67 protein-coding genes and 1 pseudogene (2 of these 68 cut by a window edge) are annotated in these 52,815 nt (G+C 67.8%); 32 read left to right on the forward strand and 36 right to left on the reverse strand.

The window, feature by feature from the left end; translation table 11 throughout:
- The 7 genes from EV651_RS20605 to EV651_RS20635 all read right to left on the reverse strand — a co-directional run.
- On the reverse strand, positions 1–420 hold the 5' portion of the coding sequence (locus EV651_RS20605) for an NADH-quinone oxidoreductase subunit C (protein ID WP_133786837.1). Its footprint begins 1,089 nt before the window's first position; 420 of the gene's 1,509 nt are visible here — the first part of the coding sequence; its start codon is at positions 418–420; the stop codon falls past the left edge of the window.
- Complete coding sequence (locus EV651_RS20610) at positions 417–1,946, reverse strand: proton-conducting transporter membrane subunit (protein WP_133786838.1); 1,530 nt, start codon at positions 1,944–1,946, stop codon at positions 417–419. Before EV651_RS20610 ends, EV651_RS20605 begins: the two co-directional genes overlap by 4 nt.
- Complete coding sequence (locus tag EV651_RS20615; protein ID WP_133786839.1) at positions 1,946–2,593, reverse strand: hypothetical protein; 648 nt, start codon at positions 2,591–2,593, stop codon at positions 1,946–1,948. The genes EV651_RS20610 and EV651_RS20615 overlap by 1 nt, the downstream gene beginning before the upstream one ends.
- Before the next feature lie 2 nt (positions 2,594–2,595).
- The gene (locus EV651_RS20620; RefSeq protein ID WP_133786840.1) at positions 2,596–3,534 is read right to left on the reverse strand and encodes a respiratory chain complex I subunit 1 family protein; all 939 of its coding nucleotides are present in this window, start codon (positions 3,532–3,534) and stop codon (positions 2,596–2,598) included.
- Positions 3,531–5,537: a proton-conducting transporter membrane subunit gene (locus EV651_RS20625; RefSeq protein ID WP_133786841.1), complete on the reverse strand. Its 2,007-nt coding sequence runs from the start codon at positions 5,535–5,537 to the stop codon at positions 3,531–3,533. Before EV651_RS20625 ends, EV651_RS20620 begins: the two co-directional genes overlap by 4 nt.
- The gene (locus EV651_RS20630) at positions 5,534–6,007 is read right to left on the reverse strand and encodes an NADH-quinone oxidoreductase subunit B family protein (RefSeq protein ID WP_133786842.1); all 474 of its coding nucleotides are present in this window, start codon (positions 6,005–6,007) and stop codon (positions 5,534–5,536) included. The genes EV651_RS20625 and EV651_RS20630 overlap by 4 nt, the downstream gene beginning before the upstream one ends.
- A gap of 96 nt (positions 6,008–6,103) precedes the next feature.
- A complete protein-coding gene (locus EV651_RS20635; RefSeq protein WP_133786843.1) occupies positions 6,104–6,802 on the reverse strand; it encodes a CBS domain-containing protein in 699 nt (232 codons plus the stop codon).
- A 185-nt stretch (positions 6,803–6,987) separates the two neighbouring features.
- On the opposite strand from EV651_RS20635, the gene EV651_RS20640 reads away from it, so the two are divergent.
- The 3 genes from EV651_RS20640 (at position 6,988) to EV651_RS20650 (ending at position 8,753) form a co-directional block, all read left to right on the forward strand.
- Complete coding sequence (locus EV651_RS20640) at positions 6,988–7,554, forward strand: flavodoxin domain-containing protein (protein ID WP_133786844.1); 567 nt, start codon at positions 6,988–6,990, stop codon at positions 7,552–7,554.
- A 177-nt stretch (positions 7,555–7,731) separates the two neighbouring features.
- Positions 7,732–7,935, forward strand: coding sequence for a DUF1918 domain-containing protein (locus EV651_RS20645; protein ID WP_133786845.1), 204 nt, complete (start codon positions 7,732–7,734; stop codon positions 7,933–7,935).
- 20 nt (positions 7,936–7,955) lie between these two features.
- Positions 7,956–8,753, forward strand: coding sequence for a sigma 54 modulation/S30EA ribosomal C-terminal domain-containing protein (locus EV651_RS20650; protein ID WP_133786846.1), 798 nt, complete (start codon positions 7,956–7,958; stop codon positions 8,751–8,753).
- An 8-nt stretch (positions 8,754–8,761) separates the two neighbouring features.
- Here EV651_RS20650 and EV651_RS20655 read toward each other — a convergent pair whose 3' ends face one another.
- The 4 genes from EV651_RS20655 to EV651_RS41435 are packed head-to-tail and all read right to left on the reverse strand — an operon-like array spanning position 8,762 to position 12,913.
- Entirely contained in the window at positions 8,762–10,159 is a 1,398-nt protein-coding gene (locus EV651_RS20655) for an NAD(P)(+) transhydrogenase (Re/Si-specific) subunit beta (RefSeq protein WP_133786847.1), read from the reverse strand.
- Entirely contained in the window at positions 10,156–10,452 is a 297-nt protein-coding gene (locus EV651_RS20660; RefSeq protein WP_133786848.1) for an NAD(P) transhydrogenase subunit alpha, read from the reverse strand. The genes EV651_RS20655 and EV651_RS20660 overlap by 4 nt, the downstream gene beginning before the upstream one ends.
- The gene (locus tag EV651_RS20665; RefSeq protein WP_133786849.1) at positions 10,449–11,531 is read right to left on the reverse strand and encodes an NAD(P) transhydrogenase subunit alpha; all 1,083 of its coding nucleotides are present in this window, start codon (positions 11,529–11,531) and stop codon (positions 10,449–10,451) included. The genes EV651_RS20660 and EV651_RS20665 overlap by 4 nt, the downstream gene beginning before the upstream one ends.
- Complete coding sequence (locus EV651_RS41435) at positions 11,531–12,913, reverse strand: DUF779 domain-containing protein (RefSeq protein WP_202870428.1); 1,383 nt, start codon at positions 12,911–12,913, stop codon at positions 11,531–11,533. Before EV651_RS41435 ends, EV651_RS20665 begins: the two co-directional genes overlap by 1 nt.
- Positions 12,914–13,070: 157 nt before the next feature.
- On the opposite strand from EV651_RS41435, the gene EV651_RS20675 reads away from it, so the two are divergent.
- From EV651_RS20675 to EV651_RS20685, 3 genes are read left to right on the forward strand one after another with little or no spacing between them, the layout of a single operon-like run.
- Entirely contained in the window at positions 13,071–13,853 is a 783-nt protein-coding gene (locus tag EV651_RS20675; RefSeq protein ID WP_133786851.1) for a universal stress protein, read from the forward strand.
- A gap of 1 nt (position 13,854) precedes the next feature.
- Positions 13,855–14,262: a hypothetical protein gene (locus EV651_RS20680; protein WP_133786852.1), complete on the forward strand. Its 408-nt coding sequence runs from the start codon at positions 13,855–13,857 to the stop codon at positions 14,260–14,262.
- On the forward strand, positions 14,262–14,759 hold the full coding sequence (locus tag EV651_RS20685; RefSeq protein ID WP_133786853.1) for a flavodoxin domain-containing protein: 498 nt from the start codon (positions 14,262–14,264) through the stop codon (positions 14,757–14,759). Before EV651_RS20680 ends, EV651_RS20685 begins: the two co-directional genes overlap by 1 nt.
- A 16-nt stretch (positions 14,760–14,775) precedes the next feature.
- On the opposite strand, the gene EV651_RS20690 is transcribed toward EV651_RS20685, so the two are convergent.
- Complete coding sequence (locus EV651_RS20690) at positions 14,776–15,033, reverse strand: metal-sensitive transcriptional regulator (RefSeq protein ID WP_133786854.1); 258 nt, start codon at positions 15,031–15,033, stop codon at positions 14,776–14,778.
- Between the two features lie 156 nt (positions 15,034–15,189).
- On the opposite strand from EV651_RS20690, the gene EV651_RS20695 reads away from it, so the two are divergent.
- The 3 genes from EV651_RS20695 to EV651_RS20700 all read left to right on the forward strand — a co-directional run bounded on the left by EV651_RS20695 (position 15,190) and on the right by EV651_RS20700 (position 17,617).
- Positions 15,190–16,578: a rhodanese-like domain-containing protein gene (locus EV651_RS20695; RefSeq protein WP_133786855.1), complete on the forward strand. Its 1,389-nt coding sequence runs from the start codon at positions 15,190–15,192 to the stop codon at positions 16,576–16,578.
- A 28-nt stretch (positions 16,579–16,606) separates the two neighbouring features.
- The gene (locus tag EV651_RS41445; RefSeq protein ID WP_166658680.1) at positions 16,607–16,774 is read left to right on the forward strand and encodes a hypothetical protein; all 168 of its coding nucleotides are present in this window, start codon (positions 16,607–16,609) and stop codon (positions 16,772–16,774) included.
- A gap of 90 nt (positions 16,775–16,864) precedes the next feature.
- Positions 16,865–17,617, forward strand: a complete 753-nt coding sequence (locus EV651_RS20700) for an HPF/RaiA family ribosome-associated protein (protein ID WP_133786856.1) — start codon at positions 16,865–16,867, stop codon at positions 17,615–17,617.
- A gap of 88 nt (positions 17,618–17,705) precedes the next feature.
- On the opposite strand, the gene EV651_RS20705 is transcribed toward EV651_RS20700, so the two are convergent.
- Positions 17,706–18,029 (reverse strand): antibiotic biosynthesis monooxygenase, encoded by a 324-nt coding sequence (locus EV651_RS20705; protein ID WP_133786857.1) that lies wholly within the window; start codon positions 18,027–18,029, stop codon positions 17,706–17,708.
- Positions 18,030–18,310: 281 nt separating this feature from the next.
- Between EV651_RS20705 and EV651_RS20710 the strand changes: the two genes are divergently transcribed.
- The 6 genes from EV651_RS20710 (at position 18,311) to EV651_RS20735 (ending at position 22,749) form a co-directional block, all read left to right on the forward strand.
- On the forward strand, positions 18,311–18,757 hold the full coding sequence (locus tag EV651_RS20710; RefSeq protein ID WP_133786858.1) for a CBS domain-containing protein: 447 nt from the start codon (positions 18,311–18,313) through the stop codon (positions 18,755–18,757).
- Between the two features lie 49 nt (positions 18,758–18,806).
- Positions 18,807–20,090, forward strand: a complete 1,284-nt coding sequence (locus EV651_RS20715; RefSeq protein WP_133787094.1) for an SLC13 family permease — start codon at positions 18,807–18,809, stop codon at positions 20,088–20,090.
- A 196-nt stretch (positions 20,091–20,286) separates the two neighbouring features.
- The gene (locus tag EV651_RS20720) at positions 20,287–20,628 is read left to right on the forward strand and encodes a hypothetical protein (RefSeq protein WP_133786859.1); all 342 of its coding nucleotides are present in this window, start codon (positions 20,287–20,289) and stop codon (positions 20,626–20,628) included.
- 195 nt (positions 20,629–20,823) lie between these two features.
- Complete coding sequence (locus tag EV651_RS20725) at positions 20,824–21,627, forward strand: sensor domain-containing protein (protein WP_133786860.1); 804 nt, start codon at positions 20,824–20,826, stop codon at positions 21,625–21,627.
- A 275-nt stretch (positions 21,628–21,902) separates the two neighbouring features.
- Positions 21,903–22,307, forward strand: a complete 405-nt coding sequence (locus tag EV651_RS20730) for a hypothetical protein (RefSeq protein WP_133786861.1) — start codon at positions 21,903–21,905, stop codon at positions 22,305–22,307.
- 10 nt (positions 22,308–22,317) lie between these two features.
- A complete protein-coding gene (locus EV651_RS20735; RefSeq protein WP_202870431.1) occupies positions 22,318–22,749 on the forward strand; it encodes a hypothetical protein in 432 nt (143 codons plus the stop codon).
- Positions 22,750–22,797: 48 nt separating this feature from the next.
- Here EV651_RS20735 and EV651_RS41450 read toward each other — a convergent pair whose 3' ends face one another.
- Positions 22,798–22,941 carry a GPGG-motif small membrane protein gene (locus EV651_RS41450; protein WP_166658681.1) on the reverse strand — a complete coding sequence of 48 codons (144 nt, stop codon included), beginning with the start codon at positions 22,939–22,941 and terminating at the stop codon, positions 22,798–22,800.
- Between the two features lie 154 nt (positions 22,942–23,095).
- Between EV651_RS41450 and EV651_RS20740 the strand changes: the two genes are divergently transcribed.
- From EV651_RS20740 to EV651_RS20755, 4 genes are all read left to right on the forward strand, one after another.
- On the forward strand, positions 23,096–23,629 hold the full coding sequence (locus EV651_RS20740; RefSeq protein WP_133786863.1) for a hypothetical protein: 534 nt from the start codon (positions 23,096–23,098) through the stop codon (positions 23,627–23,629).
- A gap of 128 nt (positions 23,630–23,757) precedes the next feature.
- Entirely contained in the window at positions 23,758–25,101 is a 1,344-nt protein-coding gene (locus tag EV651_RS20745) for an extracellular solute-binding protein (RefSeq protein WP_133786864.1), read from the forward strand.
- Between the two features lie 12 nt (positions 25,102–25,113).
- Positions 25,114–26,103 (forward strand): carbohydrate ABC transporter permease, encoded by a 990-nt coding sequence (locus EV651_RS20750; RefSeq protein WP_238157092.1) that lies wholly within the window; start codon positions 25,114–25,116, stop codon positions 26,101–26,103.
- A gap of 24 nt (positions 26,104–26,127) precedes the next feature.
- Positions 26,128–26,955: a carbohydrate ABC transporter permease gene (locus tag EV651_RS20755; RefSeq protein ID WP_133786866.1), complete on the forward strand. Its 828-nt coding sequence runs from the start codon at positions 26,128–26,130 to the stop codon at positions 26,953–26,955.
- On the opposite strand, the gene EV651_RS20760 is transcribed toward EV651_RS20755, so the two are convergent.
- Genes EV651_RS20760 through EV651_RS20770 form a run of 3 tightly spaced genes read right to left on the reverse strand, consistent with a single transcriptional unit; the run spans position 26,948 to position 30,453 of the window.
- Positions 26,948–27,487, reverse strand: a complete 540-nt coding sequence (locus EV651_RS20760) for a type 1 glutamine amidotransferase domain-containing protein (protein WP_133786867.1) — start codon at positions 27,485–27,487, stop codon at positions 26,948–26,950. The genes EV651_RS20755 and EV651_RS20760 overlap by 8 nt on opposite strands.
- 30 nt (positions 27,488–27,517) lie before the next feature.
- Entirely contained in the window at positions 27,518–28,009 is a 492-nt protein-coding gene (locus EV651_RS20765; RefSeq protein ID WP_133786868.1) for a hypothetical protein, read from the reverse strand.
- A complete protein-coding gene (locus EV651_RS20770) occupies positions 28,006–30,453 on the reverse strand; it encodes a molybdopterin oxidoreductase family protein (RefSeq protein ID WP_133786869.1) in 2,448 nt (815 codons plus the stop codon). Before EV651_RS20770 ends, EV651_RS20765 begins: the two co-directional genes overlap by 4 nt.
- 80 nt (positions 30,454–30,533) lie before the next feature.
- Between EV651_RS20770 and EV651_RS20775 the strand changes: the two genes are divergently transcribed.
- Both EV651_RS20775 and EV651_RS20780 read left to right on the forward strand, forming a co-directional pair.
- Positions 30,534–31,280 (forward strand): GAF and ANTAR domain-containing protein, encoded by a 747-nt coding sequence (locus tag EV651_RS20775; RefSeq protein ID WP_370353049.1) that lies wholly within the window; start codon positions 30,534–30,536, stop codon positions 31,278–31,280.
- A gap of 83 nt (positions 31,281–31,363) precedes the next feature.
- Entirely contained in the window at positions 31,364–31,588 is a 225-nt protein-coding gene (locus EV651_RS20780) for a hypothetical protein (RefSeq protein ID WP_133786870.1), read from the forward strand.
- 13 nt (positions 31,589–31,601) lie between these two features.
- Here EV651_RS20780 and EV651_RS20785 read toward each other — a convergent pair whose 3' ends face one another.
- From EV651_RS20785 to EV651_RS20805, 5 genes are all read right to left on the reverse strand, one after another.
- Positions 31,602–32,345, reverse strand: coding sequence for a GAF and ANTAR domain-containing protein (locus EV651_RS20785; protein WP_166658682.1), 744 nt, complete (start codon positions 32,343–32,345; stop codon positions 31,602–31,604).
- A 98-nt stretch (positions 32,346–32,443) separates the two neighbouring features.
- A complete protein-coding gene (locus EV651_RS20790; RefSeq protein ID WP_133786872.1) occupies positions 32,444–32,860 on the reverse strand; it encodes a CBS domain-containing protein in 417 nt (138 codons plus the stop codon).
- A gap of 119 nt (positions 32,861–32,979) precedes the next feature.
- Entirely contained in the window at positions 32,980–33,564 is a 585-nt protein-coding gene (locus EV651_RS20795; protein ID WP_133786873.1) for a hypothetical protein, read from the reverse strand.
- A 5-nt stretch (positions 33,565–33,569) separates the two neighbouring features.
- Positions 33,570–33,917, reverse strand: coding sequence for a TraR/DksA family transcriptional regulator (locus tag EV651_RS20800; RefSeq protein ID WP_166658683.1), 348 nt, complete (start codon positions 33,915–33,917; stop codon positions 33,570–33,572).
- Between the two features lie 58 nt (positions 33,918–33,975).
- The gene (locus EV651_RS20805) at positions 33,976–34,476 is read right to left on the reverse strand and encodes a DUF1360 domain-containing protein (protein WP_133786875.1); all 501 of its coding nucleotides are present in this window, start codon (positions 34,474–34,476) and stop codon (positions 33,976–33,978) included.
- Between the two features lie 117 nt (positions 34,477–34,593).
- Here EV651_RS20805 and EV651_RS20810 point away from each other — a divergent pair, with 117 nt between their 5' ends.
- The 3 genes from EV651_RS20810 (at position 34,594) to EV651_RS20820 (ending at position 36,253) form a co-directional block, all read left to right on the forward strand.
- On the forward strand, positions 34,594–35,472 hold the full coding sequence (locus tag EV651_RS20810; protein ID WP_133786876.1) for an SDR family oxidoreductase: 879 nt from the start codon (positions 34,594–34,596) through the stop codon (positions 35,470–35,472).
- 45 nt (positions 35,473–35,517) lie between these two features.
- A complete protein-coding gene (locus EV651_RS20815) occupies positions 35,518–35,901 on the forward strand; it encodes a VOC family protein (RefSeq protein ID WP_133786877.1) in 384 nt (127 codons plus the stop codon).
- 103 nt (positions 35,902–36,004) lie between these two features.
- The gene (locus tag EV651_RS20820) at positions 36,005–36,253 is read left to right on the forward strand and encodes a hypothetical protein (protein ID WP_133786878.1); all 249 of its coding nucleotides are present in this window, start codon (positions 36,005–36,007) and stop codon (positions 36,251–36,253) included.
- A gap of 17 nt (positions 36,254–36,270) precedes the next feature.
- On the opposite strand, the gene EV651_RS20825 is transcribed toward EV651_RS20820, so the two are convergent.
- From EV651_RS20825 to EV651_RS20840, 4 genes are all read right to left on the reverse strand, one after another.
- Complete coding sequence (locus tag EV651_RS20825) at positions 36,271–36,633, reverse strand: hypothetical protein (RefSeq protein WP_133786879.1); 363 nt, start codon at positions 36,631–36,633, stop codon at positions 36,271–36,273.
- 72 nt (positions 36,634–36,705) lie between these two features.
- Positions 36,706–37,794, reverse strand: coding sequence for a Gfo/Idh/MocA family protein (locus EV651_RS20830; protein WP_133786880.1), 1,089 nt, complete (start codon positions 37,792–37,794; stop codon positions 36,706–36,708).
- A 282-nt stretch (positions 37,795–38,076) separates the two neighbouring features.
- Positions 38,077–38,937 (reverse strand): universal stress protein, encoded by an 861-nt coding sequence (locus tag EV651_RS20835; protein ID WP_133786881.1) that lies wholly within the window; start codon positions 38,935–38,937, stop codon positions 38,077–38,079.
- Positions 38,938–38,942: 5 nt separating this feature from the next.
- Positions 38,943–39,497, reverse strand: coding sequence for a hypothetical protein (locus EV651_RS20840; RefSeq protein ID WP_133786882.1), 555 nt, complete (start codon positions 39,495–39,497; stop codon positions 38,943–38,945).
- A gap of 156 nt (positions 39,498–39,653) precedes the next feature.
- Here EV651_RS20840 and ppk2 point away from each other — a divergent pair, with 156 nt between their 5' ends.
- Positions 39,654–40,457 carry a polyphosphate kinase 2 gene (ppk2, locus tag EV651_RS20845; RefSeq protein WP_133786883.1) on the forward strand — a complete coding sequence of 268 codons (804 nt, stop codon included), beginning with the start codon at positions 39,654–39,656 and terminating at the stop codon, positions 40,455–40,457.
- Between the two features lie 152 nt (positions 40,458–40,609).
- Here the strand turns inward: ppk2 and EV651_RS20850 are convergent, their stop codons facing one another.
- Positions 40,610–40,897: a hypothetical protein gene (locus tag EV651_RS20850; RefSeq protein WP_133786884.1), complete on the reverse strand. Its 288-nt coding sequence runs from the start codon at positions 40,895–40,897 to the stop codon at positions 40,610–40,612.
- A gap of 59 nt (positions 40,898–40,956) precedes the next feature.
- Positions 40,957–41,277, reverse strand: a pseudogene (locus EV651_RS20855) (ArsR/SmtB family transcription factor); the annotation flags it as partial.
- 88 nt (positions 41,278–41,365) lie between these two features.
- Here EV651_RS20855 and EV651_RS20860 point away from each other — a divergent pair.
- On the forward strand, positions 41,366–41,551 hold the full coding sequence (locus EV651_RS20860; protein ID WP_133786886.1) for a hypothetical protein: 186 nt from the start codon (positions 41,366–41,368) through the stop codon (positions 41,549–41,551).
- A 49-nt stretch (positions 41,552–41,600) separates the two neighbouring features.
- Complete coding sequence (locus tag EV651_RS41455; RefSeq protein ID WP_166658684.1) at positions 41,601–41,750, forward strand: hypothetical protein; 150 nt, start codon at positions 41,601–41,603, stop codon at positions 41,748–41,750.
- A 16-nt stretch (positions 41,751–41,766) separates the two neighbouring features.
- Here EV651_RS41455 and EV651_RS20865 read toward each other — a convergent pair whose 3' ends face one another.
- Both EV651_RS20865 and EV651_RS20870 read right to left on the reverse strand, forming a co-directional pair.
- A complete protein-coding gene (locus EV651_RS20865) occupies positions 41,767–42,516 on the reverse strand; it encodes a polysaccharide deacetylase family protein (RefSeq protein WP_133786887.1) in 750 nt (249 codons plus the stop codon).
- A gap of 83 nt (positions 42,517–42,599) precedes the next feature.
- Positions 42,600–43,409 (reverse strand): aldo/keto reductase, encoded by an 810-nt coding sequence (locus tag EV651_RS20870; RefSeq protein WP_133786888.1) that lies wholly within the window; start codon positions 43,407–43,409, stop codon positions 42,600–42,602.
- A 131-nt stretch (positions 43,410–43,540) separates the two neighbouring features.
- On the opposite strand from EV651_RS20870, the gene EV651_RS20875 reads away from it, so the two are divergent.
- The 3 genes from EV651_RS20875 (at position 43,541) to EV651_RS20885 (ending at position 46,149) form a co-directional block, all read left to right on the forward strand.
- Entirely contained in the window at positions 43,541–44,536 is a 996-nt protein-coding gene (locus EV651_RS20875; protein ID WP_133786889.1) for an NADP-dependent oxidoreductase, read from the forward strand.
- 40 nt (positions 44,537–44,576) lie between these two features.
- A complete protein-coding gene (locus tag EV651_RS20880; protein WP_133786890.1) occupies positions 44,577–45,431 on the forward strand; it encodes an alpha/beta fold hydrolase in 855 nt (284 codons plus the stop codon).
- 115 nt (positions 45,432–45,546) lie between these two features.
- Entirely contained in the window at positions 45,547–46,149 is a 603-nt protein-coding gene (locus EV651_RS20885; protein WP_133786891.1) for a TetR/AcrR family transcriptional regulator, read from the forward strand.
- Positions 46,150–46,151: 2 nt separating this feature from the next.
- On the opposite strand, the gene EV651_RS20890 is transcribed toward EV651_RS20885, so the two are convergent.
- A complete protein-coding gene (locus EV651_RS20890; protein ID WP_133786892.1) occupies positions 46,152–46,946 on the reverse strand; it encodes an ABC transporter permease in 795 nt (264 codons plus the stop codon).
- Complete coding sequence (locus EV651_RS20895; RefSeq protein WP_133786893.1) at positions 46,943–47,842, reverse strand: ATP-binding cassette domain-containing protein; 900 nt, start codon at positions 47,840–47,842, stop codon at positions 46,943–46,945. Before EV651_RS20895 ends, EV651_RS20890 begins: the two co-directional genes overlap by 4 nt.
- 151 nt (positions 47,843–47,993) lie before the next feature.
- On the opposite strand from EV651_RS20895, the gene EV651_RS20900 reads away from it, so the two are divergent.
- Both EV651_RS20900 and EV651_RS20905 read left to right on the forward strand, forming a co-directional pair.
- Positions 47,994–49,160 carry a sensor histidine kinase gene (locus tag EV651_RS20900; protein WP_133786894.1) on the forward strand — a complete coding sequence of 389 codons (1,167 nt, stop codon included), beginning with the start codon at positions 47,994–47,996 and terminating at the stop codon, positions 49,158–49,160.
- The gene (locus tag EV651_RS20905; RefSeq protein WP_133786895.1) at positions 49,157–49,819 is read left to right on the forward strand and encodes a response regulator transcription factor; all 663 of its coding nucleotides are present in this window, start codon (positions 49,157–49,159) and stop codon (positions 49,817–49,819) included. The genes EV651_RS20900 and EV651_RS20905 overlap by 4 nt, the downstream gene beginning before the upstream one ends.
- Before the next feature lie 41 nt (positions 49,820–49,860).
- Here EV651_RS20905 and EV651_RS20910 read toward each other — a convergent pair whose 3' ends face one another.
- The 4 genes in view from EV651_RS20910 to EV651_RS20925 are tightly spaced (each overlapping or abutting the next) and all read right to left on the reverse strand, a layout consistent with a single transcriptional unit that may run on beyond the window.
- The gene (locus EV651_RS20910) at positions 49,861–50,760 is read right to left on the reverse strand and encodes a decaprenyl-phosphate phosphoribosyltransferase (RefSeq protein WP_133786896.1); all 900 of its coding nucleotides are present in this window, start codon (positions 50,758–50,760) and stop codon (positions 49,861–49,863) included.
- Positions 50,757–51,890, reverse strand: a complete 1,134-nt coding sequence (locus tag EV651_RS20915) for a phosphodiester glycosidase family protein (protein ID WP_133786897.1) — start codon at positions 51,888–51,890, stop codon at positions 50,757–50,759. Before EV651_RS20915 ends, EV651_RS20910 begins: the two co-directional genes overlap by 4 nt.
- Positions 51,887–52,594: an SDR family NAD(P)-dependent oxidoreductase gene (locus tag EV651_RS20920; RefSeq protein WP_166658685.1), complete on the reverse strand. Its 708-nt coding sequence runs from the start codon at positions 52,592–52,594 to the stop codon at positions 51,887–51,889. Before EV651_RS20920 ends, EV651_RS20915 begins: the two co-directional genes overlap by 4 nt.
- A protein-coding gene (locus EV651_RS20925; RefSeq protein ID WP_133786899.1) for an FAD-binding oxidoreductase crosses the window boundary here: on the reverse strand, positions 52,591–52,815 show its final stretch. Its footprint extends 1,149 nt past the window's final position; the window shows 225 of its 1,374 coding nt (coding positions 1,150–1,374); the start codon falls outside the window, past its right edge; it ends in the stop codon at positions 52,591–52,593. The genes EV651_RS20920 and EV651_RS20925 overlap by 4 nt, the downstream gene beginning before the upstream one ends.

Genomic DNA, 52,815 nt, shown 5'->3' on the forward strand with positions numbered 1-52,815 from the left:
CGGGTACGGCTCGTCGACGTCGCCGAACTCAGCCGGCTCCCCCGCGTCGCGGCGCATCGGGAACCAGCCGTCCGGCCAGTGCTGATGCAGCACGAGCCGCCGCGGCATCGGGTGATCGGTCACCTCGATTCCGAACAGGTCGTGCAGTTCACGCTCGAACCGCCCGGCCGGGAACGACAGCGACGCCAGGCTCGGGATCTGGGGCGCGGAGCGACTCGTGGCCAGGATCAGTTCGACGCGCCGGTCAGGCTGAGCAGCGACGAAGAGGTAGACCACGCGGAAGCCGTCCGGATCGTCATGCGCCGAGATCAGTGCCAGGCGAAAGCCGCTCTCCAGCAGGGCAGTCGCCCGATCCGCGAGGGTCGTCACGGTCACCGTGGACTGACGGCGGTTCGGATAGGTCCTGACGTCCGGGCTCATCGGGTCCCCACGATCTGGGCGGCTGCGTGCAGCAGCGCGCCGAGCGGCCAGTCGACTATTCCCAGTACGGCGACCACGACGAGTCCCGCCGTCAACGGCACGACGGTCGACAGGCGCAGCGCCTTGGCCGGGACTGCCGTTGCGATTCCTCCCCCACCGGCTGCCCCTGCGACTTCTCCGCCGGTCGGATCGGGTTCGCCCGATCCCAGGAGGAGACCGGCGGCCTTGGTGGTAACAGCGACGAAGACGACGAGCAGCAGGACGAGGACGGCGGCCATCACCCATCCCAGGTGGGCATCGATTCCGGCGCGGATCAGGCCGATTTCGCTGACGAACAGGCTGAACGGCGGGAGCCCGAGCAGCGCGGCCAGGCCGGTCGCGAACAGCCCGGCGAGTACCGGTGTACGCGCGAACAACCCACGAACTGCATCGATCCGGGTACTGCCTTCGCGGGCGAGGATCTCCCCCGCGCCACAGAACAGCACCGCCTTGCCGAGACCGTGGCCGACGATGTGCAGGAGCGCGGCCGCGATCGCGAGCGGCGTACCGATCGCCAATCCGATGACTGCGAGCGCCATGTGCTCGATGCTGGAGTACGCGAGCAACCGCTTGTAGTCGCGTTGCGCGATGAGCAGTCCCGCCGCCAGCACCAGCGACAGCAGGGCGACTGCGAGCAGCAGGCCGCGGACGAACCCGGCATCGACGCTGGCGACCGCGATGACCCGATAGCGGGCCAACGCGTAGACGGCGACCGGCAGGAGTACGCCGGACATCAGCGCGGAGACCGGCGCCGGCGCCTGACTGTGGGCGTCCGGCAGCCAACTGTGCAGCGGCACGAGCCCGGCCTTCGTGCCGAATCCGAGCACCAGCAACGCGAACGCGAGCCGCATCACGCCAGAGTCGAGCTCACCCGCATGCGCGACGAGCTCGGTCCAGTCGAGCGTCCCGTGCTCCACGACCCCGGCCTGTTTGGCCGCGTAGTTGACAAGCACCGTCCCCAGATACGCCAGCGCGATCCCGACCGAGCAGATGATCACGTACTTCCAGGTCGCCTCCAGCGACTTCCGCGATCGGCCGTGACCGACGAGGAACGCCGTGACGATCGTGGTGGCTTCGATCGCGGCCCACAGCAGGCCCAGATTGTTCGCCAGCACGGCGACGACCATCGCCGCCAGGAAGAGCGGCACGAGCACCCCGTACCACCGGGCACGGTTCGCGTTGGTGTGCCCAGTCGCGAGCTCGTCGTCCAGGTACCCGATTCCGGCCCAGGTCGCGACAGTGCCGACGGCGCCGATGACGATCAGCATCACGCCGGACAGTGCGTCGATCCGCAACCAGTTCCCGGCCTCGACCGCACCACCGTCAGCGGTCCACACCGTCGTACTCGCACCGACGGCAAGGACGACCAAGGCTGCCACAACCGTGCCGATGGCAACGGAACGCCGCCACCCGAGCCTGGCCGCCGCCGCGGATGCGGCCAGCGGAGCGACGATCGGCGCAGCGACGAGAAGCGCGGTGAGACCCATCAGTCGTGCAACTCCCGCAGCTCGTCGATGTCCGTTCCGCCGAAGGTCGTGCGGAGCCGGGCGGTGAGGACCTGCAGCACGAGCACGACCAGCAGTACATCGAGGGAGACGGCGAGCTCGACGATCCCGGGCACACCGCCGGTGATCAGGAACGCGGTCGTCGCGATCCCGTTGTCGAGCAGCAGGAATCCGACGATCTGCGACAGCGCCCGGCGCCGCGTCACCAGGACGAAGAACCCGATCAGCACCATCGCCAGCCCGACCGGCACGGCGTGCGTCTCGGCCGACGGCGACAGTCGTACGAGTGGGCGACTGGCGGCGTACGCGAGCAAGGTGAGCAAGGCTGCCGCGACGATCGACGCCGTCACATTGGTCAACGGCTCGGTCTCTCGTGCTTCGCCGCTGTCCCGCAACACCCGGCGCAGGATGCTCGGCACCACGAATGCCTTCAGCGCGAGTACGCCGACCGCGACCACGCCGAGCTCCACGCTGTCCAGCCGTACGGCGAGAACCCCAGCCAACCCGCCCAGCAGGACTCCTTGCAACAAGAGCAGCCGAACGATCGCGGACAACTCGCGCCGCCACAGGACCATCACCGACGAGAGCAACAGCCCGCCGCAGATCAGATAGAGCCCTTGAGTCGTCATGATCACGCCAGGAAGAAGGAGGACGAAACGGCCAGCAGACCGAACAGGAACGATCCGGCCAGCAACTCCGGCACCCGGAAGAGCCGCAGCTTGGCCATGAACACTTCACCGGCCGCCAGGACCGTCCCGAGTACGGCGACCTTCGCGACGAACGCGACCACGCCGATCAGCAAAGCCACCGGTGAAGCCGACGTTGCGACGCCCCATGGCAGGAACAGACTCGACCACAGGCCCAGCAACACCGCCAGCCGCAGCGCCGAGGCGAACTCCACCAGCGCCAGATCCCGGCCGGCGTACTCCAGCACCATCGCCTCGTGGATCATCGTCAGCTCGAGATGTGTCGACGGGTTGTCGACCGGCAACCGCCCCGCCTCGGCGATCACCACGACCGCGAGCGCGACCGCGGCGAGCAGCGACGCCGGGGACAGTACGTCGCCGGGCGCCTGCTGACCACGTTCCACGATCGCGGCGAGGTTCGTCGTGCCGACGCGAGCGGACAACGCGAACCCGGCCAGCAGGATCGTCGGCTCGGCCAGCGCCGCGACCGTGATCTCCCGGCTCGCGCCCATGCCGCCGAACGCCGTACCGGTATCCAGACCGGCCAGTGCCAGCGCGACCGTCCCGAGCAGCAGCAATGCAACGATCGCGAACAGATCCGCGACCCCGTCCACCGGTGACACCGCGGCGACGAATGGCGCGACCGCTGCGATCACCAGAGTCGTCGCCACCAGCACAGCAGGCGCGGCAGCAAAGACCCAGCTCGATCCGGTCGGGGTGATCGGCTCCTTGCGGAACAGCTTGCGCAGGTCATGCCACGGCTGGCCGATCCCGGCGCCCGCGCGACCCTCCAGCCGGGCCCGCACCTGCCGCATCAAGCCGACCAGGTACGGCGCCAGCACGACCAGCAGGACGACCTGGACAACAACTCCAACGGTGCTCACGTGGTCAGCCCCACGACAACGATGATCGTGATCAGACCGGCCAGGCCGAGCGCCAGATACCTGTGCACACTGCCGTTCTGCAACCGGCTGAGCAGCATTCCGAACTTGTTGCCAGCAGCAAGAACAGGCGGGTACAGCGCGCCCTCCAGCCGATCGTCGACGCGCTGCCGGTACTGAACACTCTCGATCAGGTACTGCGACTCGGCGTGGTGCGTGACATCGACGTCGTTCTCAGGACGCAATACGTCGTCGAACACCCGTGTCAGGGGCTCGGCGAACGAGGTGGCCGTGTACTCCATCCGCGGGTCGAGCCGCGTACCACCGCAGCCCCACACCAGCGCTTCACGACGAGGTAGCCCACGCCGTACCAACACGACTACGAGCAGCGCTGCCACCAGGAGCCCCGCCAGGATCAGCAACGGCGACATCGACCCCTGGATCCCCGCCAGCCGCAACGTCACCCCACCGCGCAACGGTGAGCCATCACGCACGGAAGGCAACACCTGCAACACTCGAGCCAAGGTCGGCCCCAGTGAGGCCGGCACCACCGCCAGGCCCGTGCACACCACCGCCGCGAGCACCATCGCGCCGCGCATGCTCATCGGCGACTCCTTCGCCGCCGCGGCCGATTCCGAACGCGGGCGCGCCAGGAACCCGATTCCGAACGCCTTCACGAACGTTGCGACGCCCAGCCCTGCGGTCAGCGCCACGACCCCGACCGCCAACGGCATCGAGACCGCGATCACAGCGTCGGCTCCCGGCAGGCCGTGGATCAGTCCTTGCACCAGCAGCCACTCGGAGACGAATCCGTTGCCCGGCGGCAACGCCGCAGCCGCCAACGCCCCGGCACCGAACAACGCCGCCGTCGCCGGCATCCGCGACACCAGCCCACCCAGGCTGTCGAGATCGCGTACGCCGGTCGCCCGAAGCACCGATCCCGCTCCGAGGAACAGCAATGTCTTGAAGCCCGCATGGTTCAATGCATGCAGCACCCCGGCCGCGACGAGCAAGCCGGCCAGGGCGCGGTTGCCGTCCGTGGCGAACATGCCGCCCGCGCCGACGCCGAGGAAGCTCAGACCCATGTTCTCGGTCGTCGAGTAGCCGAGCAGGCGTTTCAGATCCACCGCGACGCTGGCCTGCAGTACGCCGTACAGCGCAGACACACCCCCGACGATCAGTACGAGCAGCCACCACCAGCGCGGGCCACCGCCGAGCAGGTCGAACCCGACGCGCAACACCCCGTACAGGCCGAGCTTCACCATCGCCGCGGACATCAACGCCGACACCGGGCTCGGGGCCTCCGGATGGGCCCTGGGCAACCACACGTGCAGCGGCACGAGACCGGCCTTCGAGCCGAACCCGATGAAGATCAGCACGAAGACGATCGAGCGGGACGCCTCGGAAAGGTGCGCCGTGCGGAGCGCGTCGAACGACTCGCCGCCGGCCTTCGACGCGTACAGCACCAGCCCGAGGAGGATCGCGATCAGGCCGGCATGCGTCATCGCGCCGTACCAGACACCGGCATCGCGGACCGCGGGCCGCAGCCTGTGCTCGGCCAGAACCAGAGCGAGGGACGCGAGAGCCATCAGCTCCCACAGCACGAGGAAGGTCGTCACGTTCCCGGCCGTCGGAACCAGGATCATCGCTGCCACGAACAGAGGCAACAGCCCCTGCGCCGACCGCGATGCAGCGTGTCCCCCACCGAAGTAGCCGACACTGTAGATCCCGGCCACGATCGCGACGCCACCGATCAGCAGGCAGAACAGCCCGGACAGCGCGTCCACAGCGACCGATGCTTCGCTCAGCGGCAGCAGGGCGGGGATCGTCGTCGAGAACGACCGACCGGCCAGCGCCAGCACTCCCGCCAGCACACCAAGAACCCCGGCAGCGACTGTCGACAACCCGGCAATCAACGCACGGCGCCGAGGTCCGGCGATGAAGACGCCCAGCGCACCCAGCCCGGCGGCCACCAGCACGCCGAGCAGCGCCCAACCGATCGTCATCGGCCGGTCAGGTCCCGCAACGCTTCGATGATCTGCGGCGGCTCGGGCGGACATCCGCGTACGATGACATCGACCGGGATCACGTCCGCGACAGCACCCTCGACGCCGTAACCACCCGCGAACACACCACAGTCGTGCGCGCAATCCCCCACCGCCACGACCCGCTTCGGCGCCGGCGTCGCGTCGTACGCCTTCCGCAACGGGTCGGCCATGTTCCGCGTCACCGGCCCTGTCACCAGCAGGACGTCCGCGTGCCGGGGCGAGGCGACCAGGCGCGCGCCGTACCGCTCCCCGTCGTACACCGGTCCGAAGGCCGAGCCGATCTCGATCTCACAGCCGTTGCACGACCCGGCGTCCACGTGCCGCACCTGCACCGATCCCCGCAGGACGTCGTCCTTTGCGGGCTCATGCTCCGGGGCAGGCTCCGCGACTCGTCCGGTCGAGTGAATCTTCCGGAACAGAGCTCTCACCGGGCTGCCTCCCCTCGCTTCGAAATCTTGCGCAATTCATGCGATCACGAATTGAAGAATTCTGCAACTCGCCAGGATCACTCGGCGGCCCGGCGGTCAGGGGCGGCGCCGGAGTTCCGGTGACGGCTGCAGGTCCGGCGCCGGGGCCAGGTCGTCGTACACCCAGGCCAACTGGTTGACCACACTCACCACACCGTCGACCTCGCGCGTCAGCTTCGCGGCGACATCGGCCGTGCTGCGTTGCTCGACCTCGCCGGACAGTGTCACGACACCGTCCTCGGCGCTGACCTGGATACTGAACGGGTCGTCCCACAACGCGTGGACGACGACCTCCCGGCGGACGCGCTGGAGGAGGCGGTCGTCCGGCTCCAGGAACGCTTTCAGCAGATCCGACCTGGTGACTATTCCGGCCAGTACGTCGTCGTGGGTCACGACGAGCCGGGTGATCCCACGTGCCGCCATCAAGTGCGCGGCCTCGGGAATGGTCGCCGTCTGCTCGATCGTCACCGCAGGGTGCGACATCACTTCGGCCGCCCGCAGCCCAGCGGCCTTCGACCGTGCCGCATGCCGCCACCAGCGCAGTGCCCGTGGTGTCCGTCGGCGCTGGAACTCCTCCTTACGGACCAGATCCGTCTCCGAGACGATCCCGCCGATGCCGCCGTACTGGTTCACCACCGGCACGGCGCTGATGTGGTTGGCCGCCAGCAGGGAGACGATCTCCTTGTACGGCGTGTCCTCGGTGATCGTGATGACGTCTCGCGTCATCACGTCCGACACCTTCAACGGATGCCTCATCGCGCCCGACCTCCAGTTCCTTCGCAGCTCGTGCGTCAGCCGAACCGCCCTTCGAGACGACACCAGTCCACCGCGTGGCGGCGTACGGAGGCAGTGCCGTTGGGTCCTGAGGAGCCGGGCCCTTCGGCACTGCCGACGCGGCGCTCCGCCTGGTGTCCTGGATCCGACCCCCGAAGGAGGTTCCTATGTCCAAGAAGATCTTGGTCGCCTACGCCAGCAAGATGGGCGCGACCGCGGGCATTGCCGCGGCGATCGGTGACGAGCTCCGTGCGCACGGGCACTCCGTCGACGTCGTCGAGGTGGCGAGCGTGAAGGACGTCGCGCCCTACGACGCCGTCGTCCTCGGCAGCGCGCTCTACATCCGCCGCTGGCGTCGGGACGCGGTGCGGTTCCTCCGCCACAACGTCGAGGCGCTCCGTCAGCGCCAGGTCTGGCTCTTCCACAGCGGGCCGGTCGGACCCGACAAGGACGAGGACCAGGCGATGCCGCCGGCCGTCTCCCACCTCGCCCACGAGATCGGCGCGACAGCGGCCGTCACGTTCGCGGGCCGCCTGGAGCCAGCTACCGCGAAGGGCTTCCTGGCCCGTCGACTCGCGGCCGGCAACCTCGCCGGCGACGCGCGCGACTGGGACAAGATCCGTCGCTGGTCCGCCGACATCAGCGCCGCCATCGAAGCAACCCAACGCAGCACCTGGCACCGCACATCGGCCGAGCACGCCCCCAGGCGCCCAGCCGGCCACTTCCTCGGCTGATGAGCACAACTCCGATCCGCCGGCTCACTGAGGAGATCCACCGCTCCGGCGTCAGGCAGCCGTGAGCCGCTCGCGCCCGCAGTGGGACCAACGGCCCTGATTCAGGGCCCAATGGACCTGTACCGGTTCCGGTAGGCGGTGGCAGCGTGAAGCCATTGAGACAGGAAGGATCTGGTCATGAAGGCGACGGCAGGTAACTGGTTGGTGGTCGAAAGCAACCATCAAGGTGCTCCGCCACGGCGCGGCATGATCGTTGAAGTGCACGGCCTCGACGGCGCCCCGCCGTACCTCGTCCGCTGGGACGACACCGACACGGAAACCCTCTTCTTCCCGGGTCCCGATACGCACGTTCTCACGACCGAGCAACTGCACCGGCGCTGAGGCGCCTCGACGGGGGGATCATGAGTACGGAAAGCCAGGTAGTCCTGCCGTTGCGGCCCGGCACGGAGATTCCGGTCAGTACGACGGGGATCGTTCCGACCGACGCCGCGACGGTGCTCCACGAACACCTCGCGCCGATCCTCGGTCGACGGGCGGCATACAGCCGGGCGCGGCTCACCCGGCTGGCGGAGCCCGGTTTACGCCGACCGCTGGTCGCGCAGATCGACGTACAGCTGAGTGCAGGGCACCGTGTCCGGGTTCAGCTGGCCGCCGCGACCATGTCCGAGCTCGTCGCCGTGCTCGCGCTGCGCACGATCGAGCAACTGCGGGTGTACCCGAGCGCGCTGGCGGCCTGCCTCCGAGGCCACGTTGTCACTGATCTCATGCCCTCTCCGCCGGAGCTGCTGCCACCTGAACGGCGCCGGCTGGCCCGCCGGAAGATCTGCCGCCCGGCTCCGATGACCGTCGCCGAAGCCATCGTCGTGCTCAACGCGATGGACTACCGCTTCCACCTGTTCCGGGAGAAATTCAGCCGCCAGGACAGCATTGTGGTCCGGAGCGGTCTCGGTCGGTACCGCGTCATCCAGTCCCGGCCGAATCCGATCGGTCTCGAGGCGACGACACCGATCGCGCTCAGTCCCGCCGAGCGCAGGAGTCCCGCCGAGGCGACAACACGGCTCGACCTCACCGGGGCGCCGTTCGACATCTTCACGAATCGGGCGACCGGCCGCCTGCACGCCTTGTACGCGAGGTACGACGGGCACTACGGCCTCCTCGGCGCCGAGGCGGCGATCAGAAGCACCCGTCGATCCTGGTGACGTGAACCTCAGCGCACGTAGGCCTGAAGTTCGCTGATCAGCGCCGTCAGTACGGCCTTCGCATCGCCGAACAGCATTGCGGTGCGCGGGTTGGTGTACAGCTCGTTGTCGACTCCCGCATACCCGTGTCCGAGCGAGCGCTTGATCACGATCACGCTGCGGGCCTTGTCCACGTCCAGGATCGGCATCCCGGACACGGCGTTACCCGGCCGGCGGGCGGCCGGATTGGTCACGTCGTTCGCGCCGACGACCAGGACGACGTCGGTCGCCGCGAACTGCGCGTTGACCTCGTCCAGGTCCTTGAGCTGCGGGTACGGCGCGTTCGCCTCGGCCAGCAGCACGTTCATGTGACCGGGCATCCGGCCGGCCACCGGGTGGATCCCGTAGCTGACGTCCGTCCCGTGCGCGGTCAGTGCCTGGGCAAGCTCGACCACCTCGTGCTGGGCCTGCGCGGCGGCGAGTCCGTATCCGGGGACGATGACGACCTTCCCGGCGTACGCCAACTGCAGCGCGGCGTCGTCGGCAGTCACGGACCGAACGGCGCCTGTCGCCGTGACGGCGGGGTCGGCTTGTTCGTCACCGGTCCCGAAGCCGCCGGCGACGATGCTCAGCAGCGAGCGGTTCATGGCGACGGCCATCAGCTTGGTCAGGATGCCACCGGCGGCGCCGACGAGTGCGCCCGCGATGATCAGCGGCGTGCTACCGATCACGAACCCGGCCATGGCCACCGCTGTGCCGGTGCAGGCGTTCAGCAGGGAGATCACCACCGGCATGTCGGCGCCGCCGATCGGCAGCGTCATCAGTACGCCGACGACCAGAGCGGCACCGGTCAGAACTCCGAGCGTTCCCAACCCGCCGATGCGGGCCGTGTAAAGGACACCTGCGCCCAGGGCAGTCAGGGCGAGCAGCAAGTTGAGCGCGCGGCCGCCGCGGAACGTCAGCGGGCGACCTGGTACGACGCCGGCCAGCTTGCCCGCGGCAACGAGCGATCCCGAGAACGTGATCGCGCCGATCAGCACGTCGAGGAACGTGGTCAGCGTAGTACTGATCGACTCGTCAGCCGCGCCAGGGAGTGCATCGGTGAACGCGATCAGGGCCGCCGCACCACCGCCGACCGCGTTGAACAAGCTGACCAGCTGCGGCATCGCGGTCATCTTCACCCGCCGCGCGGCGACCAGCCCCGCCATCGCACCGGCGAGTACACCGACGGCGAGAACAGCCGCCGCGGTGGCCGTGATCGTCCCGTCGTCGACCAGCACGACGACGGTCAGGGCGATCGCGACCGCCATCCCGAACGCGGACAGCTGGTTGCCCCGTCGTGCGGTCGCCGGCGAGTTCATCAGGTGCAAACCGAGCACGAAACAGATCGCCGTACCCAGGTAGAGAAGGTGCGTCGCCGTGTTCATCGCTGCCTCTTCGGCGTCGCGTGGAACATCTCGAGCATCCGGTCGGTGACGACGTACCCACCGACCACGTTCGCGGCCGCGAACGCCGCGGCCACGAACAGCAGCAGGTAGCCGACGGTCGTATCGATGCTCGCGGCAATGATCATCACGCCGACCACGACCACGCCGTGGATCGCGTTCGCGCCCGACATCAGCGGGGTGTGCAGGGTGGCCGGGACCTTCGAAATGACCTCGAACCCGACCAGCACGCTGAGCACGAAGACCGTGATGTCGGCCAGCAGCACAGCTGTCATGACACTGCCTCCTTCGCAGGCACGAGCAGTCCGGCCGCGATCTCGTCCTCGGGATCGAGTACGACGGCACCGTCGTGGATCAGATACTCGAGCAAGGCCGCGACGTTGCGCCCCCACGCCGACGACGCGGCACGCGGAACCTGCGCCGGGAGGTTGCCGGCACCGAGTACGACCACGCCGTTCTCGGTCTCGATCCGGCTGTCCGGCACCGAACCAGCCACGTTGCCGCCCAGCGGACCAGCTGCCAGGTCGACGACCACCGACCCAGGCGCCAGTGCCGCCAGCGCTGCCGCCGGTACGAGTTCCGGCGGGCGGTGTCCCGGTACCTGAGCTGTCGTGATGACGACGTCGAAGTCCCGGATCGCGTCCACCAGAGCCTTCTGCTGTTCCGCTTGTTCGTCCGCGGTCAACGTCCGTGCGTAGCCACCCTCTCCCTCGGCCGTGACCTTCAGATCCAGTACGGCGGCACCGGTCGAGGCGATGTCAGCGCGGGCAGCCGCGCGGACGTCGTACCCGGTCACCAGCGCGCCCAGGCGTCGCGCCGTACCGATCGCCTGCAGCCCCGCGACTCCCCCACCCAGCACGAGGACCTTGGCCGGACGTACCGTCCCGGCCGCGGTCATCATCATCGGGAAGAAGCCGCCGAAGGTGTCCGCGGCGAGCACCGCGGCCTTGTACCCGGCCACGTTGGCCTGCGAGGTGAGCACGTCCATGGACTGCGCCCGGCTGAGGGTCCGGGGCAGCCCTTCGAAGCTGAGCGCCGTAACCTCCGCCAGCTCCTCAGGAGCGTCGTACGGGCCGAGCAGACCGATCACGATCTGACCGGGGCGCAGGCGCTGACTGTCGGGCCGGTGGATGACCGCCAGGATGTCCGGCTGTGCGAAGACCTCGGACCGATCCGCGACACGCGCGCCGGCCGCGACGTACGCCTCGTCCGGGTAACCGGCCCTGCGTCCCGCACCGGCCTCGACGATCACGTCCAGGCCGGCCCGGCGCAGCCGCCCCACTACTTCGGGTGTGACGGCTACGCGGGTCTCGTGCCACTCGGTCGCCGCCGGGCAGCCGATCAGCAGGTTCATCAGAACTGGAACACGACTCGGGCGGGGACGTCGCCGGCCAGTACGTCGGTGATCGCCTGGTTGACGTCGTCGAGCTTGCGGTCGACGGCGATCACCCGGGTCCGTCCCGCGGCGTGCAGGGCGAAGACGTCGGCTAGGTCGTTGCGTGTACCAACGATCGAACCGATCACGCTCTTGCCGTTCAGCACGGTGTCGAAGATCGGCAGGTTCATCGCTCCGTCGTCCCCGGGCAACGCGACACAGACGAGACGGCCACCGCGGCGCAACGACTGGAACGCCTGGTCGAACACCCGCGGGTTCGCGGCCAGTACGACGGCCACATCGGCGCCACCGAGCGCCTGGATGGCCTCGACCGGATCGGTCTTCGCCGCGTTCACCACGTGGTCCGCGCCGAGCTCCGTGGCCATCTCCAGCTTGCTGTCCTCGATGTCGACACCGATGGTGATGCCGCCCACGATGCGCGCGTACTGCAGCGCAAGGTGCCCCAGTCCCCCGACGCCGAAGATCGCAACCGTCTCGGCCGGAACCACATTGGCCACCCGGATCGCCTTGTACGTCGTCACTCCGGCACACGTCAACGGTGCGGCGTCCCGTGACGAAACACCATCCGGCACCACGGTCGCGAAGGCGGCGGGTACGACGGCGTACTCGGCGAAGCTGCCGTTCACGGAATACCCGGAGTTGCGCTGCTCCAGGCAGAGCGTCTCCCATCCGCTGATGCAGTACGCGCACTTCCCACAGGCGTAGCCGAGCCAGGCGATCGCGACGCGGTCGCCGACGGTTCGCTCGGTCACGTCGGCGCCCAACCGCTCCACCACGCCGATCCCTTCGTGCCCCGGGACGAACGGCGGCGTCGGTTTGACCGGCCAGTCCCCGTGAGCGGCATGGATGTCGGTGTGACACAGGCCGCTGGTCTCCATCCGGACCAGCACCTCGCCCGGCCCCGGCTCGGGGATCGGCAGCTCCTGGATCTCGAGAGGCTTGCTGAAGTCGGTGACGACTGCTGCTTTCATGACTGTCCTTTCAGGGACACGAGTGATTGATTCGGGGATGCAACTGGCCGAGCGAGTGACGAAGTGCCCGCCGAGCCCGGCCGGCAGGGAGAAGCCCTCCGGACCGCCGGGCGCGACATCGAGCAGGAACGTCGTCTCGCCCCAGGTCCGGTCGAACAGCCGGTCGATGTAGAACGGGCTGCCCTCGACCTCACCGAGCAGAACGTCACCGGGGCCTACCGGGAATTCGTTCTCCGGGTAGCACATCGGCGTACTCCCGGCGCGACCACCGCCGGACTGGACGAACATCACCGGCGCGCCGCGGCTGTCGCTCAGATGACGGATCGCCTCGCGAGCAACCGCGGTGGCCGTGATCCGGGTGCTTGGCATCGGTCCTCCCTCAGCTCGGCGGACTGTTCCCCTCGAGCCAACCCCGGCCCGGCCGACGCCCATAGAGTCGAAAGACCTCACTGCCGGAGGACCGATCGGCCGGTGCGCGCCCCGTCCGAACGGGCGATGCTTGAAGGAGAGGAGCTCAGGAGGAGGCATGAGACACAAGCCTGTGGTCGTAGGCATCGACGGATCACCAGCCGCTGACATCGCCATCAAATGGGCGGCCGTGGAGGCGGCGTCGTTGCGCAGCAACCTCCGCATGCTGCACGCCGTCTCGGCGCATGAGTCGGCGTCCAGCGCCGGCGAAGTCGTGTATCGCGCGGTCCGGCTCGCCCGCGGGCTGGCCCCGGGCATCGAGATCGACACCCGCATCGACAAAGGCACGCCGTCAACGGTTCTCGTCAAGGCCTCCGGCGACGCGGAGGTCGTGGTGATCGGCAGCCGCGGGCTGGGCATGATGGCCGGCGCGCTCGTCGGTGCGACCGGCCTCGACCTCGCAGCGAACGCGCGGTGCCCGGTGGTCGTCGTACGTCCGGACCTCGCCGAACTCGACGGAGCCCGCGTCGTCATCGGGTACGACGGATCGCCTGCCGGCGACACGGCCCTCGACTACGGCATCGGCTACGCCCGCCGCCACAATCTCGCCGTACGCGTCGTCGCCGCCCAGCCCGCCGGGACCGAGCTCCACCGGATCACCGAAGACGAGCTCCGCGAGGCCGTCCAGAAACGCGACGGCCACGACGCCGAGCTCATCCAGATCACCGGCCACCCGGCCGAGCACATCCTGCATCTGTCATCGGACGCCGGCCTGATTGTCCTCGGCGCCCGCGGTCGCGGCGGCTTCGCCGGCATGCTCATCGGCTCCGTCAGCCAAACCGTCCTCCACCACGCCGACTGCCCCGTCGCAATCATCCCCGCCGCCGCCATCGGAGGCTGACATGACGACTCCCGCCACCCAGATACCTTCGGCAACCACCTGGCGCGCGATCCGGTGGGGCTTCGTCGCGCTCTTCGGCTCCGGCGCCGGAATCCATGCCGTGCTGGCCGTGACCACACCGCGCTCGTACGACGGATTCGCCGACGCCGCGTTCTTCAACTGGACCACCGACGCCTGGCAGAACATCTTCATGGCTCACCCCACCCTGTGGGCCTTGCTGCTCGCCGGGTCCGAACTCGCCATCGCCGTACTCCTGGTCAGGGCCCGCCGCCTCGGCTACCTCGCCGTGATCGTGTTCCATCTGGCGCTGATGCTGTTCGGCTGGGGCTTCTGGCTCTGGTGCGTCCCCGCCCTCGCCTTCGCCGTACCAGCGGCCTGGCACGCCTTCCAGGATCCGAGGAGCATCTGATGTCCAAGAACGTTCTGGTCACGTACGCCACCAAGATGGGAGCGACCGCAAGCATCGCGGGCGCCATCGGAGCCGAACTCCGCGCCGCCGGCCTCCAGGTCGACGTCCACGAGATCGAAGCAGTTCAGGCCGTCACGCCGTACGACGCCGTCGTCCTGGGCAGCGCGATCTACCAGGGACGTTGGCTGCCCGAGGCGGTCCGATTCCTCCGCCGGCACGAGCGCCAGCTCCGCACTCGCCAAGTCTGGCTCTTCCACTCCGGCCCGATCGGTGCCGCCCGTGACCAGGAGCAGCCCGTCCCACCCGACGTGAGCCGCCTGGCCCGCGCGTTCCAGGCACCACCGATCAAGACCTTCGCCGGCGACCTCCAGGCAGACGCCGTCCTGCACGACCACGACCTCGAGCGCCTCGTCGGCGACTCCCGAGACTGGCGCGACATCCGCACCTGGTCCCACCGAATAGCCGCCGCCCTGACGACGCCCGAACCCGCCACCTGAGCGCGCCGGCGTCGGCTCACGCCAGGGCGAGGAAGAGCTTCTCCATCTTCGCCACGTCGACGTCGCTGTTCTCGTCGGCGAGGCAGTGCTGCAGGCCCGTGCTGACGACCGCGTACCCAGCCCGCGAAAGGGCCTTGTTCACGGCGGCGAGCTGGGTCAGGACCTGCTCGCAGTCGGCGCCTTCCTCCATCATCCGGATCACGCTGCCGAGATGCCCGTGGGCGCGCTTCATCCGCGTGATGATCGGCTTGATCTCGTCCGGCTCGAACTCCATCGAATCTCCTCTGTCCACACCACGATGCACTGGATCAGTGTCGTCCCTACCGATTCTATATCCCCCTGGGGGGATGTGTTACCGTCGGAATCGGAACCCCCTCCGGGGATGTGTCCAGGAGCAGCTCCGGGCACCCCATCCGCAAGTGAGGACACGATGACCGACCACAGCGCGCTGCCTGCCGCACTGACGATCCGCACCGTCGAGACACCGTCGCTCGGTGACCGCAGCTACCTCGTCCACGACGGCGACGTCGCGTTCGTCATCGACCCGCAACGCGACATCGACCGGATCCTGGAGATCCTCAGGACCGACGCCGTACGCCTGACCCACGTCTTCGAGACCCACATCCACAACGACTACGTCACCGGTGGCTTCGCCCTCGCCCAGGCCACGGGCGCCGCGTACCTGGTCAACGCCGACGACCACGTCGCGTTCGACCGGACGCCCCTGCACGACGGCGACACCATCCAGATCGGCGACCGGATGCGGGTCCGCGCCATCCACACCCCCGGCCACACCTTCACCCACCTGTCCTACGCCCTGGCCGACAACGACCAGCCGATCGCCGTCTTCACCGGCGGCTCCCTGCTGTACGGCGCCACCGGACGCCCCGACCTTCTCGGCCCGGACCACACCGACGCCCTCGTACGGCACCAGCACCACTCGGCGCACAAACTCGCCCGGGCACTTCCGGACGAGACCGAGGTCTACCCCACCCACGGCTTCGGCTCGTTCTGCTCGGCAACCCAGTCCGAGACCGCCGCATCGACCATCGGGCAGGAGAAGCGCTCCAACCCCGTCCTGACCCAGGACGAAGAGGACTACGTCCGCGACCTGCTCGACGGCCTCGGGGCCTGGCCCGCCTACTACGCACACATGGCACCGGCCAACTCCGCCGGGCCCGAAGCTCCCGATCTCTCACTCCCCGAACTCGCTGACGCCGCTGAACTGCGCCGCCGCATCGAGGCCGGCGAGTGGGTCGTCGACCTGCGCACCCGCATCGCCTTCGCGGCCGGCCACGCACCCGGCACCCTCAACTTCGGCCTCGACGGCTCCTTCTCCACCTACCTCGCCTGGCTGATCACCTGGGACACCCCGGTGACACTGCTCGGCGAAACCGCCGCAGACGTCCAACAAGCGCAGCGCGAACTGGTCCGGATCGGCATCGACCGCCCCGCCGCGCATGCCACCGGCGGACCCGACCGATGGAGTGTCGAGACACCCGTCTCCTTCCCGACCGCCACCTTCGCCGACCTCGAGCTCGTCCGCCACCATCGCGACGTCGTCGTCCTCGACGTACGCCGTACCGAGGAACACCGCGCCGCCCGGATCGAGGGCTCGGTCAACATCCCCATCCACGAACTGCCGCGACGCATCGCCGACGTACCACCCGGAGAAGTGTGGATCCACTGTGCCGCCGGCTACCGGGCGTCGATCGCCGCCTCGTTCCTGCACGCCGCCGGCCGCACCCTCGTCGCCGTCGACGACCAGTTCGAGAACGCCGCGAAAGCCGGTCTGCACCTCGTCGGCCCGCAAGCCTGACAACCCAACCCAGCAAGGAGAAATCACCATGTGCCGGCCCGTCACCTGCAAGACCTGTTCCAAGACCACCTGGGCCGGGTGCGGCCAGCACGTCGCACAGGTCAAGGCGATGGTCCCAGCCGACCAGTGGTGCCCCGGCCATCCCAAGGCCGAGCGCCAAGGCGGCACCTGGCTCGACAAGCTGCTCGGCCGCTGACGAAGGTCCCGTTTGTTCAGGGACACAGGACCCTTCTACGGACGCGTGGGAGAGGCAGGCTGGTGGTAGCCGAATCACAGGAGGGTTCGAATGACCACGCAACCTGATGGCACCCCGATCCAGTACACGGCACGGGGCACCGTTCCGCGCGGCGACGCCGCCTACGCACTCCAACGGATCGAGCACATGCTCGAGAAGGTCTCCGGCCGGGTCCTGCACGTCCGCGTCACCCTCACGCACGAACCGAATCCGGCACTCGAGCACCCTGCCCGGGCCGAGGTATCCATCGACGTGAACGGCAAACCGATCCGCGCCCGGGTCGATGCCGGCGAACTCCGGGAGGCCGCCGACCTTGTCGTGGACCGGCTGCAGCGCCAACTCGTCCAGCTCCGCGCAAGAGCCCGCACACGGCACCGCTGGCTCGCCGTCGCCACCGAACACGAATGGCGACACGGCGGCGCACCTCAACCGGCGCAGGCAGTCTCCGGCGACCGACCGGTGATCCGGTGCAAGACCTTCGCACTCGAACCGATGACGCCCGACGAGGCGGCGTACGAGATGGACCTCCTCGACCACAACTTCTACCTCTACACCGGGACCGACGACGCGGAAGCACTGACCTACCGCACGAACGACGGCGGGTACGCCGTACTCGGCCCGGACGGAGTCCCGGTACTGACCCTGGCGGAAGCCGAACTGCGCCTCCGCAGCGGCCACGAGCCCTTCGTCTTCTACCGCGACCCGGACCGGCATCGTGGCCATGTCCTCTACGCCCGCCACGACGGTCGCCTCGGCCTCATCACCTCGACCCACCGCGATCCTCGGCAGCGGGTCTCGTCCTGACCCGCGTCGAAGCTCTCCTCCTCCTCGCCGCCTACGCACTCACCATGCCGCTGCTGCTCTCCACGTGACCCACGGTTGCGGGTGAGGTTCAGTGTGGCTGCTCGCGGCGGTCGAGCACCTCGAAGTGGGCTGATCGCTTGTCGAAGTCCGCGAGTACGGCCTGGGCGGCTGCCGGGACGTGGGCCGTCTCGTAGTCCTCGCCCATGAACGTCCGTACGGAGTCCAAGGACTCGAACCACATCAGGGTCATGAACTCGACGTCCTGCTCCCGCTCGCGGCGGACCAGATCGATCGAGAGGAAGCCGGGGATGTGCAGCGCTTCGATTCCCGGGATCACCTGTTCCCGGACGACGCGCTCGTACGCGGCGGCGTTCTCCGGCGTGGTCCACCCTCGCCACTGACGACAGATCATGGTCGGAGCATAGCCCGCACTCGGTCATCCACCGCTCTGTCCGAGGAGGTGGCAACTGGTTGCCGACGGCATTGGCCGCTACGTAGACGGTCGCAAGCTCGTTTGCGCCGAATGCCTGTGATGGGAGAGGCTTGGCGACGGTGCGCCGGGAAGTCTGGTCGGCAGTGCCCGCCCTCGGCCGAGGTGCGGGTCGATCGACGACCCCGGAGGCCGCACGATGCTGGAAGGACCGCACGCTCACGGTTACCCGACGTTCGGTGGTTCCGGCGTATGGTGCAGGTGTGCACGGAGAGCAGATGGCCGAGGCGTTTCCGGTGGTCAGCCTGGACACGGACGCGCGCGAGGCTGCCGAGCTGCTCGCCTCGCGGCGCTTGCCGGGGCTGATCGTGGTCGACGAGAAGGGCCGGCCGCATTCGGTGCTGCCTGCGTCGCAGGTGGTGCGCTTCCTGGTGCCGACGTACGTGCAGGACGATCCGTCCCTGGCCCGGGTGATGGACGAGTCGCTGGCCGACCAGGTAGCCGACAAGCTGGCAGGAGTGACCGTCCGCAAGCTGTTGCCGAGGGAGCCGGTCGAGCTGCCGGTGGTCAACCACGACGACACCGTCATCGAGGTGGCGGCCATCATGGCCCGGCTGCGGTGCCCGCTGGTCGCGGTCGTGAAGGACGGCGAGATCCTGGGCGCGATCACCGCGTCCCGACTGCTGGAGCTGGTCGTCGCGGCGCACTGACCGACCTACCGGCCGACCTACTGGCCGACGGACCGGTGATCACGTGACAATGATCGCCGTCGCGGTGTTCGTGGTCGCCTATGTGCTGATCGCGACGGAGTGGACGCACAAACTGCTCGCCGCACTCGGCGGTGCGGCCGTGCTGCTCGCTGTCGGGGTCACCGATTCCGAACACGCGTTCTACTCCCACGACACCGGCATCGACTGGGACGTCATCTTCCTGCTGCTCGGCATGATGATCATCGTCGGCATCCTGCGCCGTACCGGAGTCTTCGAGTACGTCGCCATCTGGGCCGCCAAGCGGGCCAAGGGATCGCCGCTGCGGGTGATGATCCTGCTCACGCTCATCACCGCCGTCGCCTCGGCCTTCCTCGACAACGTCACCACCGTGCTGCTGATCGCACCGGTCACGCTGCTGGTCTGCGACCGGCTCGGGATCAATCCCGTCCCGTTCCTGATCGCCGAGGTGATGGCCTCCAACATCGGCGGCGCCGCCACGCTGATCGGCGACCCGCCGAACATCATCATCGCCAGCCGCTCCGGCCTCACCTTCAACGACTTCCTGCTCCACATGACCCCGCTCGTCGTCCTCGAGCTGATCGTGTTCACCCTGGTCCTCCCCCGCCTGTTCAAGGGATCGTTCGACGTCGATCCCGACCGGGTCGAGAACGTCCTGCGGCTGAACGAGCGCGAGGCGATCCAGGACACCCGCCTGCTCATCAAATGCGGCTCGGTCCTCCTGCTCGTCTTCACCGGATTCATCGGCCACTCGCTCTTCCACGTCGACCCGTCCGTGGTAGCACTACTCGGCGCCGGCCTGCTCGTGCTGATCTCCGGCGTACCGACCAAGGACTACATGGCCAGCGTCGAGTGGCAGACGCTGCTGTTCTTCGCCGGCCTGTTCGTCATGGTCGGCGCCCTGGTCAAAACCGGCGTGATCGGCAGCCTCGCCGATCAGGTCGGTAAGGCGACCAACGGCAAGCCCCTGCTGGCGGTGATGCTGATCCTGTTCGTGTCGGCGGTCCTGTCCGGCATCGTCGACAACATCCCCTACGTCGCCACCATGAGCCCCGTGGTCCTCGAACTGACCAAGAACATGCACGACCCGACCCACGCCAACGCCCTGTGGTGGGCGCTCGCCGCGGGAGCCGACTTCGGCGGCAACGCCACCGCGGTCGGCGCCAGCGCCAACGTCGTCGCCATCGGCATCGCACTGCGCGCGGGCAACCCGATCACCTTCTGGGAATTCACCCGCAAAGGCGTCGTGATGACCGCGATCACCATCGCCGTCGCGGCGCCGTACCTGTGGCTGCGGTACTTCGTTCTGTCCTGACCGGCGGCGGCTCACCGAGCAACTCTCCGTGATCGTTGCGCACGGCAAGCGTCAAAGTAGGCCCTTGGATCGTTAAAGACCGCGATCGCTGTAACGCGACCGGGCTCTTGCTCGATGTCAGGAGTAAGCAGTCTGGTGTGCCGGGAAGTCTGGTCGGCGACGTCTGGACCCCACATCCCGCCTGGAGGCGCATCGCATGCCACAACCTGACGAGAGCCTCACCACCGCCGATCCGTCCGGGACCATCCCTTGGCCAGGACGACGACCCGACACGCTCGGAGACCGCCTCGGAGCGGGAACCGATGCAAGCCTCGTGCCGGTGCTGTCCGGCCCGGAGGCACTGATCGTCGCCGAACTGCTCGAACAGATCGCCGACGACCCGGCCAGCGACCTGAGCGCGATCGCACAACTACTCATCATGCGAATCCACGACCGGCTCGAGATCTTCGAAGACCCCGCCGGCGCCCCGAAGCCCCGGCAGCCGGGCAAACTCATCTCGCTGTTCCCAACACCTCCAGCTCCGCCCCAGCAAACCTGACCATCGGAGCTCAGTGGCCGGCGCCGGCGGCGTTGAGCGTTCGGTCACAGTTTTGTCACTGGCGTAACGTTGGGCGGCTTCAAACGATTCATTCAGTGAGTGCGGTCCCAGCGGGACCGCAGTTGGTTGTTCTGGTGTGCCGGGAAGTCTGGTCGGCAGCGCCCGACCCATGCCCTTTGTCACCAGGAGACCCCCATGACGAACTCCCTTCGCGCTGTTGCCTGTTCCGCGGTTCTCATGCTCGCGTTCACCGCTTGCTCCGGCGGGAAAGACAGTGGCTCTTCCACGCCCTCGAGCGCCCCTTCCTCGACGCCGGCACCTACCAGCACGGCACCGAGCAGCACAGCACCGAGCAGTACGCCGCCTGCCGTCACGCCGAGCGCCGTACCGTCGTCGAACCCGCCCGCCGCACCGGCACGCACGGCGGCTCAACTCACGAAGGCACTGCTCGCGCTGGCCGATCTGCCGCCGGGATTCTCGCTCGAGAAGGACGACGCGGGCGACGACTCCGACGTCAGCGTGTCGTCGAAAGACAGCCGCTGCGCCAAGTTGGTTGCCTTCACCAACGCGGACAACCCGCCCGGATCGAAGGCGTCCGCCGGTCAGTCGTACTCCGGTGGCGCGCAAGGCCCCTTCGTCGACGAGACCATCGACGCCATGGGATCGCCGGCGGCCGCCCGGGCACTCCAGAAGTCCTTCAAGCAGGCCGTCACCACGTGCCGCACCATGACCTTGAAGGTTCCGGGCGAAGGAAGCTCGCCGATCAGCGTCCGTGAGGTCTCCGCGCCGGCGGTCGGTACCGACCCGGTCGCCGTCCGCTTCACCGCGACCGGCGGCGCGCTGGAGGGGTTCGAGGTCACCATGGTCACCGTCGCCGTCAATGACGTCGTCGTGGCGGTCACGGTGATCAACGGGGTGCCCGAGGACATCGAGGGCGCCACGACGGCGGCGGTGGAGAAAGCACAGGCCACCCTCGGCGCCTCCCGCTCCGGCACCTGACAAACTGCCAGTCGGTCTCACAGCTTCTCGTCTGTAACGTTTCGGCCCAGCGAGCGGATAGTACGAGTGGGTCCGTCGCGCTCTCGCGGGACGGACCACGGTGTGCCGGGAAGCCTGGTCGGCGACATATTTCGTCGTCGACCGAAAGAGGCAAGACATGCCGGCAATTCCCTGCTGTGGGCTGACCGGACGGATTCGTCGTGTCGGCCGGTAGGCATCGTGGAGCAGACGGTCCTTGGCTCGAGCGCGTCATACTGTCGACCCCTGTCGGCGAATTGTCGACGCTCCGCCTGGTCCTGAGCCTGCTGTGGATCGCCGGAATGGCAGGCCTCTCGGCGTCCTTCGTGTACGACGACCTCGTACTCGACCACCGTGGTCAACTCGTGACCGCACTCGTGCTCCGCGCCAACTACGACCAGCGCGGACCCAGCTTCAATGCAGAACTTCAAGCGCCCTTCGCCGGTGTACGGGTTTTGGTCGAGGACATCCACCAACGCCCTGCGGCCGGGGATTTCATCGACCTCGAGGTCGACCCGCGCAAACCCACCCGGGTCCGCGATCCGCAGTCCTGGCGCTGGAACCCGGCTGACGTCGCCTTCATCGCGCTCTCACCCACCGGCGTCCTCGTCGCCTGGGCCCGGCTCAACCACCACCGGCGCCGAAAGCACCAGCGCCCCTAGGATGCGCAGCATGCCGAACCGCCGCGACTCCGATGTCGCCAAAGCTGAGCTCGATGAGCTGATGCGCCTGTTCTTCAGTGCGTTCACCAACACCGACGGGCCGCCCCGCACGCACCGGATCCACGAGGTGTTCATCCCGGAAGGGACGATCATCAGTCAGACCGGGGACAAGACAGTCGTCTACGATCTCGGCTCCTTCATCACGCCCCGGCAGCAGATACTCACCGATGGCACGCTGACCGAGTTCGCGGAGTGGGAGGTCGGTGAGCAGACCGAGGTTTACGGCTCGATCGCCCACCGCTTCAGCGAGTACCGCAAGTCGGGCGTCCAGAACGGGCGGCGGTTCGAGGGCGGCGGGCACAAGACCATCCAGTTCGTCCGCACCCCGGCCGGCTGGCGCATCAGCTCGATCGCCTGGGAAGACGACGACGCCACAAACTAGGCGTACGTCGCCCCCACCCGGAAGTAGCGGTGGGGGCGACGTCGCGGATCAGGTGAAGATGCTGACACCACCGGGTCCGACCAGGAGACCGAGCACGATCAGCGCGATACCCCAGATCATCTGGCCACGGAACAGCGACACGATCCCGGACACCACGAGGATCGCGGCGATGATCCACAGAACGAGTCCCATGGTCATTCCCCTTTCCACGGCCGGGCCTCGACCCGGCAGGTTGAATCCCCGAGTAGGCCTCCGGTGCCCGCGCCGTTCCCCGGCAAACCCGCCAACCCCCGGCCGTGACCTCCGGACGCCGATGGGTACCGGATCAGCACTGGAGGTGGGTCACATGTACGACGTGGTGATTCTGGTCGAGGAAGAACTGAGCGTAGCCGACGCGGAACAGATCGTGCAGCTGTACGCCGACGCTCCCGATCGAGTGCAGTTCCACGTGGTGATTCCGTGCGAGGACGCCAAAACCCAGGTGGAGGCGTCGCTGGCCGACCTTGCCGGATCGGATCTGTTCGGCATCACGACCCAGCGGTTCGCCGTCCGCGCCGACGACGAGGTCCGCGTAGCAGCCGAGGAAGCACAGCGTGCCGTCGATGCCCAGGCCACTGAGGCACTGAACCGCAGCGTCGGCCGCCTGCGTTCCTTCGACCGCGAGGCAGAGGGCCTGATCACCCGCAAGCACCCGATCGACGAGCTGGCCGACTACATCGGGCGGGTGAACGGCCAAGAGGTCGTCGTACTCACCCGGCCGCACGTGATCGCGGAGCTGCTTCACATCGACTGGTCAGCGCAGGCCCGCCGCCATCTCGGCGTACCCGTGCTCCACCTGCTGGAACAACATCGCGACAGCATCGCCGACCGCACAACGTAACCGAAGTAACCGAACGCTCTGCAACTTCTCGATAACCGGCCTCCAGGGCATTGTCTGGGAAATCGATTTCTGCGACACTCCCTCGCGTGAGCAGCGTTGTAGTACCCAAGCGTCAAGGGAGCATCGACATGCGTCAACGGAGACTCAGGATCGTCGCAGCAGCAGCCGTGGCCGCGTTGATCGCCCTCGCGGGCTGTAGCTCGAACTCCGGCACCTCAGGGGGCTCCGGGGGTAACGGAGGACCAGCCGAGATCACCTTCTGGCAGTCGCAGTTCGAGCCGTACCAGCAGAAGTGGTTCAAGACGTACGTCGACAAGTTCAACGCGTCGCAGACCGACGTGAAGGTCAAGTACCAGGTCGTCCCCGGTGACACGTGGCAGCAGAAGCTCAAGGCCGCACAGGCCGCCGGCACGCAACCGGATGTCGCGACGACGAACTACGGCGGCATCCCGGCCGGCGTCGCGAACGGCCAGTTCGCCGAGCTCGACAAGCTGCTGCCGGACAAGGCGTGGAGCGACATCAAGCCGAACGTCGCGGCGTTCGTCCAGGTCGGCGGCAAGCACTACGCGTACCCGATGCTTGTCGAGCCGTCGACCGTGCTCTACTACCGCACCGATCTCGTCAAGGCCGCCGGTCTCGACCCGAACGCGCCGCCCAAGACCTGGGACGAACTGCTCACGTGGGCGGAGAAGCTGACCAAGGGCAAGGTCAAGGGCATGAGCATCGCCTCCGTCGCGACCGACCTCGGCTGGTCGAGCTGGGGCCTGCAGTACAACGCGTGCGGCCACCTGCCGATCAACGACGACTGGTCCGCCGCCAACGCGAAGGACCCGTGCTACACGAAGCTGTTCGAGTTCTACCAGACCCTGTTCCAGAAGGGCTGGATTCCGCAGCAGCCGAAGGTCGGCTATCCCGACGCGACGCCGTACGGCCAGGGCCAGGTCGCGATGATGGCGAACGGCTCGTGGGCGGTCGGCCAGCTCAAGCAGACCTTCCCGGCGATGATCAAGAACACCGCGGTCGCTCCGTTCCCGTCCGTCGACGGCGATCCGAGCAAGCCGACGGCGACGCTCGGCGGCTGGACGCTCACGGTCGACGCCAAGTCCAAGCACAAGGAGGCCGCGGCGAAGTTCATCGACTACCTGCTCGCGGGCGACCCGGCGATCATGGCCGACTTCTTCCGGCAGAGCGGCTTCTCGAAGTACACCGTCCGTACGTCGGTCGACCAGGCGCTCGCCGGTGACCCGGCGGCCACGGCCGACCCGTTCATGAAGATCATCAGCGACAAGGTCGTCGCGACCGGCAAGGCCGAGCCGGCGTACCCGTTCGACATCTCGCTGGCCTTCGCGACCGCGATCGAGTCGGTCATGAAGGGCAAGTCCGACATCCCAACGGCGACGCAGAAGGCGAGCGACGCGATCGACCGCGTCATCAAGCAGCAGCGCCTCAAGGGCACGGCACCGAAGGGCTGACAGAGTATGTCCATGATCGACACGCCGGCGCAGCCGACGGCCCAGGCCGGTGCGGCGACCGACCCGGGCCGTACGTCGGGCCGACGGCGCCGGCGTCCTGCGAAGATCACCGAACAGGTCCCGCGGCATCTGCGGGCGCATCTCACGGCGTACCTGATGATCACGCCGATGGTCGTGCTGCTCGGCATCTTCGTCATCTGGCCGCTCGTCTACGCGTTCTACCTGAGCTTCTTCGAGATGAGCTTCTACAAGGACGCCGAGTTCGTCGGGTTCGACTTCTACAAATACGTGCTCACCGACCCTGAGTTCTACGAGTCGCTCCTGGTCGGCCTCAAACTCGCCTTGATGGTGGTGCCGACGATCCTGGTGCTGGCCCTGCTCCTGGCGAGCTTCCTCGCGACGCTGTCGAAGCGGATGGCGGCCTTCATGAAGACGACCGTCTACGTGCCGGCCGTCGTCTCGAGCGTCGTGGCGGCCATCATCTTCGTCTTCATCTACCAGGACGAGGGTTTCGCGAACTGGTTCATCGGGCTGTTCGGGCAGGGCCCGCTCGCGTGGCTCAACACGGCGTCGACAGCGCTGCCGGCCGTGGCGATCCCCGCGATCTGGCTCGGCTTCGGCGTGTCGACGCTGATCATGCTCGCCGGCATCCTCGACATCCCCGAAAGCTACTTCGAATCGGCCAGGCTCGACGGCGCGAACTTCTGGCAGCGCACCCGCTACATCACGATCCCTTCGCTGCGCAACGTCATCCTGTTCCTGCTCGTCTCGGGCCTGACGTTGACGATCCAGGAGTTCCAGCTGCCGCTCGTGATGACGAACGGCGGACCGGTCAACGCGACGAACACGCCGAACCTCTACATCTTCAACAGCTTCCGCGACGCCACGCCGTACGCAACGAGTTACTCCCTGACCGCGGCGTTGCTGCTGTTCCTCGTCATCGGCACCATCTCGCTCATCATCTTCCGGGTCGTCAGCTCCGAGAAGTCGTCGGACGCCTGAGGTGGCGTCCCCGAAAGGACACCGATGAACCGCTCGTGGTACGCCCCGCGCCGGCTCCTGTCGTACCTGCTCGTCGCCGGCATCGCCGTCACCGCGCTCTTTCCGCTGGCGTGGATGGCGATCTCCGGGTTCAAGGGTCAGGACGAGGTACTGCGCAGTCCGTTCCAGTTCTTCCCCGACGTCTGGCGGATCGACAACTACCGCCTGATCCTCGCGGATCCGGCGTTCGTGCGCGCCATGGTCATCACCTTCGTCGGCGCCGTCATCTTCACCGTCGCGAGCCTGGTGGTGAACTCGATGGCGGCGTACGCGTTCGCGCGCCTCGACTTCGCCGGGAAACGGCTGTGGTGGCTTGTCTGCATCACGCCGATGTTCGTCCCGGCGATGGCGATCCTGCTGACGTCGTTCGTCGTCGTGAGCAAGCTCGGCATGCTCGACACCCTGGCGGTGCTCATCATCCCCGGCGTCGCGGCGAGCGCCCAGATGTTCTTCCTGCGGCAGTTCTACCTCAACATGCCGGCCGCGGTGGAGGAGGCGGCGCTCATCGACGGCGCGACCCGCTGGCAGATCTTCGTGCAGATCTTCGTGCCACAGTCGCTCGGGCCGTTCGTCGTCGTGGGCATCGCGTCGTTCCTCGGGTACTGGAACTCCTACGTCTGGCCGGTGCTCGTCGTGTCGAACCCCGACCTGACCCAGATCATGCAGTACCTCGCGACGTTCCGCTCGGCGCGCGGCAACGAATGGGGCATGCTGATGGCCGGATCGACCCTCGCAGCGCTGCCGACGATCCTGCTCGTGCTCATCTTCCAGCGCTACATCGTCAACGGCGTCCGCCTCGCGGGCCTCAAGTGAGAGCCTTGAGCAGGGCGGTGGAGAACGCCGGGAGATCGTCCGGATTCCGGCTCGTGATCAGGTTCTCGTCGGTCGCGACCTCCTGATCGACCCAGGTGGCTCCGGCGTTGCGGAGATCGGTCTGCAGACTGGGCCACGACGTCAGCGTGCGCCCACGTACGACGTCGGCCTCGACCAACGTCCACGGAGCGTGGCAGATGGCCGCCACCGGTTTGCCGGAGGCAACGAACTCCTTGACGAAGGCAACAGCCTTCTCGTCACGCCGCAAGGCGTCCGGATTGGCGACTCCCCCGGGCAGCACGAGCGCGGCGAAGTCGTCGACTGGCACGTCGGCGACAACCTCGTCGACCGGCAGTTTGTCCGCGGCCGTCAAATGGTCGAAAGTCTGAACCTCACCGCTGTCCGGACTCACCAGAACAGGCTCGTGCCCGGCGCTCTTGACCGCGTCCCACGGCTCGGTCAGCTCGACCCGCTCGATCCCTTCGGCGGCTACCAGAAAAGCGATCCTGCCCACTGTGTCCTCCTCGGTCATCCGGTTGTCAGCACCCTGTACCCACACGAGCTAAGGCGTCACCATGATCTGGGCGGCGTTCACCTTCAGGGAGGCGTTGGCCCAGCGAAGTTGACGCAGGGTTTGGGGATGACAGGTCTTGGCGAGGTTGAGCAGCTCGGAGTCCTTGAGGGCCTGGGCGGTCTGGGCCAGGACCTCCCAGTCGAGTGACACACCCGCCGCCTTGCGATGGATCTCTCTGAGGTCCTTCAGGAGCAGGAGCGACGGATCGTGGTACCCGCCGATCAGCTCCGCACCCTTCTGCCGGACGGTCGCCAGCAGGCCTGGTTCGTCGTGCGCGTCGGCGTCGAGATCGACCTCATAGTTCTTGCCGTGCTTGGCGAGCTCCCGCACATGGTCCTGCGACCACCTGGCCAGATCCCTGCCGAGGTAGAAGATGTCATGATCGGACTTGTGCCGGCTGGACACCTGCAGCAGTTCCGCGGCCAGGTCGTTCTCCGCGCGGTGCAGTTCCCGGATCGCCAGGCCCACCTTGTTCGTCATCGATTGCCCTCCTCCGCCGGGAAGTGCTCGAGAACAACGGCGTCGACGCCACCACGCGTCGGCGGAACGCCGCTCACGACCGGCTTGGACGCCGTCGTGGTCGGCGCCGACGAGGGCGCGTTCCCCACGCTGATCCGTTCGACCCTGGCGGCCGCGCACTTGAACAGCGGCTGCTTCGAGCACGGATCCCAGTCGGTGACGGTCAGCTCGTTCGCCGCCCGGGCCGACTGCTCGTCGGGCGCGTCCCAGTATCCGTAGTGGAACGGCAGGAACAAGGTCGCCGGCCGGATCCCGCTGATCCTCAGCCGCGCCCTCACGCTCCCCCGCGCCGTACTGATCTGCAGGAGATCGCCCTCGTTCCATCCCTGCCGCTCTGCGTCGGACGCCGACATTTCCACCCAGACCTCCGGGGCGGCGTTCTGCAACTGCCGCACCCGCCCGGTCTTCGTCCGCGTGTGGAAGTGGTACAGCGTGCGCCCGGTCGTCAGCAGGTACGGATACTCCGACGTCGGCGGCTCGTGCGGCTCCAGATATTCCGCCGCCTTCAGGACCGCCTTCCCGGACGGATTCATCGCTTTGTACTCGACCGGGTCCAACGGCGCGCCCGTCACCAGATCCTTGCCATAGCTCTCGCAGTACGACGGTTCACTCCAGAACTCGCCATTCGTATAGATGCGCTCGGTGCCGTCCGGATGATCCGCGTTGCACGGCCACTGGATCCCGCTGCCGCCCCGCAGCTTCTCGTAGCTCAAGCCGCTGTAGTCGCACGGCCGCCCCGCGCTGCACTCCTTCCACGCCTCGAACGCGCCCTCCGCGTCTGTCCACTTCACCAGCGGTTCGCCGTCCTTGTCCGTCAGTTCGAGCCGGCGGGCGTAGTCGAGGAAGATGTCGAGATCCGGCCGCGCCGTACCGGGCGGCTCCACGGCCTTCTCCGACAGATGCACGGTACGGTCGGCGTTCGTGAACGTGCCGGTCTTCTCGCCCCAGGTGGCCGCCGGCAGCACCACGTCGGCCAGCTGCGCGGTCTCCGACAGGAAGATGTCCTGGACGACGAGGAACAGCCGCTCCTGGCCGAGGAGCTTCCGGACCCTGGCCAGCTCGGGCAGCGACACCGCCGGATTGGTCCCGCTGACGTAGAGGAAGCGGATCGACCCGTCCTCGACGTACCGCAGCATCTGCATCAGGTGCGTGGGCTCCGAATAGTGCGGGATCTGCAGGGGGTCGACGTTCCAGACCTTCGCGAGGTCGGCGACCTGGTCGTCGTTCGCCCAGTTCCGGAAACCCGGCAGGTCGCCGTCGGCGCCGCACTCCCGGGTGTTCTCCGCGGTCGGCTGGCCGTTCATCTGCAGGATCCCGCACCCCGGCCGGCCGAGCATCCCGCGGAGCAGGTTGACATTGTTGACCTGGACCGCGGCTGCCGTCGCCTGATGAGACTGGTAGAAGCCTTGCAGCACCGTCGACAGCAGCCGTTCCGCGGTGCCGAGCAGCCGGGCCGCGTCGCGGATGTCACCGGGCGGTACGTCGCAGATCGCCGCGGCCCACTCCGGATCGCAGTCCGCCACCTGTTTCGCGAGTTCGTCGTACCCGACCGTGTGCCGGTCGACGTAGTCGCGATCGACCCACTCGTTCGCGATGATCTCGTGCAGGAGCGCGTTCATCAGGGCGACGTTCGTCCCGGGTTTCGGCGCCAGGTGGATCGTCGCGGCCTCGGCCACCGGCGTACGGCGCGGATCCACGCACAGGATCGTCGGCGGGTTCGGGCCGGCGAGCCGGTCGAGGACCCGGGTCCACAGCACCGTCTGGGTCTCGGCCATGTTGTGGCCGTAGAGCGCGATCACGTCGGCGTGATCGACGTCGGTGTACGAGCCAGGCTGACCGTCGCACGCAAACGTTTCCTTCAGCGCTGCCGCCGCGGTCGCCGTACAGAGTCTGGTGTTGCCGTCCAGGTGATTGGTGCCGATACCGCCGTGGGCGATCAGCGCGAGTGTGTAGTACTCCTCCAGGAACAGCTGCCCGGTGGTGTAGAAGCCGATCGAACTCGGGCCGCGCTCGGCCAGCAACTCCCGCGTTCGTCCGGCGACCGCCGCCATCGCGGTGTCCCAGTCCGTCTCCACGAGCTCCCCGTCCCGGCGTACCAGCGGGGTCGTCAGCCGGTCCGCCGAGTTGTTGGCCTGGTAGCCGAACAGGTCCTTCGGCCCCAGCCGGCCGTGATTCACCCGGTCGTCGGCCCGGCCCCGCACCCCCACGATCCGGCCGTCCTTGACCGCGATGTCCAGCCCGTCACCGTTCGAGTGCAGGATGGTCGCGGACTGTACCCACTCGTCGACATCGGCCGGACGCACTCCGTCGTCCAGCCGCAGGTCCACCCGCACCGGCCAGAACTCCCCCGGTCCGTACGCCGCCCGTGTCCCCCAGGGCTCCGCAATTCGATCGATCTCACCCATTTCGCCCCGGTGCCCTCGGCGTACCCCTCGAAACGGCTTCCCTGCTGGGTTCGGCGCGTGCTGCGGTGCATGATAGGGACGTGACGGACACAGGCCGGCGAATCACGGGTACCGAGGACGATGCGGGCGAACCTTCGGCGCGGACAGACCTTGTACCGGCCGCCGAAGGCTTCTCCCGGCTCGCTCTGGAGATGCACGAAGCGGAGGGTGTCGAGGAGACTGTCGAGGCAGTGGTCGAGTTCGCGTTACAAGCGCTGAACTGCGATTACGCCGGCGTCGCACTGCACACCGCCGGCAACCGGCCGGAGGTGCCCGCCGTCACCGCCCCTGTCGTCGCCGAGATCTATCGGTTCCAGCTGGCCGGCGGGGACGGACCGTTGGTGGAGTGCATGCGCGACCGCACCACCGTTTCGATCCCTGATCTCGTCCAGGAGGCCCGCTGGCCGGATTGGACCAAGAAGGTTCTCGGCCTCGGGGTTCACAGTGTTCTGGATGTCCCGCTGTGGACGGGGTTCGGCGCCGTCGGCGTTCTGGGCCTCTACAGCCATCAATCGGGAGCCTTCGGGCCCGACGAGGAGGCCGTCGCCCACATCCTCGCCCGGCACGCGGCGGTCGCGGTGGCGACCGCGCGCCGCGAGGAGAACCTGATGGTCGCGGTCGACGCCCGGAAGCTGGTCGGCCAGGCGATGGGGATCCTGATGGAGCGCTACGACCTGGACAGTGACCGTGCCTTCCAGGTCCTCAGGCGCTACTCCCAGGACACCAACACCAAGCTCCGCGAGGTCGCTCAGCAGCTGATCGACAGCCGCCGCCTCCCCACCGTCTGACCCAGCCACGGCGCAGGAACGGCGCATGAATCGTTCGGCCGCGGGTACCTACCGCTGTGCTACGCACACCGGAGGAGGCAGTGATGCCCGGAAAGTCGGCGAACGTCAAGAACGAGAAGCAGTACGAGGCGCTCAAGGACAACGGAATGTCGAAGGAGCGCGCTGCCAAGATCGCCAACGCGCCCAAGTCCAGCGAGCACGGCGGGAAACAGAGCGGCAAGGGCGGCAACAGCAAGCAAGGCGGTACGACGGCCCAGAAGAAGGAAGCCGGCCGCAAGGGCGGAAAAGCCGCCGCCAAGAAGTCCTGAGTTCAGCTGTTCGTCAGCGCTCGCTGTCGGCGTCGTGGTCGGCGTCGGTCTCGGTCTCGCCGTTGTCGTCGTCGGAGAATCGCAGGCGCCGGCTGGTGATCTGCTCGGCGACGTCGGCCAGGGTCGTGTTGTGGGAGAAGGCATGCGCCCGCATCAACGCCATCGCGTCGGTGGGACTGATCCGCAGCTGCATCAGCACCATGCCGGTGGCCTGATGGATCTTCGTCCGCGTCGACCACGGCCCGGGGCCGAGATCCGACTCGACCGGTGGCGGCGGGTCCTGCATGAGCGCGGCCCCGATCGCATCGGCCAGGAACTGCGCGCGGTCACCGTCCGGCAGTTCGCCGTCGTTCTGATGAACCGTGACCACGCCGATCGTGCGCTGGCCAGGACGCATCGGTACGGCGTACACGGTCCGGGCACCCGCCACCTCGCGGGCGGCCTCGGTGAACAACGGCCATCGGTCATGATCGACCCGCAGATCGGTCGCCATGGCGGTCTCGGCCTTGTAGGCGGCAGGGCCGGGGCCCTCGCCCAGCACATCCTGCAGATCTTCCAAACGCGCCGCCACGTCGTCCGTGGCGCACAACGTCACGCGGCTCGGCTCGGTGTAGGACAGGGTGATCGCCGCTCCGTCGCCACCGACGAGCGCCAGGAACGCGCGGCACAGACGGGCCACGAGCGACAGCTCCGGACCGTCCTCGGCGATCTTCCTCGCCAACCGCGCCAGCAAGGCCGTCCGATCCACCAGATCCATCTGCCTCATCCCCGAATATCGCCGGCCCTCGACACCCACCGGTCACTGAAGCGCAGCTTTTCCACCTCGTCGCAGGCGACCCGCCTGCTCGGCGTCGGCTAGCTCGGCTCGGAGATGTCGCTGACGGTCCCGCCGGCGCGCCCGGGCATCGCCTGTACGACGTCCGCCTGGGCCAGCATCCCGACGAGGTCATGACCGTCGATGACCGGAAGGCGGCGTACCTGATGCGCCTCCATCGTCTGCAGCGCCTCCTCGATGCTGTCGTCCGCACCGATCGTCACCGGCTTTCCCTGCCCGAACGAGCCGGCCGTGGCCTTCGTCGGATCTCCGCCGTCGGCGATGCACTTCACGACGATGTCACGATCGGTCAGCATGCCCTTCAACCGGTTGTCCTCGCCGCAGATCGGCAGCGCCCCGACGTCCAGATCCCGCATCTTCCGCGCCGCCAGGACCAGGGTCTCGTTCTCGCCGACACACTCCGCACCCGGCGTCATCAAATCCCGTGCAGTCGTCATGTCATCACCTCTCGAGCAGATTCTTCCCTGATACCCACGCGGTTCCCACCGCCACGAGCAGTCATGCGCTTTCGGAATTCGTCGCCTGCCGCAACCCCGGGGGCCGCGCAACGGCTGCTTCAGCCGCCCGCGTCGGACAAGAAGCGCCGCGGATCCCCGCCCGCGCTCGCCACCGAGGACAGCCAGGCGTGCAATCCCTCGGGGTCACGCCGTTCGAGCTCGTCCAGGCAGCGTTGACGCGCCATCACCACCCGAAGCCGCGCCGCACTGGAGGTCGCACGGCTCAACTCGCCGTAGCTCTCGATCCACTGCCTGCACAGCTCGGCCGTACTGGCGGAGGTCGGCGAGGGTCCTGACCTCGGGCGGTCCCAGCCGAGCCTCCGCGCGTACCACCCGATCGCGGCCGGGGAGCCGGCGGCCAAGAACGCCAGAACCACCAACGCCCCGAGATCGATGAAGACCGCAGCCGCCAGAGTTGCGATGACACCCAGGTACACCACCAGCACCAACGCCGCATTTCGTGTCGGCGCAGGTTTGCCGTCGTCGGTGACCAGTTTCCGCACCGAGGACGCCAGCCAGAGAACCAGCGCCGGAAGCCCGAGAGCGATCCAGACCGCGAGCGGGAGTACGACGGCCCCGGCGGCAGCACCCAGCACGATCCAGAGGCCTGCGATCGCGCGCCAGATCCATCGATACGCCCGCATGGTCGTTAGTCCCGAGGGCCTGGCTGGGAGCGCTCGCACGGCAGGCACAGCCTGATGGTCGGGATCGCTATCAGCCGGTAGCTGGGGATTGCCTGCCCGCAGAGCTCGCAGACGCCGAAGGTGTCCCGGGAGAGGCGGAAGAGTGCGGCATCGATCTCCGCCAACGCCCGCCGCGCGCCGGCCGTCAACGCGGCCCGGACTTCGTCGAGAGCTGTCGAACACGGCGCGTCGGCCTGGTACGACAGGCTTATGAGTTGCTCGAGCCTGAATTGCCGCTCGTGCTCGAGTTCCCGACGGAACCACTCCACGTCGAGAGAGTGCTTGCCCCTCGCGACCTGATCCGAAACGACCATCGGCCCTATCTCCTCACCCTGCAGGACGCACATCGGCAGGTACCCAGGCCGGATCAGGTCAATTCGCCGACTGCTGGAGCCGCGCGTAGAGGAGTTGCAGGAAGTCCGAACCGGCGGTCGCGGTGAGTGCCGAAGCCGCCACGCGGGTGAAGCGCGGTGCGAAAAGGTAACCGATGCTGAAAGCTGTCGCGACCCAGATCGCCAGGCAGAACGGGCAGGTCACCAACTCCCCGATGGCATGCTGAAGCGACCCTTCGGAGCGGACGTCCTCCATGACCTCGGCCGGTCCGCCCGGCTCGCGATACCGGGTGAACGGCATCCGCAGCGGGCTGGTGACCGCATCCTTGCTGACCAGCCGCGCGAGTTTGTGGGTGCCTGCCGTCATCAGCAGCAGGTCGTACGGCGAGATCCGCCGGCCGTTCGTCCCTCGCACCGCGGCGACCGCCCCCGCGATACCCACCAGAGCGCCGAACAGCGTCATCAGCACCGCATAACCACCCAGCGGCCGGTCGGCTCCTTGCCGGTACTCCGCAGCCTCCGAACGAACAGTTCCTGACATCGTCGTCACCTCAAGTCGTGGACGCCCGGCCAGTACCCGTGGGTCCGGTGTGGAAACGCGCGTACCGACGTCCGGTGGCGGGTACCGCGAGGGCTACGCGACGACGAAAGGCATGCAATGGGCAACGATCCGAGGACCAGGTACGCCGGACCGGAGCAGCAGGAGCCGCAGAAGCAGGAGCATCCTGGGCATGGCAGCGCGATGACGCCTGAGCCCGACTACGGCGAGAAGACCTATCGCGGGAGCGGGAAACTCGCCGGCAAGCGGGCGCTGATCACCGGCGGCGACTCCGGTATCGGGCGCGCCGTCGCACTGGCGTTCGCGCGCGAGGGAGCGGACGTGATGATCTCGCACCTCGAAGCCGAGGAACAGGACGCCGACGAGACCTGCCGGCTCGTCCGCGAGTCGGGGTCGACGGCAGCCGCACTCGCCGGCGACATTCAGGACGAGCAGCACTGCAAGCGACTCGTGGAGCACTGCGTGGAGGAACTCGGCGGACTCGACATCCTCGTCAACAACGCGGCGTACCAGATGTCGCGTGAAGGGATCGCGGACATCTCCACCGAGCAGTTCGACCAGGTGCTGAAGACCAACGTCTACGCGATGTTCTGGCTGTGCAAGGCAGCGCTTCCGCACCTGTCGGAGGGGTCGTCGATCATCAACACCACGTCGATCCAGGCCTACGAGCCGTCGCCGAATCTGCTCGACTACGCCACCAGCAAAGCCGCGATCCTCAACTTCACCAAGGGACTTGCGCAGGAGTTGGCACCGAAAGGCATCCGGGTGAACGCCGTCGCGCCGGGGCCGGTCTGGACACCCCTCATTCCGGCGACCCTGCCCGCCGACAAGGTTGGCAAGTTCGGGGCAGACACACCACTCGGACGAGCCGGCCAACCTGCCGAGCTGGCACCGCTGTACGTGTTCCTCGCCTCGGACGACTCGACGTACGTCACCGGCGAACGCATCGGCGCCACCGGCGGCCGCCCGCTCCCCTGACAGACTGCCGATTGCAGGCATACCGCCGAGGGCACCCGCAACGGTATGCCGACTACAACTCAACGCCCCAAGGAGGTCGGGGACCTCCGACTGGCGACCGTTTGTGTGAACGCTACCGACATGGATCGCGCCGCCGACTTCTGGTCCGCGGCGCTCGGATACCAGCGCCCCGAACGGATCGGTCCCGACGACCAGTTCGCCAAGCTCGAGGATCCAGAAGGTACGGGGCCTACGGTGCTCCTGCAGCGCGCACAGGACATCCCCTCCGTGCCGACGCCCGTACATCTCGACCTGTACACGTCGGACCGCGATGGCCACATCGAGCGACTGCTCAAGCTCGGCGCCGCGCGGGCCGAGGACTGGCCGTACCCCGAGCGCCACGACTTCGTCGTACTGCGTGACACCGAGGGCAACGCGAGTTCTGCGTGATCGCGGTTTCACCGCCCAACGGTCAGTCCTGACGGAGGCTCGCCGGTTTTCTGGGGTGCTCCGCGGGTACCGGGTGATTTTCCGCGAGTGATCGGAGCGTTCGATGTCGATCTGGCAGCGGTTCAAGCGCTGGCGCCTGTCCCACACGATCAACGAGGCCGACGCGCCGGCCGACGACACCACCGCGATGACGCGGGCGACGGGCGGAAACCCCGACCACGGTACGCCGACCACGACGGGCACCGGAACCAACGCCGAGTTCGTCGGTCGCGTCGCCGGCGACGACACCGACGCCGAGGAGACCGGGGCCGAGCGGCGGGCGGCGCATCGCGCGCACCCTGCGGACGGGTGATCTGTCCGCCTGGCTTGCTATTGCTCGTGGTGGCGTCGTTCGGCTTCGGCGTGGCGTTCCTCGTCCGGTGTGGTTCGTTGGGTCAGGTCGATGCGACGGGTGCGCGTCAAGTAGAAGGTTCCGCCGCCGACCAGTGCGACGACGACCACCGCGGCGACCACCACCCAGATCGCACCGCCGTAGTCATTTGGGCTGGAGTCCGACGCGCCCGGCGGCTGGGGTCGGCTGGAGTTGGTCGAGCCCAGGGTCGGAGACGGTGTCGGAGCGACCGCCACCTGCACGGTCGTGTCCTGTGCTTGCGCAACCGCCGGGGCCGAGGCCACGAACGCGAGGCCCAGCACCGCGGTTGCGGCCAACAATCGCCACGCTGCGCTGATCATCCTTCCCCGGTTCCCTGACCACCACCCCGTCATTCGCGCCACTGAGCTGACAACCGACGAGCGCGACGACGGTCATGACCGAGCCCCGTAGTCCGGCACCTGGACCTCCGCGCCGCCCTGCAGGGCCGATTGGTGGGCGCAGATCCCGGGAGCCGTCCAGGTCGCGGCGGTCCGGGCGTCGACCCGCGGAGCCCGGGCATCGACAATGCTCGACACGAACTCGTGGACCAGGTGCGGGTGCGATCCGCCGTGACCGCCGTCGGTGAACGGCCTGAGTGCCTCGGGCAACAACTCCGGCGCTCCGCCGGGTCGTACGTCGACCTCGGTCACCGGCCGTCCACGGCGACCGTCCGCGAGTGGCTCGAGCTTGAACTGCTTCATCGGCCCGCCCTCGAGCTGCGGCCATTCCAGCGCACCCTCGTCGCCGTACACCGAGAAACCCTCGAGATAGCTGCGGCCGAGCTGGAAGAACGACATCGTGACGTTGGCGACCAAGTCGTCACCAGCCAGCTTGAACAGCCCGGCCTCGGTCCCGAACCCCTCCCCCGCAACGCCGATGTGATCAGGCGTCAGCCGGCTGGAGCCCAGGCAGCGCACCGACTCGACCCGCGTGTTCGCCAGCGCCAAAGCGGGCGAGAGTGCGTGCGTGACGTAGTGCATCGGCGGGTAGCCCAGCCAGTAGTCCGGAAACCCGTCGAGGTTCTGGAGGTGGTCGCCCTTGAAGTACGTGAGCCGGCCGAGCTGCCCGGTCTCCAGCAACTCCTTGGCGTGGAAGTACTCGCGGGAGTAGACCGCGGTCTCCATCATCATGTAGTTGCGCCGGGCATCGTCCTGCGCCGCGATCAGCGCATCCAGGTCCTCCAGGGTGGTCGCCATCGGCACCGCCGACGCACAGTGCCTCCCGGACTTCAGCACCTCCTGGACCTGCGCGGCATGGAACCGCACCGGCGTCAGCAGGTGTACGGCGTCCCACCCCGGAGCAGACAGCGCGTCCTCGAGCGACGCGAAGCGCTCCGTGATCCCGAGCCGGTCCGCGACAGCCGCCGTACGGGCGGGATCGGCATCGACGACCGCGACCCGGCCGACGTCGGGGTGGGCCTGGTAGATCGGGACGAACGCCGCGCCGAACCCGAGGCCGACGACGACCACGTCAACACTCATCGGACCAGCACCTCCCGCTCCCCACCGAACAGAAACACCGCTCCACCTTGTACATGTCAGCCTTTCAGTCCGGTCAGCGCGATACCCTCGACAAAAGTACTTCTGCGAAGGCGAACAACACGATCTGCTGACCCGAAGTCAGGCGGGATCCGGGAGGACGCCGGTCAGCCCGTGGATCGATCCGGGCCGGGACAGCGCTTTCGTCAGCGCGTTGAGCGGTCTCGCGAAAGCGCCGAGCCCCTGGTTGCGGATAGCGCTCCGCCCGGTGCGGTTTCGTCAGCCTCAAGCAGGTACGACGGCCAACGGGCAGCCCGCGTGGTGCAGGACACCGCGAGTCACCGAGCCGAGGAGGATGGCCGCCAGCCGGGTGTGATGGCGGGTTCCGACGACGAGAAGCTGGGCATCGGACTGCTCGGAAGTCGTGACGACACCATCGACGGCATGACCTCGCCGTACGTCGATCTCGATCGCAACGTCGGGGTGCTTCTGCCGCCACTCGACTGCGACGTTCTCGAAGTACCGCTGGGCGTTCTCGGCCCACTCGGCGCTGACGCCACCGGTGTCCATCGCGTCCCAGCTGAAGACCGCCGGCAGGTCCCAGACATGGAGGATCCTGACGGGCACCTTCCGCTCGGCCGCTGCGGTGATCGCGAACTCCATCACGGACGGAGTCTCGTCCTCATCCAGGGCGACCAGCACCGGCCCGGCGTGATCGGACGGCTTCCAGTACTCCGGCACAACCACCACCGGGACCGTCGCCTGTGCGACAACCGCCTCCGAGGTCGAGCCGACCAGTAATCGCTTGAACGTTCCCAGCCCGCGGCGGCCGACGACCAGCATCCGGCTGTCCGCAGCCACCGCGTTCAGCGTCCGGGCCGGCGGGCCGACCATCAACTCAGCCTCGTGCTCGAGCAGGCCGGGAGCCTCGTCCAGATACTTCTGTACTTCGTTGACGAGGTCGGTCGCCGCGTCGTCGACAGCGTCGGGCTCCCATACCGAGACGTCACGGAGCTTCTCGTCGATGACGTGCACCACCTGGAGAGGCTCTCGCCGGAGCAACGACTCCTGCAAGGCCCACTCCAGGGCACCGGTGTCACGCCAAGAGCCATCAACCCCCACGTGGATAACCGGCTTGGTACCCATCGAGCTCACCGCAGCCACGGGTACTCGCGGACGAAGTCCAGACCGCTCCACCACTTACCGAAGCCCCACACGTTGCCCGCAGCAACCAGCGCCAGAACAACAACCGTGACAGCGCCGACGATGTGATCGTCCAGCACCGGGTTGTTCTCCGGCGGCAGATTCGCCGACCACATCAACAGATACAGCAACGCACCACTGACCGCCGCGATCCGCATCCCGATACCCAGCGTCAACGCCAGACCGAGACCGGCCAGACCGATCATGAACAACGGGCTGACCCACCAGTCACCAACCAGCGACCGGTAGAAATCCGCGAACGGGCCACTGGTTCCCTTGCCCAGGAACCCGGCCGTCGGGTCACCGCCGTCGATCCAGCCCTTACCGGACGGGGTCGCGTAGCCGAGACCGAAGACCTTGTCGACGAACGCCCACAAGAACGACAGCCCGACAACAACCCGCAATACAGCCAGCGCACGACCGGCCGCAGTAGTGATGATCGGATGGCGAACAGGCTCCGTCGCAGGAGTCTGCAGATCGCGCCGGTGCGACGTGGTGGTCATGATGTGTCAACCCTTTCCCTTGAACTTCTGACACCTCGATCGTCCGATTTCGCCACCAGATCCGGCAGAGCCGTTGTCGCCTCTCTCAGAGAGGCGAAAGACCCGTCTGCGGCGTGACCGCTGTGTTCTCGGCGGCGGATGGGGCATCGTTCTGGGATGGGCGCTATGAAGCGATTGCCGAAGAAGCGGTACGAGCGGGAGCTGTTGCGGCTGCAGGCCGAGCTGGTCAAGCTGCAGGAATGGGTACGGGTCGAGAAGGCCCGGGTCGTGGTGATCTTCGAGGGCCGTGACGCAGCCGGCAAGGGCAGCACGATCAAACGCGTCACGGAGTACCTCAATCCCCGCGTCGCCCGGATCGCCGCCCTGCCCGCACCGACCGAGCGCCAGCGGACGCAGTGGTACTTCCAGCGGTACGTCGAACACCTGCCGGCCGCCGGCGAGATCGTCCTGTTCGACCGCAGCTGGTACAACCGCGCCGGCGTCGAACGCGTGATGGGATTCTGCACCAACCAGGAGTACGCACGGTTCCTGCACCAGTGCCCGCTCTTCGAACGGCTGCTCGTCGAGGACGGCGTACTGCTGCGCAAATACTGGTTCTCGGTCAGCGACAGCGAACAGGAGAACCGCTTCCGCAGCCGCGTCGAGGACCCGATGCGCCGCTGGAAACTCTCACCGATGGACCTGGAGTCGATCACCCGCTGGGAGGACTACTCCCGCGCGAAGGACGAGATGTTCGTCCACACCGACATCCCCGAGGCGCCCTGGTACGTCGTCGAGAGCGAAGACAAACGCTCCGCCCGGATCAACATGATCGCCCATCTGCTGTCGAGCATCCCGTACCACGAGGTTCAGCGACCGCCCCTCGAGCTCCCACCCCGCCCACCCTCCAAAGGCTACGAACGCCCACCCCGCGACATGCAAACCCAGGTCCCCGACCACGCCGCCCGACTCCGCAACTGAGTCCGAAGTCCCACCTCGAACCGGCGTCAGAGCTTGCTGACGTGGGTGGCGCGGAAGCGGAAGCTGTCCTGCTGGGCCTCCTCGTACTCGAAGTCGACGGACCTAGTGCCCGAGGTCGCTCGGACAGCCGAGCAGCTGCCCGTGCCCCGCCGTCAGAAGATGTAGAAGCCGGTGACGACGGTGGGGAGGATGCCGAGGGCGAGCCAGGGCGAGAAGGGGGTGCGCTGGTGGATGAGGCGCATGCCGACGACCGTCAGCAGGCCGATCACGCCCGACATCAGCCACAGACCGATCCCGCGGCCGCGCTCGGTGTCGGCGAAGCCGATGCTGTAGACGGCGAGGGACACCGTCGGGACGCTGCCGACGTGGAACAGAATGACCGAGGCGACCCACTTCTGGACGGTCTCGATCTTCATCGGGCGGGGCTGGCGCCGCTTCATAGGTCGTTCCCTGCTTCGGAGAGGTTGATGAAGGTCAGACATGTTCGAGGTCACCGGTTCGCACGCAGGCCGTCCAGCAGCTCGACCTGGTCCGACAGCACCGACGTCAGGATGCGCCTGGCCACCGCGAGCAGTTCGGCCACCTGCGGACTGGTCAACGCGTAGTACACCTGCGAACCCTCGCGACGGGCGGTCACCAGACCCGCGCGGCGCAGCACCGCCAACTGCTGGGACAGGTTCGACGCCTCGAGGCCGATCTCCGGCAGGAGCTCGCTGACCGCCATCTCGCGTTCGCTCAACAGCTCCAGCAGCCGGATACGCGCCGGATGCCCCAGTGTCTTGAAGAACTCCGCCTTCAACTGGTGCAACGGTGTCGTCATCCTCCGCCCTCCACTCGCTCCCTACCTTGCAAATTCATGCGATCACGAATTGAAGAATTCTGCAACTCGTGCATAAGGTAGGTCCACCATGGACACGTTCGCCGCGGAACTGCACCAGCGGATCACCTCCGCCCGGGAACAACTCCACGCTGCCCAGGACGCCGGAGACCTCGACGCCGAGCGCATCTACTCCGGAGAACTCGACAGCCTCCTGCGCCAAGCTCTCGAGAACGGCATCACCGTTCCGCCGGAGGACACCGGACAGCACGCCTGAACGACCGACACCGTCTGGGGGGACATTGGAGACCGCCGCTCTCTACGAAGTGACCTACACCGTGACCGACCGGGCCGCACCCACCCGGACCGTGACGGACGCCGCCGGCGTCACCGAACTCGTCCGCCAGGCCGCGGCCTCCGGATCGCGGGTGCATATTCGCCCGCTCCCCGAGGACGAGCGACCTCGACCAACCTGAGAGATGCTGAGACAGGTCAGCAGGACAGGGTGGCGAAGGTGTAGCCGCGGGCCGACAGGGTCGTCAGGACCTGATCCAGGGCGGCGACTGTCTGGGCGCGGTTCCCGCCACCGTCGTGCATGAGGATGATCGCGCCGGAGTGCGCGCCAGCCAGGGCCCGCCGCACGATCGTCGACGTACCCGGACGCGCCCAGTCCTGCGGATCGACGTCCCACAAGACCTGCTGCATGCCGTTGCGCCGGATCTCGGCACGGACCGCCGCGTTCGTCGCGCCGTACGGCGGGCGGAAGCACTTCGAGCGGACGCCGTCGGCGATCTGATGGTGCAACTGGCCGGGCGAGAGCTTGGGCAACTGCGGGTGCGACACCGAGTGATTGCCGATGGTGTTGCCGGCTGCGCGGACCTGGTCGACCAGGTCCGGGTGCTCGTTCGCGTGTTCGGCGAGCATGAAGAACGTGCCGTGCGCATTGTGCGCCTGCAGTACGGCGAGCACCTCGGGCGTCCAGTGCGGGTCCGGGCCGTCATCGAAGGTCAGGTAGACGACCTTCCCGCCCGCCTGCTTCACCGGTCCGGCCGACGGCGTGTGGGAGGGCGTGGCCGACGGTGACGTTGTCGGTTTGACAGGAGTGTTCGTCGCGACGGCACGCGGCGCCGTCTCGGCTGCGCTCGCCGGCTGACCCTCGCTCGCAAACGCGGTGTGCAGGCAAGCAATCGCCACTGCCGCACCCAGCGCGAGCCCGATCGGCAACCCGAACCTGCTCCCCATCACTTCCCCCGAATCTCCGCACCGACATCGTCCTGGTCACCACCATCGACGCTGCCGCCCACCAGAAAGTTCGGTCGCGGCGGTCAGGTGAGGTCGGCGGCGTAGGCGGTTGCCAGCGGTTCGTCCCACGGCTCGGATTCTGCGGCGAGGGAGTCGAGGACTGTTTCCGGTCGGGTCGCACCGGAAACGACGGACAGCACGGGCGAGGACGCCAGCAGGGCACGGACGTACAGGCGTTGCAGCGAGACTCCACGTTCGTCGGCGAGCGCGGCGAGATGTGGCGACGGAGCCGCGGACGCGGGCCGAAGCGGCGAGTAGGCGAAGAACGGGACCTCGTTGGCCTCACACCACGCAAGCACGTCGAGCGACTCGCGCCCCATGGCGCTGTGGTGATTCTGTACGGCGTCAACACGCGCGACCGCGGCCGCCCGCTCGAGGTCGGCGACGCTGACGTTCGACAGGCCGACCCGGGCCACCTTTCCTTCGTCGCGCAGCTCCGCGAGGGCCGAAACGCCCTCTTCCACAGGCTGTTCGGCGAGATCGACGCGATGCAGGTAGTAGAGATCGAGTGGCTCACGGCCGAAGACCCGAAGGCTCGTCTCGACGTCGGACCGGATCCGGCGCGCACTGATGTCGGCGTCCCAGGTGGACTCGCCGGTTCGCGAATGACCACCTTTGGTACCGACGATGACGCCCGTACCCCGTGCTGCCTCGGCGGCCAGCTCCTCGCCGTACAGCGGCGCGTCGACCTGCGCGTAGGCACGCGCGGTGTCGAGGATCGCCGTGCCCGCGGCGATTCCGGCCCGGATCGTCGCGAGATCGGCGGCGCGATCCCTCGGCGCGAACGAGAATCCGGCAACCCCGAGTGCGACCCGCCCGACAAGTTCCTCCATCAACGCCTCCCGCCGACGACGCTACACGTCCATGCGAGGCTCGCTTGACTATTTAACTGAGTGCGCTCATTATTGAGGCAACTCAGATTGGCTTGATCTGGGCAAGTCATCGGAACGAGAAGGAAGTCGCCGTGCGCGCGTTCGTCGTCAAGGAGTACAAGGGGCCGGTTGAGCAAGCGGACGTCCCCGAGCCCGTGGTCGGGGAGCACGACGTACTCGTGCAGGTCGGGGCAGCCGGGCTCAACGTGCTCGACGAGAAGATCCGGGCGGGCGAGTTCAGGCAGATCCTCCCGTACAAGCTGCCGCTGATCCTCGGTAACGACGTCGCCGGAACGGTGCTCGGCGTCGGTGCGAAGGTGCGGGGATTCAGGCCCGGCGACGAGATCTACGCGCGGCCCGGCAAGGACCGCATCGGAACGTTCGCCGAGCGCATCGCGGTCGCCGAGGCCGACCTCGCGCTCAAGCCCGCATCAGTCAGCCTCGTGGAAGCCGCCTCGCTACCACTGGTGGCTCTGACCGCGTGGCAGGCACTCGTCGAGCGGGGCAACGTGCAGCCGGGGCAACGGGTCCTGATCCACGCCGGCTCCGGCGGAGTCGGGACGATCGCGATCCAGCTCGCCAAGTACCTCGGCGCAACAGTCGCCACCACTGTGAGCGCCGGCAACGCCGACTTTGTGCGCGAGCTCGGGGCGGACTTCGTGATCGACTACCGCAGCCAGGACTTCGAACAGCTCGTCGAAGGGTACGACCTGGTGCTGGACAGCCTCGGCGGCGAGAATCTCGAGAAGTCGCTCCGCGTGCTGCGCCCGGGCGGCAAGGCGGTCGGGATCGCAGGACCGCCTGACGCGGCGTTCGGCCGCGAGGTCGGCGCGAGCCCGGTGCTGCGGCTGGTCATGGCCGCCCTCAGCAGCCGCATCCGACGCCAGGCACGGCGCCTCGGCGTGACGTACGAGTTCCTCTTCATGCGCGCCAGCGGCGATCAGCTTCGCCAGATCACGGCCCTTGTCGACAGCGGCGTACTGCGCCCCGTCGTCGGACGGGTCTTCGACTTCGACCAGACCGCGCAGGCAGTGCAATCACTCGACAAGGGCGGCATCCGCGGCAAGGCCGTCATCAGCATCGCCTGACAACCCACTCAGCAGGAACCAACCAGCACAGGAGAACGTCATGAACACGAACGACCACGTCATCACCGCCTACAAGGACGCGCCCGCCCGCACCGTCGACGCCGGCGGCGTCACCTACGCCTACCGCGAGCTCGGGCCGAAGGGCGGCATCCCCGTCGTCTTCTTCGTCCACCTCGCCGCCACCCTCGACAACTGGGATCCCCGGATCATCGACCCGATCGCCGCGGAGCACCACGTCATCGCCTTCGACAACCGTGGCGTCGGCGCCTCCACCGGCCGCGTTCCCGACAGCATCGAGGCCATGGCCGACGACGCCTATACCTTTGTCAAGGCGCTCGGCTTCGACAAGATCGACATCTTCTCCTTCTCCCTCGGCGGCATGATCGCCCAGGCCCTCGTGGTGAAACACCCCGAGCTCGTCCGCAAGCTCGTCCTCACCGGCACCGGCCCCGCGGGCGGCAAGGACATGGACAAGGTCGCCGGCATCACGTACTACGACATCCTCCGAGCGACCCTGACCCGCTCGGACCCCAAGGAGTTCCTGTTCTTCAACCGCAACGCCACCGGCAAGCCCGCCGCCCGCGCCTTCGTCAACCGGCTCAAGGAACGCACCACGGACCGCGACGCGCCGATGGCGCTGAAGGGGTTCCAGACCCAGCTGAACGCGATCAAGAAGTGGGGACGCTCCACGCCCGCCGACCTGTCCAAGATCACCCAACCCACCCTGATCGCCAACGGCGACAACGACCGCATGGTGCCCTCGATCCTCTCCGAAGACCTGCACCGGCGCATCAAGAACAGTGAGCTGATCATCTACCCCGACTCCGGCCACGGCGGCATCTTCCAATACCACGAGCAATTCGCCCCCGTCGCCGTCGAGTTCCTCGCCCGCTGACCGGCCCGCCGAACTCCGCGATGCGAGAGCTGCTGTTGTCGCCCGTGGAAGAATGAACGCCGGCACATTCGAGTCCAGCCAGCCGGAGCCCGCACAGCAGACAAGGAAGGCAGCCATGCCCCTCGCCTCCCAACGAGTCGGACGGCGCGAGCGGAACAAGCAGGAGAAGCTCGACCGCATCACCGCCGCCGCCCGAGAGCTGTTCGCCGAGCGCGGAGTCGACGAGGTCACCACCCAGGAGATCGCCGACAAGGCCGACATCGGCGCGGGCACGCTCTTCCTCTACGCCAAGACCAAGGGCGAACTCCTCCTGCTCGTGCAGAACTCGTCGTACGCCGACGCGCTCGCCGAAGGTACGTCGGCTGCCGAGAGCATCCCCGACGTACTCGAAGCGGTGATGGCGATCGTCCGCCCGGTCGTGGAATGCAACCGCAAGCAGATCGACAACGGGCGGACCTACCTGCGCGAGATCGTGTTCGGCGACCCCGAGGAGCCCCACCACCGCACCGCACTCGGCCTGACTGTCCAGACCGAGAAGGCGATCGCGGATGTGCTGCAGCGAGACGAGCGCAGCAGCGCCACCGACGCCGCAACGCTCGCCCATATCGTCTCCGCGATCATGTTCGTCAGCATGGCGGCCACCATCAACATCGCCAAGCCGGTCGACGACGTCGTCCAGGAAATCAGAACCCAGGTCCGGGTTCTGCTGCCGAGGTGATGTCAGGCTGACTTGACCTCGCGGCGGAGGAGTCGGAGGAGGCCGAGGGTCAAGGGTAGGAGCACCCAGATGGCGCCGGAGACTGCGATGTGGGCCCAGTCGCCGGCCTGGAACGTCCGCCGGTCGAAGGCCGGCGCCATGGCAGTGTTGACGTCGAGCCAGGGCGCGACCTTCTCGAGGCTGCCGACCATCGAGAAGAGCACCGTCCACGCGATCGGGATCACGTAGTAGAGCACGATGGCCGCGGCGGTGTTCATCAGCAGCATGCCGAAGGCGAAGCCCTGAACGATGCCGATCAGTTGTACGGCGAAGAAGTCGCGGACGTTGGCGACGCCAATGTTCCAGCTACCGGCGCCGTCCATGAACGCCATCCCGGCGAGGTTGCTCAACGCTGCCACGCCGAGTGCCACGACCACCGCGAGCAGGCCGACCAGGACCACCGCGACCAGTTTGGCGACGGCGATCCGGATCCGGCTGGGCTCGAGGGTGAAGGTGACCAGGCCGGTGCGCTGGCTCCACTCGGCGGTGACCGCGAGGATGCCGAGCACCGGGAGCAAGATGCTCTGCGGGGTCGCCGTCGCACCGACGAGGTTCATGAAGGTCAGCTGGTCCGGATCGGCGACGAACAGGAACACGACGATGACGGCGACCGTGATCAGACCGATCGCGGTGAGCAGCCAGAAGCCGGCCCGGGTGTCGACCAGTTTGCGCAGTTCGGCCCGCAGCAGGCGGCTGAAGGGTACGGACGCCACCCTCGGATCCGGTGACAGTTCGATGTGGTGGGTCGCGGTACTCATGCGGTGACCTTCTCTCGTGCGTCGTCGGCGGTGAGCTGCAGGAACATTTCCTCGAGTCCGGAGCCGTCCGCGCCTCGCAGCTCGGCGACGGCCACGCCATGCCGTGCGGCGGCCGCGGCGATCTGCTCGCGGGGGGCATCCACGACGTACGCGCCGTCGGGCTCGAGCTGGTACACGAACCCGGCGGCGTCGAGGCAGCGCGCCAGCGCATCCGGGTCCAGGCCGCGGACGAGGGTGCCCGCGGCGTTCAGCAGGTCGGCCTTGTTGCCATCAGCAACGATGACGCCGCGACCGATCACGACCAGGTGGTCGGCGATGACCTCGATCTCGTGCAGGAGATGTGAGGACAGCAGGACGGTTCCGCCCTGATCCGCGAAGCCCCTCAGCAGCCCCCGCATCCAATGGATGCCGGCCGGGTCGAGTCCGTTGGCGGGCTCGTCCAGGATCAGCACCTGCGGGTCGCCGAGCAGTGCGTGCGCGATGCCGAGACGTTGCCGCATGCCGAGCGAGTAGTTGCCGACCCGGCGGTTGCCCTCGTCGCCGGACAGCCCGACGATCTCGAGCATCTCGTCGACCCGTTGAAGGCGAAGGCCCATGACGATGGCGCCGAGGCGAAGGATCTCGCGCCCGGTCCGCCCGGTGTGCTGCGCGGACGCGTCCAGGAGGACCCCGACGTGCCGCCCCGGGTTGGGAAGTTCGGCGTACGGGACGCCGAGGATGGTGCTGCGACCCGCCGACGGCGGGGTCAGCCCGGTCATCATGCGCATCGTGGTCGACTTGCCTGCCCCGTTGGGACCGAGGAAGCCGGTGACGGATCCGGGCTGCGCCCGGAAGGACACGCGGTCGACGGATTGGTGCGCTCCGTACCGCTTACTGAGTTCTTCGACTGTGATCATGTGGTCGAGCCTGGGCCTCCGCACCGGCCCGGCACATCAGCCGCGATGCCATGACCTCGAACCACGGGACAGAGCTGAATAGCCCACGGTAGGGGTCTGGCCGAACCGTGGTCTCTGCCCGGAACGGCAGACCTCCCGTACCGTGAGCAAGGTGGACGCCATCCAAGCCGCGCCACCACCTCCGCTGAGCCACTGGCAGTCGACGTGGCGCTACCTCTTCGCCATCGTCACCGGCGCCGGCTTCTGGATCGCGAGCTACTACAACACGTACGCCGGACAGATCACTGCGCTCTGGGCCACCGACCTGCTGCTCGGAGTAGTCAGCGTGGTCCTGATGCGCCGGCGACGTACCAACCCGTTCCTCGTCGCTCTGATCGTCAACATCTTCGGATCCCTCTCGACGGCAGCGTCGGGAGCTGTGGTCGTCACCACCGTGTCCCTGGCGACGCGCCGGCGCTGGCGCGAGATCGTACCGGTCGCGGTGGTGGGCTTCGCCGCATCTGTCGTCTTCTTCGAAACCCACCCCGGCGCGGAGGACTCGCTGCTCTTCTCGCTGTTGTTCACGATCGTCTTCGTGAGTGCCGTGATCGCTCCCGGCATGTACGTCGGTGCTCGCCGCGACCTGCTGTCCACGCTGCGAGAGCGAGCGGATCGCGCCGAACGCGAGCAGGGCCTGCGAGTCGAGCAGGCGCAGGTCACCGAGCGGGCAAGGATCGCCCGCGAAATGCACGACGCCCTGGCGCATCGCCTGTCACTGGTGGCCTTGCATGCGGGTGCACTGGAGTACTGCCGAAATCTGAGCGATGCCGAGGTGGCCGAGGCAGCCGCAATCACCCGCAAGAGCGCCCACCTCGCGCTGCAGGATCTGCACGCGATCCTCGGCGTACTGCGAACCCTCGAAACCGACGCACCACCGGAGCGTCCGCAACCGACGCTGGCCGACCTTCCGGCGCTGGTCCAGGAGGCCATCGGATCAGGTACGAAGGTCCGGTTGCACAACCGGGTCGACAACCTGGCGGAACCGCCCGAGGCGATCGGGCGCGGGGCGTACCGGATGATCCAGGAGAGTCTGACGAACGCTCGCAAACACGCACCGGACACCGCCGTCGACGTCACCCTCAGCGGCCACCGGGGCGGGCAACTGGTGCTCGAGGTAAGCAACCCGCTGCGGCTCGGCTCCACCCTGAGCTCGACGCCGGGATCCGGTCTCGGACTGCTCGGACTGACCGAACGCGCAGAGCTGATCGGCGGCCGCCTGGAGCACCTGAAACTGGACGGGCACTTCGTGGTCCGCGCCTGGTTGCCGTGGCCGGCATGAGCACCGCTGTCCGTGTGGTGATCATCGACGACGACGCGCTCGTGCGCGCGGCACTGGCCATGATCCTGCGCGACGACGCGACGATCGAACTGGCCGGCGAGGCGGACGACGGCCGGACCGGGCTCGACCTCATCGCGCGGGTCACGCCCGACGTCGTACTGATGGACATCCGGATGCCGCGACTCGACGGGCTCGAGGCTCTCGCTCACTTGATGGGCCGGCCCGCACCGCCCAAGGTGATCGTGCTGACGACCTTCGACGCCGACGACTACGTACTGCGCGCCCTTCGGGGCGGGGCGAGCGGCTTCCTCCTCAAACACACCCCACCGGCGGCGATCGTCGAGGCGGTACACAAGGTCGCCGCCGGCGAACACATGCTCTCCCCCACCGTGACCGCCCAGCTGATCGCCCGCCTCGGCGCTGATGAGCCAGAAGCCCAGCACGTTCTCGATGCGCGATCACTGGCCGGCACACTCACCTCCCGCGAACGCGAGGTAGCGATCGCGGTCGGCCAAGGCAAGGTCAACGCGCAGATCGCCGAAGAGCTCTACCTGAGCATGGCCACTGTCAAGGCGCACGTCTCGCGCATCATGGTCAAACTCCAAGCCACCAACCGCGTCCAGATCGCCAACCGCATCCACGACGCAGGCCTCACCTGACCGCCGCCCATCAGGCTGGCCCGGCGTGATTGTCCGGGCAACTAGGCGAAGTAGAGACCGATCCCGACGAGACAGGCCCAGACGAGGCCCGCGAGAAGGAGGACCGGGTCGCGGAAGATGTCGTGTTCGGGCTCCTCGCCCCGGCCGGTGGAGACGACGAGTGCGTAGCGGAGTAGGCCGGTGAAGAACGGGAGGAACGAGATCGCGAGGAGTTCCCGGTAGACGTCGAGGCCGAGGTACTGGAAGGCCCACATGCCGTACGACAGAGCCGTTCCGAGCAGCGCGACCGTCATGACCTGATCGAGCCACGACGTCGGGTACGCCGCGAGTACCGGGCGGCCCACCGCGTTTCCCGGCGACGCGTGCTCTGCCTTGCGTTTGCCGGTGACGAGGAACATCGCGCCGAAGAGCGAGACCAGCAGGAACCAGTGCGACACCGGCGTCCCCGTCGCTGCACCACCGGCTGCCGCGCGCAGGACGAAACCGAGCGCGACAAGGACAAGGTCGACTACGGCAACATGCTTCAGGCCGGCGACATAGAGCACCTGGGCAACCAGGTACGCCGCCGCGAGGCCGAAGGTCGCTCGTCCGAGCGCGCTCACGATCGTCAGCCCCAGAAGCGCCACGACCACGCCGAACGCCGCCGCTTGCGCCGGACTGAGTACACCTGACGCGACCGGACGTCGCCGCTTCCGCGGATGCCGTCGATCGTCAGGTGCGTCGCGGATGTCGTTGAAGGCGTAGATCGCCGCCGCGAGCAGAACGAAGCCCAGTGCGGCGATCGAGGCCTTGAGTACGACTGTCGGCGACTTGAGCGCTCCGGCCGCTGCCGGGGCCGCGAACACCGTCACGGCCTTGTGCCATTGCTGTGGGCGGCTCAGCCGCAGCAGCGCCCGCCCCGGGGCTTCCCGAGTTGCCGTCGAAGCCTGGAAGCCGGTCATTTGGCGGTCACGTAGAAGAAGTCGCGCTGGTCGTCGACAAGGTAGCGATCAGTGGGCGAGTTCATCGAGGCGAGCAGCCGCTTGCCGGTGACCGTGCCATTCGGGCCGGGCTGCTCGATGTCGAAACTCACCATCGCGGCATGGATGTCGAGCTCCATTCCCTGGACGATCCCGGCCTGCTGCATGGCCTCGGCCAGCGTCACGAGGGTCAGCTTGTTGCCGGCGACGTACATAAGGTTGCCATGGGCATCTGTCCCGATGCCGGACCGCCAGGTGTACTGGAACTGGCTCCGCACCGACCCCCAGCGCCCGTTCGCGTTCGTGGTCAGCCCGTCGACGACCCGGCCGTCGACGACGACCTGGTCGAGGTTCTGCCGGACCGCGATCACGTCGTGCGTCATCCGGACCGTGCGGTTCCAGGCGCCGACCTGTGCGGACCCGTCTCGGAAGATGACGATCGACGCACGCCCGTCGACGAGCGGCACGGCCGCTGACCGGTTGGTCCACCATCCTCCGTGCGAGTCGTGCATCTTGAACCCCGCGTTGAACGTCGCGACCAGACCCGAGCGGTCGGCGGCGGGAACGGAGTACCCGTTCGGGGACGGCATACCAGCCACCGGCTCACGCGTGCCGGGCATCAGCTTCAGCCGGTACGTTCCCCGCGGCAGCAAAGCTGCTGCGGCCGACACGGGCAGGTGACCTTGATCGGGCCGGAACCAGGTGGTCCACAGCAAGGGTCTTCCGGAGGCCGACCGCCGGGCCACTGACCAGGATCCCTCCGACGGCAGGCGGGTGACGCCGGGCACCGGGTGCACCGGCGGCAGTCCGGCAACCGCCGGGTGACCGCCCGGCCGCGCGGTGATCGGCGCAGCGCCGGCACCGGTGGTGTCGATCGGCGCCCCGGTCGTCGGCGGTTGCTGATGGGAGTACTTCCACGTCTCGATGGCGTCGATGAGCTTTCCACCGCCGTGGTCGCGGAACCACTCCACCGTCCGGACCGCGAAGCTCGCATTGCCGGGGTACAGCAGTGCCCGGACGTACGAGACCGCCGGCACGACCATCAGCAGGCAGCAGGCCGCCGCGATCCACCGCTTCCGTATCCGGCGACGCCTGCGCCTGGATGCGATCATCGCCACGTCTCCGGAAGCAGCCGCCGCGGCACCAGATCGACGGCACGGACCACGAGCCCCATCACGCCCGGCACCCACACGATCGTCTTGCGCGCCTCCACGGCTGCCGCCACACGCCCCGCGACCCGCTCCGGGCTCGTCGCCAGCGGCGGCTTCGGCAGGTCCGCCGTCATCCGGGTCGTCACGAAACCCGGACGTACGACGAGCACCCGTACGCCGGTGCCGGCGGTCTCCCGGGCGAGCAGGACCGCTGCCGAGTCCGCCAACTGCTTGCCGAGGGAGTACGCCGCGATCGATTGCCGGGGGCGTACCGCGGCGGCAGACGACAACACCACGATCTGCGCCGGTTTGCGGTGCACCAAGGCCCGCAGGAGGACCGACACCGCCAAGCCGTTGACGACCACGCCGTCGGCGAACGACTTCGACGCCATCGAACCCACCGCGACGATCGCGAGCTCCAGACGATCCTCGGCGCAAGCGTGTTCGAGCATGCCGTCGAGCTCATCGGCGTCGAGTCCTGCATCGTACTGCGTCGTGGACACCGAGTAGCCGGCATCACGAAGCTTCTCGGCATTCCACCAGAGCTCGCTGCTCGGCCGGCCGGCCAGGATCACGCGCCGCGGCACCGGACCTAGCAACCGCACCAGGACGGCCATCCCGATCTCCGACGATCCGCCGACGAGGAGCGCAGTCCCCGGAGTCATGCGACGAGTCCGAGACGTGTGCCCAGGGCGGAGGTCCAGCGCGCGGCCGGATCCAGCCGCCGCTGCGTGAGCTGCCACGTCCGCAGCCGCGGGTACATCACCGGAATCAACTCCGGATCGGTCACCGCGTCCTTGGCCAGATAGATGCGGCCGCCGGCACCGGCGACGAACTTGTCGACCGGTTGCAGCGTGCGGGGATGATGTAGCCAGCGCGCCGGAAG

This window comes from Kribbella sp. VKM Ac-2571, assembly GCF_004362255.1.
Taxonomy (GTDB): domain Bacteria; phylum Actinomycetota; class Actinomycetes; order Propionibacteriales; family Kribbellaceae; genus Kribbella; species Kribbella pratensis.

Coding starts and splice junctions, on each gene's coding strand:
- EV651_RS20610 (WP_133786838.1), bottom strand. CDS start 1,946: ATGGGTCTCACCGCGCTTCTCGTCGCTGCGCCGATCGTCGCTCCGCTG.
- EV651_RS20615 (WP_133786839.1), bottom strand. CDS start 2,593: ATGACGACTCAAGGGCTCTATCTGATCTGCGGCGGGCTGTTGCTCTCG.
- EV651_RS20625 (WP_133786841.1), bottom strand. CDS start 5,537: ATGACGATCGGTTGGGCGCTGCTCGGCGTGCTGGTGGCCGCCGGGCTG.
- EV651_RS20635 (WP_133786843.1), bottom strand. CDS start 6,802: ATGAGGCATCCGTTGAAGGTGTCGGACGTGATGACGCGAGACGTCATC.
- EV651_RS20640 (WP_133786844.1), top strand. CDS start 6,988: ATGTCCAAGAAGATCTTGGTCGCCTACGCCAGCAAGATGGGCGCGACC.
- EV651_RS20645 (WP_133786845.1), top strand. CDS start 7,732: ATGAAGGCGACGGCAGGTAACTGGTTGGTGGTCGAAAGCAACCATCAA.
- EV651_RS20650 (WP_133786846.1), top strand. CDS start 7,956: ATGAGTACGGAAAGCCAGGTAGTCCTGCCGTTGCGGCCCGGCACGGAG.
- EV651_RS20655 (WP_133786847.1), bottom strand. CDS start 10,159: ATGAACACGGCGACGCACCTTCTCTACCTGGGTACGGCGATCTGTTTC.
- EV651_RS20660 (WP_133786848.1), bottom strand. CDS start 10,452: ATGACAGCTGTGCTGCTGGCCGACATCACGGTCTTCGTGCTCAGCGTG.
- EV651_RS20665 (WP_133786849.1), bottom strand. CDS start 11,531: ATGAACCTGCTGATCGGCTGCCCGGCGGCGACCGAGTGGCACGAGACC.
- EV651_RS41435 (WP_202870428.1), bottom strand. CDS start 12,913: ATGCCAAGCACCCGGATCACGGCCACCGCGGTTGCTCGCGAGGCGATC.
- EV651_RS20675 (WP_133786851.1), top strand. CDS start 13,071: ATGAGACACAAGCCTGTGGTCGTAGGCATCGACGGATCACCAGCCGCT.
- EV651_RS20680 (WP_133786852.1), top strand. CDS start 13,855: ATGACGACTCCCGCCACCCAGATACCTTCGGCAACCACCTGGCGCGCG.
- EV651_RS20685 (WP_133786853.1), top strand. CDS start 14,262: ATGTCCAAGAACGTTCTGGTCACGTACGCCACCAAGATGGGAGCGACC.
- EV651_RS20690 (WP_133786854.1), bottom strand. CDS start 15,033: ATGGAGTTCGAGCCGGACGAGATCAAGCCGATCATCACGCGGATGAAG.
- EV651_RS20695 (WP_133786855.1), top strand. CDS start 15,190: ATGACCGACCACAGCGCGCTGCCTGCCGCACTGACGATCCGCACCGTC.
- EV651_RS41445 (WP_166658680.1), top strand. CDS start 16,607: ATGTGCCGGCCCGTCACCTGCAAGACCTGTTCCAAGACCACCTGGGCC.
- EV651_RS20700 (WP_133786856.1), top strand. CDS start 16,865: ATGACCACGCAACCTGATGGCACCCCGATCCAGTACACGGCACGGGGC.
- EV651_RS20705 (WP_133786857.1), bottom strand. CDS start 18,029: ATGATCTGTCGTCAGTGGCGAGGGTGGACCACGCCGGAGAACGCCGCC.
- EV651_RS20715 (WP_133787094.1), top strand. CDS start 18,807: ATGATCGCCGTCGCGGTGTTCGTGGTCGCCTATGTGCTGATCGCGACG.
- EV651_RS20720 (WP_133786859.1), top strand. CDS start 20,287: ATGCCACAACCTGACGAGAGCCTCACCACCGCCGATCCGTCCGGGACC.
- EV651_RS20725 (WP_133786860.1), top strand. CDS start 20,824: ATGACGAACTCCCTTCGCGCTGTTGCCTGTTCCGCGGTTCTCATGCTC.
- EV651_RS20735 (WP_202870431.1), top strand. CDS start 22,318: ATGCCGAACCGCCGCGACTCCGATGTCGCCAAAGCTGAGCTCGATGAG.
- EV651_RS41450 (WP_166658681.1), bottom strand. CDS start 22,941: ATGGGACTCGTTCTGTGGATCATCGCCGCGATCCTCGTGGTGTCCGGG.
- EV651_RS20740 (WP_133786863.1), top strand. CDS start 23,096: ATGTACGACGTGGTGATTCTGGTCGAGGAAGAACTGAGCGTAGCCGAC.
- EV651_RS20745 (WP_133786864.1), top strand. CDS start 23,758: ATGCGTCAACGGAGACTCAGGATCGTCGCAGCAGCAGCCGTGGCCGCG.
- EV651_RS20750 (WP_238157092.1), top strand. CDS start 25,114: ATGATCGACACGCCGGCGCAGCCGACGGCCCAGGCCGGTGCGGCGACC.
- EV651_RS20755 (WP_133786866.1), top strand. CDS start 26,128: ATGAACCGCTCGTGGTACGCCCCGCGCCGGCTCCTGTCGTACCTGCTC.
- EV651_RS20760 (WP_133786867.1), bottom strand. CDS start 27,487: ATGACCGAGGAGGACACAGTGGGCAGGATCGCTTTTCTGGTAGCCGCC.
- EV651_RS20765 (WP_133786868.1), bottom strand. CDS start 28,009: ATGACGAACAAGGTGGGCCTGGCGATCCGGGAACTGCACCGCGCGGAG.
- EV651_RS20770 (WP_133786869.1), bottom strand. CDS start 30,453: ATGGGTGAGATCGATCGAATTGCGGAGCCCTGGGGGACACGGGCGGCG.
- EV651_RS20780 (WP_133786870.1), top strand. CDS start 31,364: ATGCCCGGAAAGTCGGCGAACGTCAAGAACGAGAAGCAGTACGAGGCG.
- EV651_RS20785 (WP_166658682.1), bottom strand. CDS start 32,345: ATGGATCTGGTGGATCGGACGGCCTTGCTGGCGCGGTTGGCGAGGAAG.
- EV651_RS20790 (WP_133786872.1), bottom strand. CDS start 32,860: ATGACGACTGCACGGGATTTGATGACGCCGGGTGCGGAGTGTGTCGGC.
- EV651_RS20795 (WP_133786873.1), bottom strand. CDS start 33,564: ATGCGGGCGTATCGATGGATCTGGCGCGCGATCGCAGGCCTCTGGATC.
- EV651_RS20800 (WP_166658683.1), bottom strand. CDS start 33,917: ATGGTCGTTTCGGATCAGGTCGCGAGGGGCAAGCACTCTCTCGACGTG.
- EV651_RS20805 (WP_133786875.1), bottom strand. CDS start 34,476: ATGTCAGGAACTGTTCGTTCGGAGGCTGCGGAGTACCGGCAAGGAGCC.
- EV651_RS20810 (WP_133786876.1), top strand. CDS start 34,594: ATGGGCAACGATCCGAGGACCAGGTACGCCGGACCGGAGCAGCAGGAG.
- EV651_RS20815 (WP_133786877.1), top strand. CDS start 35,518: ATGCCGACTACAACTCAACGCCCCAAGGAGGTCGGGGACCTCCGACTG.
- EV651_RS20820 (WP_133786878.1), top strand. CDS start 36,005: ATGTCGATCTGGCAGCGGTTCAAGCGCTGGCGCCTGTCCCACACGATC.
- EV651_RS20825 (WP_133786879.1), bottom strand. CDS start 36,633: ATGATCAGCGCAGCGTGGCGATTGTTGGCCGCAACCGCGGTGCTGGGC.
- EV651_RS20830 (WP_133786880.1), bottom strand. CDS start 37,794: ATGAGTGTTGACGTGGTCGTCGTCGGCCTCGGGTTCGGCGCGGCGTTC.
- EV651_RS20835 (WP_133786881.1), bottom strand. CDS start 38,937: ATGGGTACCAAGCCGGTTATCCACGTGGGGGTTGATGGCTCTTGGCGT.
- EV651_RS20840 (WP_133786882.1), bottom strand. CDS start 39,497: ATGACCACCACGTCGCACCGGCGCGATCTGCAGACTCCTGCGACGGAG.
- ppk2 (WP_133786883.1), top strand. CDS start 39,654: ATGGGCGCTATGAAGCGATTGCCGAAGAAGCGGTACGAGCGGGAGCTG.
- EV651_RS20850 (WP_133786884.1), bottom strand. CDS start 40,897: ATGAAGCGGCGCCAGCCCCGCCCGATGAAGATCGAGACCGTCCAGAAG.
- EV651_RS20860 (WP_133786886.1), top strand. CDS start 41,366: ATGGACACGTTCGCCGCGGAACTGCACCAGCGGATCACCTCCGCCCGG.
- EV651_RS20865 (WP_133786887.1), bottom strand. CDS start 42,516: ATGGGGAGCAGGTTCGGGTTGCCGATCGGGCTCGCGCTGGGTGCGGCA.
- EV651_RS20870 (WP_133786888.1), bottom strand. CDS start 43,409: ATGGAGGAACTTGTCGGGCGGGTCGCACTCGGGGTTGCCGGATTCTCG.
- EV651_RS20880 (WP_133786890.1), top strand. CDS start 44,577: ATGAACACGAACGACCACGTCATCACCGCCTACAAGGACGCGCCCGCC.
- EV651_RS20885 (WP_133786891.1), top strand. CDS start 45,547: ATGCCCCTCGCCTCCCAACGAGTCGGACGGCGCGAGCGGAACAAGCAG.
- EV651_RS20890 (WP_133786892.1), bottom strand. CDS start 46,946: ATGAGTACCGCGACCCACCACATCGAACTGTCACCGGATCCGAGGGTG.
- EV651_RS20895 (WP_133786893.1), bottom strand. CDS start 47,842: ATGATCACAGTCGAAGAACTCAGTAAGCGGTACGGAGCGCACCAATCC.
- EV651_RS20905 (WP_133786895.1), top strand. CDS start 49,157: ATGAGCACCGCTGTCCGTGTGGTGATCATCGACGACGACGCGCTCGTG.
- EV651_RS20910 (WP_133786896.1), bottom strand. CDS start 50,760: ATGACCGGCTTCCAGGCTTCGACGGCAACTCGGGAAGCCCCGGGGCGG.
- EV651_RS20915 (WP_133786897.1), bottom strand. CDS start 51,890: ATGATCGCATCCAGGCGCAGGCGTCGCCGGATACGGAAGCGGTGGATC.
- EV651_RS20920 (WP_166658685.1), bottom strand. CDS start 52,594: ATGACTCCGGGGACTGCGCTCCTCGTCGGCGGATCGTCGGAGATCGGG.